Annotated in this window: 50 protein-coding genes and 3 pseudogenes (2 of these 53 cut by a window edge); 20 read left to right on the plus strand and 33 right to left on the minus strand. The window is 71.0% G+C overall.

Annotated features, from left to right (window positions below; genetic code table 11):
- The 3 genes in view from IE272_RS24565 to IE272_RS24575 are tightly spaced (each overlapping or abutting the next) and all read left to right on the plus strand, a layout consistent with a single transcriptional unit that may run on beyond the window.
- Positions 1-432, plus strand: the 3' portion of a protein-coding gene (locus tag IE272_RS24565) for an urease accessory protein UreF (RefSeq protein WP_056709057.1). The gene continues 234 nt to the left of window position 1, outside the view; the window shows 432 of its 666 coding nt (coding positions 235-666); its start codon lies off the left edge, out of view; it ends in the stop codon at positions 430-432.
- Positions 425-1,177, plus strand: coding sequence for an urease accessory protein UreG (ureG, locus tag IE272_RS24570; protein ID WP_056709055.1), 753 nt, complete (start codon positions 425-427; stop codon positions 1,175-1,177). Before IE272_RS24565 ends, ureG begins: the two co-directional genes overlap by 8 nt.
- Positions 1,174-1,947 carry an urease accessory protein UreD gene (locus IE272_RS24575; RefSeq protein ID WP_190007996.1) on the plus strand — a complete coding sequence of 258 codons (774 nt, stop codon included), beginning with the start codon at positions 1,174-1,176 and terminating at the stop codon, positions 1,945-1,947. The genes ureG and IE272_RS24575 overlap by 4 nt, the downstream gene beginning before the upstream one ends.
- 6 nt (positions 1,948-1,953) lie before the next feature.
- Here IE272_RS24575 and IE272_RS24580 read toward each other — a convergent pair whose 3' ends face one another.
- The 6 genes from IE272_RS24580 to IE272_RS24605 all read right to left on the minus strand — a co-directional run bounded on the left by IE272_RS24580 (position 1,954) and on the right by IE272_RS24605 (position 9,206).
- A complete protein-coding gene (locus IE272_RS24580; RefSeq protein ID WP_190007997.1) occupies positions 1,954-3,132 on the minus strand; it encodes a hypothetical protein in 1,179 nt (392 codons plus the stop codon).
- A 40-nt stretch (positions 3,133-3,172) separates the two neighbouring features.
- Complete coding sequence (locus IE272_RS24585) at positions 3,173-4,429, minus strand: sugar ABC transporter permease (protein ID WP_050363102.1); 1,257 nt, start codon at positions 4,427-4,429, stop codon at positions 3,173-3,175.
- Positions 4,426-5,286 (minus strand): ATP-binding cassette domain-containing protein, encoded by an 861-nt coding sequence (locus IE272_RS24590; protein WP_050363103.1) that lies wholly within the window; start codon positions 5,284-5,286, stop codon positions 4,426-4,428. The genes IE272_RS24585 and IE272_RS24590 overlap by 4 nt, the downstream gene beginning before the upstream one ends.
- A 106-nt stretch (positions 5,287-5,392) precedes the next feature.
- Entirely contained in the window at positions 5,393-6,427 is a 1,035-nt protein-coding gene (locus IE272_RS24595; RefSeq protein ID WP_229897579.1) for a substrate-binding domain-containing protein, read from the minus strand.
- 165 nt (positions 6,428-6,592) lie between these two features.
- Positions 6,593-8,059, minus strand: a complete 1,467-nt coding sequence (locus tag IE272_RS24600; RefSeq protein ID WP_190008000.1) for an FGGY-family carbohydrate kinase — start codon at positions 8,057-8,059, stop codon at positions 6,593-6,595.
- Positions 8,060-8,150: 91 nt separating this feature from the next.
- Complete coding sequence (locus IE272_RS24605) at positions 8,151-9,206, minus strand: 2-hydroxyacid dehydrogenase (protein WP_057667892.1); 1,056 nt, start codon at positions 9,204-9,206, stop codon at positions 8,151-8,153.
- Between the two features lie 217 nt (positions 9,207-9,423).
- Between IE272_RS24605 and IE272_RS24610 the strand changes: the two genes are divergently transcribed.
- The 3 genes from IE272_RS24610 (at position 9,424) to IE272_RS24620 (ending at position 12,473) form a co-directional block, all read left to right on the plus strand.
- Positions 9,424-10,074, plus strand: coding sequence for a histidine phosphatase family protein (locus IE272_RS24610; RefSeq protein ID WP_190008002.1), 651 nt, complete (start codon positions 9,424-9,426; stop codon positions 10,072-10,074).
- Positions 10,075-10,079: 5 nt separating this feature from the next.
- Positions 10,080-10,856, plus strand: coding sequence for a DeoR/GlpR family DNA-binding transcription regulator (locus IE272_RS24615; protein ID WP_050363106.1), 777 nt, complete (start codon positions 10,080-10,082; stop codon positions 10,854-10,856).
- A gap of 144 nt (positions 10,857-11,000) precedes the next feature.
- On the plus strand, positions 11,001-12,473 hold the full coding sequence (locus IE272_RS24620) for an FGGY-family carbohydrate kinase (protein ID WP_190008004.1): 1,473 nt from the start codon (positions 11,001-11,003) through the stop codon (positions 12,471-12,473).
- 49 nt (positions 12,474-12,522) lie between these two features.
- Here IE272_RS24620 and IE272_RS24625 read toward each other — a convergent pair whose 3' ends face one another.
- Positions 12,523-13,389: an SDR family oxidoreductase gene (locus tag IE272_RS24625; protein ID WP_229897581.1), complete on the minus strand. Its 867-nt coding sequence runs from the start codon at positions 13,387-13,389 to the stop codon at positions 12,523-12,525.
- 74 nt (positions 13,390-13,463) lie between these two features.
- Between IE272_RS24625 and IE272_RS24630 the strand changes: the two genes are divergently transcribed.
- Positions 13,464-14,024 (plus strand): TetR/AcrR family transcriptional regulator, encoded by a 561-nt coding sequence (locus tag IE272_RS24630; protein ID WP_050363109.1) that lies wholly within the window; start codon positions 13,464-13,466, stop codon positions 14,022-14,024.
- A 318-nt stretch (positions 14,025-14,342) separates the two neighbouring features.
- Complete coding sequence (locus IE272_RS24635; protein ID WP_056709038.1) at positions 14,343-15,899, plus strand: pectate lyase family protein; 1,557 nt, start codon at positions 14,343-14,345, stop codon at positions 15,897-15,899.
- On the opposite strand, the gene IE272_RS24640 is transcribed toward IE272_RS24635, so the two are convergent.
- The 11 genes from IE272_RS24640 to IE272_RS24690 form a co-directional block, all read right to left on the minus strand.
- The gene (locus IE272_RS24640) at positions 15,887-17,050 is read right to left on the minus strand and encodes a pectinesterase family protein (RefSeq protein ID WP_229897601.1); all 1,164 of its coding nucleotides are present in this window, start codon (positions 17,048-17,050) and stop codon (positions 15,887-15,889) included. The two genes, IE272_RS24635 and IE272_RS24640, sit on opposite strands and share 13 nt — an antisense overlap.
- A 270-nt stretch (positions 17,051-17,320) precedes the next feature.
- Positions 17,321-18,664, minus strand: coding sequence for a pectate lyase family protein (locus IE272_RS24645; RefSeq protein WP_190008010.1), 1,344 nt, complete (start codon positions 18,662-18,664; stop codon positions 17,321-17,323).
- Positions 18,665-18,971: 307 nt separating this feature from the next.
- Positions 18,972-20,306: an ABC transporter substrate-binding protein gene (locus IE272_RS24650; RefSeq protein ID WP_190008012.1), complete on the minus strand. Its 1,335-nt coding sequence runs from the start codon at positions 20,304-20,306 to the stop codon at positions 18,972-18,974.
- On the minus strand, positions 20,303-21,904 hold the full coding sequence (locus tag IE272_RS24655) for a glycoside hydrolase family 43 protein (RefSeq protein WP_190008014.1): 1,602 nt from the start codon (positions 21,902-21,904) through the stop codon (positions 20,303-20,305). The genes IE272_RS24650 and IE272_RS24655 overlap by 4 nt, the downstream gene beginning before the upstream one ends.
- Positions 21,901-22,758 carry a DUF6807 domain-containing protein gene (locus IE272_RS24660; RefSeq protein WP_050363117.1) on the minus strand — a complete coding sequence of 286 codons (858 nt, stop codon included), beginning with the start codon at positions 22,756-22,758 and terminating at the stop codon, positions 21,901-21,903. Before IE272_RS24660 ends, IE272_RS24655 begins: the two co-directional genes overlap by 4 nt.
- Complete coding sequence (locus IE272_RS24665) at positions 22,755-24,026, minus strand: Gfo/Idh/MocA family protein (RefSeq protein WP_229897590.1); 1,272 nt, start codon at positions 24,024-24,026, stop codon at positions 22,755-22,757. The genes IE272_RS24660 and IE272_RS24665 overlap by 4 nt, the downstream gene beginning before the upstream one ends.
- A complete protein-coding gene (locus IE272_RS24670) occupies positions 24,023-24,934 on the minus strand; it encodes a carbohydrate ABC transporter permease (protein ID WP_050363118.1) in 912 nt (303 codons plus the stop codon). Before IE272_RS24670 ends, IE272_RS24665 begins: the two co-directional genes overlap by 4 nt.
- Positions 24,931-25,863: a carbohydrate ABC transporter permease gene (locus IE272_RS24675; protein WP_032794627.1), complete on the minus strand. Its 933-nt coding sequence runs from the start codon at positions 25,861-25,863 to the stop codon at positions 24,931-24,933. Before IE272_RS24675 ends, IE272_RS24670 begins: the two co-directional genes overlap by 4 nt.
- 180 nt (positions 25,864-26,043) lie before the next feature.
- The gene (gene araD, locus IE272_RS24680) at positions 26,044-27,798 is read right to left on the minus strand and encodes an L-arabinonate dehydratase (RefSeq protein ID WP_190008017.1); all 1,755 of its coding nucleotides are present in this window, start codon (positions 27,796-27,798) and stop codon (positions 26,044-26,046) included.
- Positions 27,795-28,697, minus strand: a complete 903-nt coding sequence (locus tag IE272_RS24685) for a dihydrodipicolinate synthase family protein (protein ID WP_057667912.1) — start codon at positions 28,695-28,697, stop codon at positions 27,795-27,797. Before IE272_RS24685 ends, araD begins: the two co-directional genes overlap by 4 nt.
- A 50-nt stretch (positions 28,698-28,747) precedes the next feature.
- Complete coding sequence (locus IE272_RS24690) at positions 28,748-29,404, minus strand: GntR family transcriptional regulator (protein ID WP_050363121.1); 657 nt, start codon at positions 29,402-29,404, stop codon at positions 28,748-28,750.
- Between the two features lie 302 nt (positions 29,405-29,706).
- Between IE272_RS24690 and IE272_RS24695 the strand changes: the two genes are divergently transcribed.
- Genes IE272_RS24695 through IE272_RS24705 form a run of 3 tightly spaced genes read left to right on the plus strand, consistent with a single transcriptional unit; the run spans position 29,707 to position 33,887 of the window.
- Complete coding sequence (locus IE272_RS24695; protein WP_190008019.1) at positions 29,707-32,022, plus strand: MMPL family transporter; 2,316 nt, start codon at positions 29,707-29,709, stop codon at positions 32,020-32,022.
- A 4-nt stretch (positions 32,023-32,026) separates the two neighbouring features.
- On the plus strand, positions 32,027-33,211 hold the full coding sequence (locus IE272_RS24700) for a sensor histidine kinase (protein ID WP_050363123.1): 1,185 nt from the start codon (positions 32,027-32,029) through the stop codon (positions 33,209-33,211).
- Between the two features lies 1 nt (position 33,212).
- Entirely contained in the window at positions 33,213-33,887 is a 675-nt protein-coding gene (locus tag IE272_RS24705) for a response regulator (protein WP_050363124.1), read from the plus strand.
- A 123-nt stretch (positions 33,888-34,010) separates the two neighbouring features.
- On the opposite strand, the pseudogene IE272_RS24710 reads toward IE272_RS24705, so the two are convergent.
- Positions 34,011-34,912, minus strand: a pseudogene (locus IE272_RS24710) (LysR family transcriptional regulator).
- 159 nt (positions 34,913-35,071) lie between these two features.
- Here IE272_RS24710 and IE272_RS24715 point away from each other — a divergent pair.
- Positions 35,072-35,893 carry an EamA family transporter gene (locus IE272_RS24715; protein ID WP_190008079.1) on the plus strand — a complete coding sequence of 274 codons (822 nt, stop codon included), beginning with the start codon at positions 35,072-35,074 and terminating at the stop codon, positions 35,891-35,893.
- A gap of 37 nt (positions 35,894-35,930) precedes the next feature.
- Here IE272_RS24715 and IE272_RS24720 read toward each other — a convergent pair whose 3' ends face one another.
- From IE272_RS24720 to IE272_RS24760, 9 genes are all read right to left on the minus strand, one after another.
- Positions 35,931-36,725 (minus strand): alpha/beta fold hydrolase, encoded by a 795-nt coding sequence (locus IE272_RS24720; RefSeq protein ID WP_190008021.1) that lies wholly within the window; start codon positions 36,723-36,725, stop codon positions 35,931-35,933.
- 15 nt (positions 36,726-36,740) lie between these two features.
- On the minus strand, positions 36,741-37,157 hold the full coding sequence (locus IE272_RS24725; RefSeq protein WP_050363128.1) for an ester cyclase: 417 nt from the start codon (positions 37,155-37,157) through the stop codon (positions 36,741-36,743).
- Between the two features lie 275 nt (positions 37,158-37,432).
- Positions 37,433-38,464 (minus strand): endonuclease/exonuclease/phosphatase family protein, encoded by a 1,032-nt coding sequence (locus IE272_RS24730; protein WP_190008023.1) that lies wholly within the window; start codon positions 38,462-38,464, stop codon positions 37,433-37,435.
- 180 nt (positions 38,465-38,644) lie between these two features.
- The gene (locus IE272_RS24735; protein ID WP_050363129.1) at positions 38,645-39,172 is read right to left on the minus strand and encodes a DinB family protein; all 528 of its coding nucleotides are present in this window, start codon (positions 39,170-39,172) and stop codon (positions 38,645-38,647) included.
- Between the two features lie 164 nt (positions 39,173-39,336).
- Positions 39,337-39,951 carry a TetR/AcrR family transcriptional regulator gene (locus IE272_RS24740; RefSeq protein ID WP_190008026.1) on the minus strand — a complete coding sequence of 205 codons (615 nt, stop codon included), beginning with the start codon at positions 39,949-39,951 and terminating at the stop codon, positions 39,337-39,339.
- Between the two features lie 58 nt (positions 39,952-40,009).
- Positions 40,010-41,689 carry an ATP-binding cassette domain-containing protein gene (locus tag IE272_RS24745; protein WP_190008027.1) on the minus strand — a complete coding sequence of 560 codons (1,680 nt, stop codon included), beginning with the start codon at positions 41,687-41,689 and terminating at the stop codon, positions 40,010-40,012.
- Between the two features lie 188 nt (positions 41,690-41,877).
- On the minus strand, positions 41,878-42,441 hold the full coding sequence (locus IE272_RS24750; protein ID WP_073959131.1) for a GNAT family N-acetyltransferase: 564 nt from the start codon (positions 42,439-42,441) through the stop codon (positions 41,878-41,880).
- A gap of 230 nt (positions 42,442-42,671) precedes the next feature.
- Positions 42,672-43,514, minus strand: a complete 843-nt coding sequence (locus IE272_RS24755) for a response regulator transcription factor (RefSeq protein WP_190008029.1) — start codon at positions 43,512-43,514, stop codon at positions 42,672-42,674.
- A gap of 505 nt (positions 43,515-44,019) precedes the next feature.
- A complete protein-coding gene (locus IE272_RS24760; protein WP_190008031.1) occupies positions 44,020-44,184 on the minus strand; it encodes a hypothetical protein in 165 nt (54 codons plus the stop codon).
- Between the two features lie 604 nt (positions 44,185-44,788).
- Here IE272_RS24760 and IE272_RS24765 point away from each other — a divergent pair.
- Complete coding sequence (locus IE272_RS24765; protein ID WP_050363135.1) at positions 44,789-44,998, plus strand: hypothetical protein; 210 nt, start codon at positions 44,789-44,791, stop codon at positions 44,996-44,998.
- 132 nt (positions 44,999-45,130) lie between these two features.
- Entirely contained in the window at positions 45,131-45,745 is a 615-nt protein-coding gene (locus IE272_RS24770) for a restriction endonuclease (RefSeq protein WP_190008033.1), read from the plus strand.
- 235 nt (positions 45,746-45,980) lie between these two features.
- Here IE272_RS24770 and IE272_RS24775 read toward each other — a convergent pair whose 3' ends face one another.
- A complete protein-coding gene (locus IE272_RS24775; RefSeq protein ID WP_190008035.1) occupies positions 45,981-46,502 on the minus strand; it encodes a hypothetical protein in 522 nt (173 codons plus the stop codon).
- Positions 46,503-46,780: 278 nt separating this feature from the next.
- Between IE272_RS24775 and IE272_RS24780 the strand changes: the two genes are divergently transcribed.
- The 5 genes and pseudogenes from IE272_RS24780 (at position 46,781) to IE272_RS24800 (ending at position 51,798) form a co-directional block, all read left to right on the plus strand.
- Positions 46,781-47,545 carry a class I SAM-dependent methyltransferase gene (locus tag IE272_RS24780; protein ID WP_098891598.1) on the plus strand — a complete coding sequence of 255 codons (765 nt, stop codon included), beginning with the start codon at positions 46,781-46,783 and terminating at the stop codon, positions 47,543-47,545.
- A 323-nt stretch (positions 47,546-47,868) separates the two neighbouring features.
- Positions 47,869-48,429, plus strand: a complete 561-nt coding sequence (locus IE272_RS24785) for a hypothetical protein (protein ID WP_190008037.1) — start codon at positions 47,869-47,871, stop codon at positions 48,427-48,429.
- Positions 48,430-48,763: 334 nt separating this feature from the next.
- On the plus strand, positions 48,764-49,351 hold the full coding sequence (locus tag IE272_RS24790; RefSeq protein WP_190008039.1) for a TIGR04222 domain-containing membrane protein: 588 nt from the start codon (positions 48,764-48,766) through the stop codon (positions 49,349-49,351).
- A gap of 1,027 nt (positions 49,352-50,378) precedes the next feature.
- Positions 50,379-50,993: pseudogene (locus IE272_RS24795) on the plus strand (hypothetical protein).
- 40 nt (positions 50,994-51,033) lie between these two features.
- Positions 51,034-51,798 (plus strand): maleylpyruvate isomerase family mycothiol-dependent enzyme, encoded by a 765-nt coding sequence (locus IE272_RS24800; protein ID WP_190008041.1) that lies wholly within the window; start codon positions 51,034-51,036, stop codon positions 51,796-51,798.
- 574 nt (positions 51,799-52,372) lie between these two features.
- On the opposite strand, the gene IE272_RS24805 is transcribed toward IE272_RS24800, so the two are convergent.
- On the minus strand, positions 52,373-52,885 hold the full coding sequence (locus IE272_RS24805) for a hypothetical protein (RefSeq protein WP_229897594.1): 513 nt from the start codon (positions 52,883-52,885) through the stop codon (positions 52,373-52,375).
- Positions 52,886-52,916: 31 nt separating this feature from the next.
- Here IE272_RS24805 and IE272_RS24810 point away from each other — a divergent pair, with 31 nt between their 5' ends.
- Positions 52,917-53,510, plus strand: coding sequence for a hypothetical protein (locus tag IE272_RS24810; protein WP_190008043.1), 594 nt, complete (start codon positions 52,917-52,919; stop codon positions 53,508-53,510).
- 254 nt (positions 53,511-53,764) lie between these two features.
- On the opposite strand, the pseudogene IE272_RS24815 reads toward IE272_RS24810, so the two are convergent.
- From IE272_RS24815 to IE272_RS24830, 3 genes and pseudogenes are all read right to left on the minus strand, one after another.
- Positions 53,765-54,600: pseudogene (locus tag IE272_RS24815) on the minus strand (condensation domain-containing protein).
- 949 nt (positions 54,601-55,549) lie between these two features.
- On the minus strand, positions 55,550-56,914 hold the full coding sequence (locus IE272_RS24825; RefSeq protein ID WP_190008049.1) for an MATE family efflux transporter: 1,365 nt from the start codon (positions 56,912-56,914) through the stop codon (positions 55,550-55,552).
- Positions 56,915-57,205: 291 nt separating this feature from the next.
- Positions 57,206-57,535 carry the 3' portion of an adenylate kinase family protein gene (locus IE272_RS24830; protein ID WP_190008051.1) on the minus strand. It continues 18 nt past the right edge of the window, so only the last 330 of its 348 coding nucleotides appear in the window; the start codon falls outside the window, past its right edge; its stop codon occupies positions 57,206-57,208.

Raw genomic sequence — 57,535 nt, forward strand, 5'->3', positions numbered from 1 at the left:
GCCGCCCGGACGCCGACGGCGCCGCTGCGCGAGGCGTCCGCCGCACTGGGCCGGGGCGTGCACCGCCTCGCCCGCCGACTGGCCCCCGGCCATCCCGCGGTCACCGCCCTGACACGGCTCCACCCACGGCCCCTGCGGCCGGTCACCCTCGGGGCGCTCGGGGCCGTCCTGGGGGTGGGGGAGGAGGCGCTGGCCCACGGCGTCGTCTACGACGAACTGCAGACCATCGCCTCCGCCGCGCTCAAGCTGCTGCCCGGCGACCCCCTCGACTCCGTCGCGTGGATCATCGCCGCCGAGGCGGACGCCGCGAGAACCGTCGCCGAGGCACTGGCCGTGCGCACCCCCACCGAACTCCCCGCCCGTACACCACCGCTCACCGAGCAGTGGGCACTCGAACACGACCGACGCGAACGGAGACTCTTCCTTGCCTGACAACGCATCCGCCCAGCAGTCCGGACAGCCCGCCCAGGGCCCCAACGAGCACTACCACCAGCCGCTCAACCAGCCGCGCGCCCTGCGCATCGGCGTCGCCGGCCCCGTCGGCACCGGCAAGAGCTCCATCCTCGCCACCCTCTGCCGCGAGCTGGCCGACGAGCTCTCCATGGCCGTCGTCACCAACGACATCTACACCGACGAGGACGCCCGCTTCCTCCGCTCGGCCGGCGTCCTGCCCACCGAGCGCATCCGCGCCGTCGAGACCGGCGCCTGCCCGCACACCGCGATCCGCGACGACGTGAGCGCCAACCTCGACGCGGTCGAGGACCTGGAGGAGGCCTACGGGCCGCTGGACCTGGTGCTCATCGAAAGCGGGGGCGACAACCTCACCGCCACGTTCAGCCCCGCGCTCGCCGACGCCCAGCTCTTCAGCATCGACGTCGCGGGCGGCGGGGACGTCGCCCGCAAGGGCGGCCCGGGCATCACCGGCGCGGACCTCCTGGTCATCAACAAGACCGACCTGGCCCCGCACGTGGAGGTCGACGTGGCCGCGATGGTCGCCGACGCGGAACGGGCCCGCGACGGTCTGCCCGTCCTCGCGCTGTCCAAGCACGACCCGGAGTCGATCGCCCGGCTGGCCGACTGGGTGCGCGCCGTGCTGGTACGCCACCGCTCCGGCACCCATGTGCCGACCGACCCCGGCCCGATGGCGCCCCACAGCCACAGCCACGACGGCTCGTGACCGGCCCGCCCGCGCCCGCCGCCGGTCCGGCCGAGCCCGACGACCCCACGGTCGTCGCGGTCGAGCGTGACGCCTCCGGTCGGCACCTCGCCCGCGAGCTGTCTCCCGGGGCGTTCCTCGCCCCCCGCCCCCTGCTGCCCTGCGCGGACCGCCTGCGGATCGCCCTCGTCGGCACCCGGGCGGGACTGCTGGCCGGCGACGATCTGCGGCTGCACGTCTCGGTCGGCCCGGGGGCCCGGCTGGAACTGGTCGAACCCTCCGGCCTGGTGGCGTACGACCACCGGGGAGGCAGATCGGCGTGGCGCGCCAGGGTCGACATCGCGGCAGGAGGCCGACTGGACTGGGACGGGAAGCCGTTCGTGGTCGCGCACGGGGCACGGGTCGACCGGACGATGGAGGTGACGCTCGCGCCCGGCGCCCGGATGCTGTGGCGCGACACCCTCGTCCTGGGCCGCTCCGGTGAGCGCGGCGGCAGCGTCCGGGCCAGGACCCGGGCCGTGTACGACGGCCGGGAACTGCTGGTCGAGGACCTCGACCTGACCGACCCGGACCTGCGCGAACTGCCCGGCATCCTCGGCCCGAACCGGATCATCGGCTCCGTGACCGCCCTCGGCGCCCGCCCGCCAGGGCCGCCCCACCCCTACCGGACGGACCTCGCGGGCCCCGGGGCCCAGGTCCGGCTGCTGGACACCGAGGCGCCGGCGATGGAAGCGGAGCTGACGGCGCTGCACGAGCACTGGCGGACCGAGAACGAGAACGAGAACGAATGACGCTCGTCAGGGGCGCCCCAGCACCGTGAAGGGGTTGGGTACCGCCCCCGTCCAGCGGTGCAGCACCGCGCGTCCGGTCTGCAGCGTGGTTCCTCCGGAGTCGACCGTCCCCGCCTCGGCCACGTAGTAGCGGCCGTCGTCGAGCGAGACCAGACCGTACTGGCCGCCCGACTGGTACCCGTACACACCGGACGGCTCGTGGTGCAGCCCGCGCGGGAGGAGGGAGAGGATCCGGCCGGACTCGGGGCGCGGCTGCCCCTTCACCTCTCCCCGGCGGGCGGGCTCCGACCCGTCCACCACGTACAGCGAGTAGTTGGGGAAGGCCGTCTTCCTGCCCTTGTACACGGCCATCAGCCAGTTCCCGCTGTGCCGGTCGTACTCCAGGTTCTGGACGCCGTACGTGGTGTTGCCGGTGTAGGCGAAGAACTTGCCGTCGGGGGAGGCGGGGCCGCTCGTGTGATGAGCGCCCTCGACGAGCGGCCTCTCGTACCTTCGCCAGTCGCGCACGTCGTACTGGAGCAGCACCTGATGGTCGTTGTCGGTGCGGGCGGTGTTGGAGTAGACGCCGTACGCGACGGTGAGCCGGCCGCCTCCCCGGCGGTCCAGGTCGGGGCCGAACGCGATGCCGTCGATGCCGCTGCAGCCGTAGCGGTGGTCGGGGGTGTCGCCGGTGTTGCCGTCGAAGACCCCGTCGCCGTTCATATCGGCGGTGTAGTCCCGTACGACCTCCCGGAGATGGACGGTGGAGACCACATCGGTGGTCCGGGCGTCCATGTTCATCCGGGTGATGCGGGCCCCGTCGAAGATCGCGACGTAGAACGCCTCGGCGGCCTTGTACTCCAGGGAGCCGTACACCCGGCCGTCGGCGGTGTTGAAGTCCAGATCGCCCAGGTGCCCGGTGAAGCCGGTGACCGAGCCGATCGGTCTGCCCGACAGGTCGGTCTTCACGAGCAGATCGGTGAAGGAGAAGTACATGTGGCCCTTGCGGCGGTCGACGGCCGTGCCCTGGAGGTGCCCGGACGACCAGGCCCCGCCGTCGACGGACGAGGGCAGCGAGGGAGACGGCGACGGCGACGGCGACGGGGTACGGGCATGGGCCGCGCCACCGCCCACTGCCAGGAGGGCCGACGCGAGAATCGTGGACAGGAACAGGGCGGCGAGGTGCGCGGGTGCTCGGCTTCGCATGGTTCCTCCGAGATCGTGGTCCTCAAGAATCGGCGGTGCCTCAGGCCCTGCCGTGGGAGACCCGCGAACGCCGGGCCACGGCATCCAACGACACCGCCAGCAGCAGCACCCCGCCGGTCACCATGAAGCGGTACGCGGAGTCCAGGTTCAGCAACGTGAGCCCACTGGAGATGGACTGGATCACGAGAACGCCGAGCAGCGCGGCGAACGCGGTGCCCCGGCCGCCGAACAGACTGGTGCCGCCGATGACGGCCGCCGCGATGGCGTTGAGGTTGACGTCACCGCCGCCGCTGCTCTGGTTGGCCGCCGCCAGCCGCGAGGCGGAGAGGACTCCGCCGACACAGGCGAGCGTCGCGCACAGCACGAACGCGGTGGTGAGGACGGCCTTCACGTTCACGCCCGCACGCCGGGCGGCCTCCATGTTGCCGCCGACCGCGTACATCGACTTGCCGAACGAGGTGCGGGACAGGACATAGTGCAGTGCCAGCACCAGGGCCAGGAAGAACACGAACATCCAGCCCACCCCCCGGTCCCGGTTGAGATACCAGACCGCCGCACCGAGTCCGGCCAGCAGCGCCAGGCTCCGCCCGGCGAGCAGACGCCGGGAGGGGGCCGTGAGACCCGCCCGGCGGCGCTCCGCCGCCCGGGCGGCACCGGTCGCGTACAGCACCGCCGCGCCCGCGACGACCAGCGCGTACGCCAACCAGGGCGGCAGGAACTGGAGTTGGGCGAAGGCCACCAGACCCGAGTCGAAGGGCAGGTTGATCGAGCCCTTGGGTCCGAGTATCCATAGCTGCACGCCGAGGAAACCGAGGAGTCCGCCGAGGGTGATGACGAAGCTGGGCACCCCGATCCGGTTGTGGACCTGGGCGTAGAACCAGCCGATCAGACCCGCGAGGGCCAGCGGGACGACGACGGCGAGCCAGGCCGGCAGACCCCGGTCCACGAAGAGGACGGCCAGCACGGCAGCGCCGAGACCGCTGATCGAACCGACCGACAGATCGATCTGGCCGACGAGGAGGACGCAGACGACTCCCAGGGCGATGATGCCGACCGGCACGCTTTCGAGGGCGAGGTTCGTGAGGTTCGCGCTCGACAGGAAGATGGGGTTGAGGATCTGCATCACGACCCAGATCACGACCAGCCCGGCGAGGACGGGCAGCAGGCCGAGGTCGCCGCCGCGCAGCCGGTCGGACACCGCCCGCCGACGGTCGCGCGCACCGGTGGACCGGGGCGCCGGATCGAGGGGCCCGCCCCGGGAGAGCTCCGGGCCCGTGACAGCGGCCGGTTCCGTCATGATGCTTCCCCCTTGTGCGCCGCTCCGGTCCCGTGCGCCGGTTCCGTTCCGTCGTCCGTGGCCCGGTCGCGGCCGGCACGGCGGCTGACCACGTTGTCGGTGGCCCCCGTGATGGCCGCCACCAGTTCCGACGCCGTCGTGGTGGCCGCGTCGAAGACGCCGTTGTTGCGGCCGAGCCGCAGGACGGCCACCGTGTCGGCGACGGCCCGCACGTCGGCCATGTTGTGGCTGACCATGATGACGCCCAGGCCACGCTCCCTCAGACGCTCGATCAGATTGAGGACTTCCGCCGTCTGCGCCACGCCCAGGGCGGCCGTCGGCTCGTCCAGGATGATCACCTTGGGGTCGCCCAGGAGGGTCCGCGCGATGGCCACCGTCTGGCGTTGGCCGCCGGACAGGGCCGCGACCGGGACCCGTACCGAGGGAATCTTCGCCGACAGTTCCCCGAGCAGGGCCCGGGAGCGGACCTCCATGCCTACCTCGTCCAGGCGCAGCCCCCGCAACTCGCGTCCGAGGAAGAGGTTTTCCACCACGTTCAGGTTCTCGCACAGGGCCAGGTCCTGGAACACGGTCGCGATGCCGAGCCGCTGTGCGGTGGCCGGGGAGGAGACGGAGACGGTCCCCGCGCCGAAGCCGACGGTTCCGGCGTCCGGCCGGTGCACCCCGGATAGGACTTTCACCAGGGTGGACTTCCCCGCGCCGTTGTCGCCCACCAGAGCGACGACCTGCCCCGCGGCTACGTCCAGGTCGACATCGGTGAGCGCGGCGACGGCGCCGAAGGACTTGCTGATTCCGCGCAGTGAGAGCAGCGAGCCCTCCGGACCCTCAGGAGGGGAGGGCAAGGAGTCAGCGGACATGGACCGACCTTCCGAGGCGGGCGGGCGGGGGAGTGGTGGCCCCGGCGGGGCGGGAAGGCGTCCCGCCCCGCCCCGGGCAGCCGTGGGCGCCGAGGCCGTCCGGTGACTACGTCAGACCCGCTTCGGCGCAGGCGGCGGCGTACCTCGCCGTGCACACCTCGGCGGTCTTCAGCGGCTTTCCGTCGCCCACCAGAACCTCCGCGATGTTCTCCCGGGTGACCACGGTGGGGGTGAAGAGCTCCGAGGGGGTGCCGAAGAGCGTGGTGTCGCCCCGGGGCTTCTTTCCCTCGGCGAAGGCGTACGCCGCGGTGGCCGCGGCTTCCGCGACGGTCTTGATGGGCTTGGAGATGGTGTTGTACTGGTCGCCCTTGACGATCCGCTGGGCGGCGGCGAGTTCGGCGTCGTTCCCGGTCACCGGCGGCACCCTCGCTCCGGCCGCCTTGAACGCGGCGATGGAACCGCCGCCCGTGCCGTCGTTGGCGGCCACCACTCCGGCGATCTTCCCCGGGAACTTGCTGATCTGGCCGCTGACCCAGCTCTGGGCCTTGCCCGGTTCCCAGGCAGGGGTGTCGTACTCGGCGAGGAGATCGAATCCGCTGGAGTCGACCGCGCTGTGTATGCCCTTCTTGATCAGGCCTGCCGCCGCGTCGGTCGGCGATCCGTTGACCTGGAGGAGACCGCCCTCGGCCGAGGTGGCCCTGAGGTGCTCCACCAGGGACGTGCCGATCATGGAGCCGATCTTCTCGTTGTCGAAGGAGACGTAGTAGTCGGCCTTGACCGCCGGGATCGGCCGGTCGTACGCGATGACGGGGACCCCTCGCCCCTGTGCCGTACGGACGGTGCTGGCCGCCGCGGCGGAGTCCACCGGATCGATCACGATGACGTCGGCGCCCTGCGCGAGAGCGGAGTCGGCCTGCTGCTGTTGCTTCGCCGCATCGCCGCCCGCGTTCTGGTACAGGACCTCGCAACCACCGCAGAGATCCTTCACCTTGGCCTTGAAGAGGGGAGCGTCGTACAGCTCGTACCGGGTGGAGGCGATATCGGGCATCAGGAATGCGATCTTCGCGTTCTGCGGTGACCTGCCGTCCGTGCCGTTCGGCGCTTTCGTCGAACAAGCGGCGGCGGAGACGATCACCGTCATCACGGACAAGGCAGCGGCGAACGATCTGACAGAGCGTTGCTTCACTGGAATCTCCCGGTCTTCAGGCGGAGAGCCTCCTTCGCGTCAAATTAACAGCGCAGATGTTAGTAGTGTCAATGGGCATGTCATAAATAACAGGACGGCGGGCCGTTCAGAGGCGTCCGGTCAACCGATCGACCGCGCGCGAGCCCTCCATTCGGTACGGGCCGTCGCCAACTCCGCCCGGTACCGCTCGTATCCGTCCTCGTACAGCGCCCGTACGTCCGCACGCGGTTCGACGACCTGGTGGCGCCCCGGCGGCGCCTCGTACCCGGGGGACAACGAGGCCCTGGCGACGGACACCACGCCGAGCGCCCCGACCTGCTCCTCCAGCGGAACGCGGACGGGCCGGCCGAGGACGTCGGCGATCAGCCGGGCCCACATCACCGACCGTGTGCCACCGCCGCACAGGGCGAGGGTGCCGCTCAGTCCCGCCGTGTCCAGGCAGTGCCGGGCCGCGTAGCCGATGGCCTCGCAGACGGCCCGGACGGCGTCCTCCCGGCCCGTCGCCAGGCTGAGCCCGTCGAGTCTGCCCCGGGCCGACGGTTCGACGAACGGGGCCCGTTCGCCCGCATCGGACAGGAAGGGGAAGGCGTGGACGCCCCGGGCGCCGGGCGGGCTGTCGGTGAGCAGGGCGTCCACGTCTGCCGTGGTCGCGCCGACGAGGGCGAGCACCCACTCCAGCGCCGCCGTTCCCACCATGGCGGGCATGGCGCGCAGCCACCGGCCGGGCGTGGGCGTGCACAGCCACATGCCGGCGGGCTCGGCGAGCGGATCGAGATCGACGCGGTCGGTCAGCACCTGGCTCGCGAGGGTCGTACCGAGGATGAGCACACCGTCCCCCACCTCACGCACCCCGCTGCCGATCGCGCAGGCCGGCAGATCGTACGGCCCCGCCACGACCGGCAACCCCTCGGGCAGCCCCAGGAGTCCGGCGCCGCGACCGTCCAGCCCGAGCACCGTGCCCGGAGCGGCGGGAGGCGGCAGCAGACCCGCCCGTTCCTCGACGCCGCAGGCCGCCAGCGCCCGGGGCGCGTAGCGGCGGGTACGGGGGTCGAGGAAGGGGAGCGTCGCGTCGGAGGCATCCAGGCACACCCGGCCGGTGAGGCGCTGGGCGACCGCGTCGACGCAGTACCCCGCGACGGCGGCCCGGTCCAGCGAGTCCGGCTCGTGCTCCTGGAGCCAGTTCAGCAGCGGGCCGTGGCAGCCGGGGAACATTCCGGAGCCGGTGTGCGCGTAGGCGGCGCCGATCGTGCCGTCCACCAGCCAGCGGGTCACCAGGTCCGAGGCCCGCGCGTCCATCCACGAGATCGCGGGCCGCACCGGGCGGCCCTCGGAGTCCCGCAGCCACAGACCGTCCCCCTGGCCGGTGAGCGCCACGGCGTCCGGCGGCCGGCCGACCGCGGCGGCGACCTCGCGCACGACGTCGCCGACACCGGCCACGACGTCGTCGAGATCCTGCTCGACGCGACCGCCCGGCAGCATGTCCAGACGCGAGCGCCGGCTCGCGGAGGCCAAGGCGCTGCCGGTCGCGTCGAAGGCCACGGCCTTGGTGACCGACGTCCCGATGTCCACACCGATGGTGGTGCTCACGCCTGGTGCCTCCTGTACGAGCCGATACGAGCCGAGCCGAAACGAGCCGAGCCGATGGTTCCCGGGCGACGGGGCACTGCGACGGCGGCCGTCAGGGCCGACCGGCCGCCAGGACGTCCTTGTTCGCGAGGTGGGCCAGCTCCTCCCCGCGCAGGAAGCGGCCGACCTCGGAGGCGGTGATGGCCGCCGCCCGGTGCGCCGTCTGCCGCGTCGCGCCCGCCAGATGGGGTGTGGTGATCACGTTCGGTACGTCGCGCAGGGCCCAGTCGGCGGGGATCGGCTCGATGTCGTACACATCGAGGGCGAGCGCCCCGAGAGCGCCGCCGCGCAGCAGCCCCGGCAGCGGCGCGTGGTCGAGCAGTCCGCCTCGGGCGGAGTTCACCAGGACCGCGCCGTGCGGCAGCAGCCCGAGACGGCGTGAGTCGATCAGGTGGTGGGTCTCCTTTGTCAGACGGGCATGCAGGCTCACCACCGAACTCCGGCTCAGGAGGGCGTCCAGCTCGACCAGTTCGACCCCGTCCGCCTCGGCCGCCGCGCGGTCGGCGTACGGGTCGGCCGCGAGTACACGGGCCCCGAAGGCGCGCATCACCCGTGCCACGATGCGGCCGATGGCCCCGTAGCCCACGAGCCCGACCGTGGCACCGCCGAGCTCGCCGCCGCTCTCCTCGTACGCGTACAGATCGCCCCGCCAGACACCCCGCTTGAGCTCCGCGTCGGCGGCGGTGATGCGGCGCATCGCGGCGAGCGTCAGTCCCACGGCGAACTCCGCGGCGGCCGGGGCGTTGCGGCCGGGGGCGAAGCTGACCCTGACTCCGTGCCGGGTGGCGGCTGCCAGGTCCACGTTCACCGGTCCGCCCCGGGAGACGGCGACGAGGCGCAGCGCGGGCGACGCGGCGAACACCCGCTCGGTGAACGGGGCCATCTGCGTCACGCAGACCGAGGCCCCGGCCAGCGCTCCGACGAGCTCGTCCTCCGTGCCGCTCGCCTCGCGGACCTCCGCGACCGGACCGAAGGGTTCGTGGGGCCAGGGGAGGGTCAGCTCCGCGAACTCCGGGAGCTCCCGGCCCGTGCGGGACAGCTCCTGGCTCACTGCCGCGCGAATCAACGAGGGACGGACGAAGTGGTCGCCTGCGGCGAGGATGCGCATGACGTCGGATTCCTTCTGCGAGGAGAGCCGGTGGGATTGCGTGGCGAGCAGGTCGGAGCGTGATCCGAGCCGCGACAGGCCGGTCCTGGGCTGTGGAATTTCTGTTAAATTTAACAGCGCTCACGTGAACCGGCAATGAGCCCGGCGCCCGGCGCGTCCGGCTTCTGCGTCCGGCGTCTGCGTCTGCTTCGACCTCGACCTCGGAAGGGCGGCCTCCATGACCTCTCGTCTCCTGCTGGTGCGCCACGGCGAGACCGAGTGGCACGCGGAGAACCGGTACGCCGGAGTCACCGACGTCGCCCTGACCCCCAAGGGCGTGGCCCAGGGGGCCGACCTCGGATCCTGGGCCGCCCGCAGCGGCGTGGACGCGGTCGCCTGCTCCCCGCTCGGCCGTGCCCGCCTGACGGCGGCCCCCGCGGCGGCGGCGCTGGGCCTGGCGGTGGACGTTCGGGAGGGGCTGCGGGAAGTGGACTTCGGATGGGGCGAGGGCCGGACCATCGCGGAGATGGCCGAGGAGGACCCCGAGGCCGTACGGCGGTTCCGCGAGGACGCCGACGCGGGCGCCTTCCCCGGCTCCGAACCCGTCGCCCTGGCCGCGGCGCGGGCGACCGGCTCCCTGCGCGACCTGGCGCACCGTCACCAGGGGGGAACGGTGCTCGTCGTCGCCCACAACACCCTGGTGCGCATCGCCCTGTGCGAACTCCTCGGACTGCCCCTCGGGCGCTACCGGCGGATCTTCCCGCGACTGGACAACGGGGCCGTCACGGAGATCGAGATCCGAGGACCGGAAACGGCGTTGCGCTCGCTCAACGTACCCACCGTCGCGCCCCCCGCCCCCGCGGCCGGACCGAGCCCTGCGGGAGACTGACCCCCATGACCAAGAGATCCGCCGAAGAACGGCGACGGCTCATCGCCGACCATGTCGTGGAGCAGGGCACGGCCACGGGCGCCGATCTCGCCCGGCTCACGGGCGTGAGCCTGATGACCGTCCACCGCGACCTCGACGACCTCGCGCGGCAAGGGGTGCTGCGACGCTTCCGCGGCGGCGCGTCCGCCCTGCCGTCCACGGTGTTCGAGTCGAGCCTCGACTACCGGCTCGGCGTCAACACGGCGGAGAAGAACGCCGTCGCCCGCGCCGCCGCCGCGCTGGTGGAGCCCGGTATGTCGGTGATGCTCGACGATTCCACCACGGTCCTGGTCATGGCCGGCCTGCTGGTCGACCTCGCCCCGCTCACCGTCGTCACCAACGCCCGCCGGGTGCTCGACGTCTTCACCGGGTGCGAGGGCATCCGCCTCATCGCCCTGGGCGGCGAGTACTCGCGCACCCATGACTCCTTCCTCGGGATGCCCTGCGTCGAGGCGGTGGAGGCGCTCTCCGTCGACCTCGTCGCGGTCTCCACCTCGGCCCTCGACGCCAGGACGGCCTACCACCAGGAGCAGGACGTGGTGCTGGTCAAACGGGCGATGCTCACGTCGGCGGCGACGAAGGTGATGCTCATGGACCACACCAAACTCGCCCGGACCGCGCTGCACCGGGTGGGGCCCGTCGGCGACCTGGACCATCTCGTCGTGGACGACGGGGCGGACGCCGAACTGCTCGGCAAACTCCGCGAGCGGACCCGGGTGACGGTGGCGGCCGTCGCACCCTGAAGCCGTACAGCCCGCCAGGAGGCTGTTCCTCCCGCCATGATGGAACGCATGTTAATTTCACACACACGCAGCCACCGTGGCGGACCGCCCACCCGATCGGTGGACACCTGAGGCCCGTCCCGCCGGGGAAGGACGCTTTCCGCCATGAGCAGTGCATCCCGTCGCACCACTCCCCACTCCCCGGCCGTGATCGGCATCGACGTGGCGACCGCGTCCGTCCGCGCGGTGTGCGTGGACGGACGGGGGCGCGTGCTCGCCGAGGCGGGGGGCGAACTGCCGCCCCCCGTACGGACCGCCGCGGGGACGAGCGAGCAGGACGCCCGGTCATGGTGGCCCGCCGTACGGTCGGCGCTGCGCCGCACCACGGGCGCGCTGCCCCGGGGCGGCCGCGAGGTGATCGCGGTGGCCGTGTCCGCCACGTCCGGAACGATCGTGCCCACCGGGGCCGACGGCGTCCCGCTCGGCCCGGCCCTGATGTACGACGACCGGCGGGCCGCCGACGTCAACGCCGAGGCGCAGCGGGTGGGCAGCGCCCGGTGGGACGCGCTCGGCCTGTCCGTGGGACCGACCGCGGCGCTGGGCCGAGCCGTCTGGTGCCTGCGGACGTACGGCTCGGGCCTGCGCCACGTCCTGCACACACCCGAGATCGTGGGGCGCGAGCTGACGGGCCGTCCCGTCGCCACGGACTGGAGCCACGCGCTCAAGTCCGGCTACGACGCCCGTGCCGCGGAGTGGGCGCACGAGGTCTTCGCCGCCCTCGACTTCCCGCTCGAACTGCTCCCCTCCGTACGCGCCCCCGCCACGGAGGCCGGAGTCGTCGGACCGGACGCGGCCGAGGCCACGGGCCTGCCCGAAGGGTGCTCGGTGCGCCTCGGGATGACGGACGGCTGCGCGGGCCAGATCGCCACGGGGGCGGTGGAGCCGGGCCGCTTCGTGGGCGTGCTCGGCACCACGTACGTCCTCAAGGGGGTCTCCGCCGACCTGGTTCGCGATGCGACCGGAGCGTTCTACAGCCATCGCCACCCCGACGGCTGGTGGCTCCCCGGCGGGGCGTCCAACACCGGAGGGGAGTGCCTGGCCGACGTCGCCCAGGCCCGCCTGCCCGCGCTGGACGCCGCCGCGGCGGCCCGGGGCCCCGCTTCGTACGTGCGCTACCCGCTGCGCCGCGACGGCGAACGGTTCCCCTTCGTCGCCGGCGCGGCGCACGGATTCGAGCTGGGCCGCCCCCGCGACGAGGTGGACGCCCACCGGGCCGCGCTCGAAGGAGTCGCCTTCGTCGAACGCCTGGCCCTGGACCGGGTCGAGCGTCTCGGCGTTCCGGTGCTCGGCCCCCTGCACGCGGCCGGCGGGGGCAGCCGCAGCACTGTGTGGACGACGATCCGGGCCACCGTCCTGGACCGCCCGGTCCGGGTGGTCGAGCGCGCGGAGACGGCGTTCGGCGCCGCGCTCCTCGCCGCGACCGGCACGCTCCACGAGGACCTCGCGGCGAGCGCCGCGGCCATGGTGCGCGGCGGCGCCCTCGTCGAGCCGGTGCCGGAGGAACGCCCCGCCCTGGACGACGCCCACGGCCGTTTCGTCGTAGCGCTGCACGAGCGGGGCTGGCTCCCCGACGACTGACGCGTCGTGCGTCGCCCCACCGCCCGGCCTGCCCCGGGAGGCTGTCGGCTCAGTCGGCGGGCTTGCCGAAGTCGAAGGCGTGGTCGCGGGCCCACCGCGCGTAGGGGCGTCCCGGTCGGCCGAGGACCTCGGCGAGGGTGAGGTAGGCGCCGTCGGATTCGGGGTTCGCCGCGTGGGGCTCGTCGGCGACGCCTTCCACCCCGTCGTAACTGGTGAGGCCGTACAGCCAGTCGGCGTTGTCGGCGGCGAACCCGCCCTGCTCGCGGTAGAAGCGGAGCGCCTGTTCGGGCGTCACCTCGTCGAGGGCGATGTGGTCTCCGACGGCCGCGGCGATGAGGGCGACCTGCTCCCGCTTGGTGAGCGTATCGGGGCCGATGATCGTGTCGACGCGTCCGCGGCGGTCGGGATCGAGCAGGTCGGCGACGATGACGTCGGCGATGTCCTGCTCGTGGATCGGGTTGCCGGCCTGGTCGGGGAACGGCTCGACCACCCGTCGGCCGGAGCGGATGGACGGCCCCCAGATGAGCAGGGCGTTGGTGGCGAACTCGCCGGGACGGACGATCGACCAGTCGAGCCCGGACGCCCGCACGGCGCGTTCGACGGGCAGGTTGTAGGTGGTGTCATGGCCCGCGGTCACGGCGGCGGACGACACGACCACGATGTGCTCGATCCCCGCCGCCCGCGCGCACGAGACGACCTCGACGGCCGAGTCGGGCACCGCGATGAGCACCAGGGCCCGGGCCGTCCCGAAGGCGGTGCCGAGCGTCGACGGCTCGTGGAGATCGCCGGCCACCACCTCCACGGCGGAAGGCAGTCCGCTCTGCCGTGGCTGCCGGGACACGGCGCGCACCGGCCGGCCGCTGCTCAGCAGCCCGTCGACGACGTGCCGACCGAGCGTGCCGGTCGCACCGGTCACCACGGTAAGAGGCGGTGAACTATCAAAATGAGACTTCATAGTCTCATAATGGCACTGTGCTTTATGATCCGGCAATGGAGTTGTCACCGCAGAAGCAGCGCACGCGCCGCGCCATCCTCGACGCTGCGGCCGGTGAGTGGGCTCAGGACCCCGCCGTGAGCCTGGGGAGCATCGCCGCGGCGGCCGGTGTCGGACGGGCGACCGTCCACCGCTACTTCCCCGACCGTGAACACCTCCGGTCGGCGCTCACCAGTGACTCCTGGGCCGCCCTCCACGCGGCGATCGTGGAGGCCGCTCCCGGCTCCGGCCCGGTGCTGGAGGTGGTCGACCGGATCGTCAGCGCCATGGTCCACGTCGGTGACCGTGTGCTGTTCCTGTTCGCCTCGACGGGGGAGGAGCCCTCCCGCGCGGACGCCTCGATCGCGGGCGCGGTCGACGAGATCCTCGTCGCGGAGATCCGGCGAGGGCAGCAGGACGGCGAGCTCGACTCCACCGTCCCGGCCCAGTGGATCCAGCGCATGGTGTGGAGCATCGTCTACACCGGCCTCCACGCGACCGGCGACGGGCTCGTCGCGCGCCACGGCGTCGACGACCTGATCCGCTGGACCCTTCGTGGCGCCATCAGCGCGCGGTAGCGGGGCGTCGGTGCCGGTTCGGCCCCAACGGAACCGTGAAGCAAGGCACTTCGACGTAAGACGGGCCTCGGAAAAGCTGCTGCCGCAAGCACCTTGCCATGCTGGTCGGACCCCTCTACGTTCACTGTAGAAAGCGCTTGCTGTCCTGTCGCTTCCGGTGTGGAGCCCGGGGCGTCGGGGTGCTGCCGCACGCCACCGGTGAAGGGAGCCGTCCCTGTGCGGCTGCGTGCGGGAGCGCTCCCACATGTCATGGACACGTCATGCGGCGTGTGTTCTGCCATCCACCATCCACCAACCCAAGACGCATGGGAGACGAACATGGGACGACCAGTCGCACGGCGGCTGCAGGCCGCCGTGGCAACCCTGGCCCTCGCGGCCGCGACCGGAGCGGTGCTGTCGGCGCCCGAGGCGGCGGCGGCAACCGGGAGCGCCACCGGCTACGCCACCCAGAACGGCGGGACCACCGGCGGGGCCGGCGGACAGACCGTCCGCGCCACCACCGGGACCCAGATCCATGAGGCGCTGTGCGGGCGGGCCGACAGCGGCACCCCGATCGTGATCGAGGTCGAGGGCACCATCAACCACGGCAACACCACCAAGGTGTCCGGCAGCAGTTGCAACACCGCCGCAGGCGTCATCGAGCTCAAGCAGATCAGCAACGTCACGATCGTGGGCGTCGGCAGCGGGGCCGTCTTCGACCAGCTGGGCATCCATCTGCGCGAGGCCAGCAACATCATCATCCAGAACGTGACCGTCCGGAACGTCAAGAAATCCGGCTCTCCCACCTCCAACGGCGGCGACGCCATCGGCATGGAGTCCGGCGTCCGCAACGTCTGGGTCGATCACACGACCCTGGAGGCGTCGGGCGGGGAATCGGAAGGGTACGACGGCCTCTTCGACATGAAGGCCAACACGCAGTACGTGACCCTTTCGTACAGCATCCTGCGCAACTCCGGCCGCGGCGGCCTCGTGGGCTCCAGCGAGAGCGACCTCTCCAACGGCTTCATCACCTACCACCACAACCTGTACGAGAACATCGACTCCCGTGCACCTCTGCTGCGCGGCGGCATCGCCCACATCTACAACAACCACTACGTGAAGCTCAACGAGTCCGGCATCAACTCCCGGGCCGGGGCCCGCGCCAAGGTGGAGAACAACTACTTCGAGGACTCCAAGGACGTCCTCGGCACCTTCTACACCGACGAGGCCGGCTACTGGCAGGTCAGCGGCAACACCCTCGACAACGTCACGTGGTCCAGCCCCGGCGGCACGACCAACCCCGCCGGGCCCGACATGAAGTCCACCACCACGGTGGACATCCCCTACACCTACCGCGCCGACACGGCCGGTTGCGTGCCGGACGTGGTGAGCCGCACGGCGGGCGCCGGCACGGGCCTGAAGGTCTCGGACGGAAACTGCACACCGCAGACGCCCACGCCCACGCCGACCGACCCGACGCCGGGACCGACGGACCCGACCCCCGGACCGACCGATCCCACCCCGCCCACCGGGACCAACCTCAGCATCGGAGCCGGCTCCGACGGCTCCAGCAAGGCCGCCGGAACGAGCTACGGCGACCTGCGCGACGGCAACCCGAACACCTACTGGTCGCCCGCCGGCCCCACCGGATCCGCCTCGATCAAGTGGGCCTCCGCCACCGCCATCTCCTCGGTCGTCATCCGCGAGGCGGCGGACTCCACCGGCGCCATCAAGACCTGGCGGCTCCTCGACGGCGACACCGGCGCCGAGCTGACCTCCGGTGAAGGAGCAGGGGCGATCAGCTTCCCCCGCACCTCCCTGCGCAAGATCACCTTCGAGATCACCGGCTCGACCGGCACCCCGAGGATCGCCGAGTTCGAGACCTACGCGGGCTGACCCGGAAGGCCGCGCCCACCGTCCACGACCCGCATCTCCCACGTACTCGGGAGGTGCGGGTTCCCGGCGCCCAGCCAGCGGGCCGGAGTATGGGCGCGGGCCTCGGCCGCACTGAGCTGTGGCCGGTTCGCGGGGATGGTGACCCGGGCGCCGGGGCCGGTGTTGCGGTGCTCGGCGAAGCGCTGTTCCTGCCACGGGAAACCCGCGGACATGGTGGCGTACGGCTCCTTCGCGTCGATCCCCGGGCCGAGCCGGCTGTCACGGACCGTCAGCATGGGGCGCGCGGTGAGGTCCGAGGAGGGCACCCACGGGCGGGCGAGCTTGTAGTACGCGTCGGGCGCGGTGCTCGTGACCCGGGAACGCAGGACCAGGAAGCCGTACGGATGGGCTCCGGCGGTGCTCGGCGCGAAGACGTAGCCGTACGGGGCCGAGTCCAGGTCGGTGCGGGCGAGCGCGCGGAAGTGGCAGTGGTCGAAGACGGCGGTGGCGCGGCCGAAGACGAAGTCGACGTCCCCTTCCACGAAGCAGTCGCGGTAGTACTGGCGGGCGAACGCGGTGACGGCGAGGGAGTCGGCGTACAGGGTGTCCTGGTGGCCGAGGAACCGGCAGCCGTAGAACGCCGACCGGTCCCCCTGCACCTTGATGGCGACGGCCTGCGTGCCGGTGTACTCCGGGTTGTCGGAGCGCAGCCAGTCGTTGGCGAAGGTCAGGTCGCGGGCGGTGAACCCGGCCGCCCGGACGGTGACGGAGGCCGATCCACTGGTGCCCAGGGTTCCGGAGCCGTCGGGCCTGGGCGTGCCGGCCGCGTTGTCGTACACGAGCACGGTGTGCCGGGCGTCGCCGCTCGCACCGATCAGGGTGAGCCCCTCGTGGGCGGGGCCGATGAGCACCGTCGCCCGGTAGACGCCGGGGGCGATCACGAGGGTGTGTCCGGAGCCGGTCACCGCGTCGACGGCGGACTGTACGTCGGTGTGGTCGCCGCGGCCGTGCGCGTCGACGTACAGCGTGCGGGGGTCCGGGCGCCGGGCGGGTGAGCCGTAGCGGCCGAAGGGGCGGGGGGCCGCGGTACCGGCGTGGGCGGCGGTCGCGCCGAGTGCGAGGGCGGCACCGGTTCCGGTGAGCAGGGACAGGGCGGTGCGTCTGCTGGGCAGGAAAGATCCGCTGGGCATGACGGGGCTCCTGGGGTGAGCGGCGAAAGGCCGGAGCGGCGCTCTCCGGGATGGTGGAAAGCATGCGGTGCCGCTCCGGCCGGTTCAGGGAAGGTGTGGTCGAGAGAGGGAGGATCAGGCCCGGAGACGGTCACGCCCGGGACGACGAGGTCCGGAGACGGTCACGTCCGGGGACGACGAGGTCCGAAGGCGGTCACGCCCGGGACGACGAGGTCCGGGGCGGTCGCGTCCGGGCGTGCGAGGCCCGAGTGCTCAGCGTCCGGTCACCCCCGCCCTGCCCGCTCCCGCCTTGAGCGCCACGAGCCCCGGCACGACGAGCGGGTGATGGACCGTCGTCCGCAGACGGGGCGTCCAGCCCGCGCCCTCGGTGAGGTGCTCGCCCGGCACACCCGCGTTGTGCACGGCGACCAGGTCGGTCTTCCGCCCGTCGACGTAGTTGTTCTTCGCCGTGAGGGACGACTCCGACCACTTCTTCAGGATCGTCGCCCGGTCCACCTCCGGCGTGAGGGTGAACGCGTTGTGTTCGGCGACCAGTTGGGACTCCGCGCCGATGCCGTACGTGTAGCCGTAGGCGCTGCCCCTCGTCGCCACGAAGTGGTTGTTGTACGAGTCGACCTGGCCGAACCGCACGCGCGGGGCCCGCTCCTTGACGTTCTTGAAGAGGTTGTGGTGGAGCGTGACGCGGAGCTTGCCCCGGTCGGTGGCGCCGGCGCCGTCGCTGTTGCCGATGAGCATGGTCTTGTCGTGGTCCTTGAGGACGTTCCACGAGACGGTGACCAGGTCGGCGCCGCGCACGATGTCGAAGAGGCCGTCGTGCTGCTGGTACACCTGGCCGAAGTAGCGGGGCTGGTCCGCGTCGGGGCGGCCGCCGTCGCTGAACGTGTTGTGGTCGACCCAGACATGGCGGGACCCGTGCACGACGAGGTTGTCGTACTCGGAGTTCCAGGCGCCTTCGGCCCCGTCCGTGGGGTCCCACTGGGGGAAGCAGTCGTAGGTGTCCTCGAACGCGATGTTGCGAATGATCACATTGGAGACGTCTCTCACCTGGAGCGAGGCGCCGATGACCTTCGGGTTCTTCCCCACACCGACCAGAGTGGTGTTGGAGGGGACCTTGATGGTGACGGCGGCTGCCTGCAGCTTCGCGGAGGCGACGCGGGCCTCCTCCGGCGGACCCGAGGGGACCGCGTCCCGGCCCCAGACCTCGGGGTCGTAGGCGGCGAGGTACTTCTCCAGCGTGTAGCCGCCGGTGCGGTACTGCTCGCAACCGATCGGCGTGCCGTCGGCGTCGGAGTTGCCGTGCACGGTCCCGGAGATCCTGACGATCTTCGGCGCGTCGCCCGCCTCCGCGAAGGCGGCGATGAGTTCGGCCCGGTTGGTCACCGTGTAGACGTGCTCGGGGGTGGCGTTCGCGCCACCCGTGGTGGAGCCCTCGGCGGCGGCCCAGCCGTCTCCGGCGGGCAGCACGGCGCGCTCGACGCCCGGGCCGGGGTGGCGCGGGTGCGCGGTGGCCGGGGCCGGTGTGCCGAGGGCGAGGGCCAGGGAGGCGCAGCCCAGGGTCACGGAGATGGCGCGGGTGTGACGCTTGCGTGCGGGCATGGCGAATCCTTCTGTGTCGTCGGGAAGAGGAAGAACGGAGAAGCGGAGGGGCGAGCGCCCGGAAGTCGACCGGGGGGACGCCCTCCTCGGCCGTCGGGACGCGCATGGGCGCCGGGTACGCGCCGAGCGCGGGTCGGGCGGTGCCGTCGGCGGCGAACCGGCGGGGAACCGGCGGGGAACCGGCGGAGCCCGACCGGGGGACCGGTACCGCCCGCGCCCGCCGTGTGCGGGAGCGGACCGGCGGCGGAGCGCGACCCGGACCGCCGCCGGTCCCGTCATCGAGGGAGGGACAGAAGGGGTGGCCGGATCAGCCGTTGCCGATCTCCTTCCACTCCTTGTTGGCGGCGTTCAGCTCCTCGGCCATCTCGTCCAGGAAAGCCTTGGCCGTGATCTTGCCGAGCAGCAGCTTCTGGAACTCCGGCTCGTTGTCCGCCTTGCTGATGTTGTTCCAGTCCGGCAGGTAGTAGGGCAGGTCGACGATCTTCGTGGAGCCGTCGGTCAGGGTCTTCGCCGCCAGCGAGGTCGACTCGGTCTCGTTGATCCACGGGTCCTTCGCCGCTTCGGTGTTGGCCGGCATGGCGCCCGCCGACTCGTTCCACTTGCTGTTGGACGCGTGGGAGGCCGCGAACTCGATGAACTTCCACGCCGCGGTCTTGTTCTTGCTCGACCGGAAGAGGCCGAGGCCGTCGACGGGGTTGGAGACCTGTACCCGGGTGCCGCTGTCCCCGATGGGCGCGGGTATGCCCGCGAACTTGTCCTCGCCGAGGGCCTTGAGGTGGTCCTGGTAGGAGCCGAGGTTGTGGCTCAGCATGCCGATCGTGCCGGTGTCCCACTGGGCCACCATCTTCGTGAAGTCGTTGTTGACGTCGGCCGCGGGGGTGGTGCGCTTGAAGAGCCCGGCGTACTTCTCCAGAGCGGCGACGTTCTTCGGGTCGTTGAGCGTCGTCCTGTCGCCGTCCCAGAACTCGGTGATGCCGGACTGTCCGTAGACGGCGTCCAGCGCCTGCGCGATGGAGCCGGCGCCGCCGCGGATCGTGTAGCCGAACTTGTTGTTCTCGGCGGTGGTCAGCTTCTCGGCCGCCGTGTAGAAATTCGCCCAGGTGTCGGGAGCCTTCAGACCGGCCTGCTCGAACAGGTCGGTGCGGTACCAGAGCACGCCGTTGTTCGCGGAGGTCGGCACGGAGTAGACGTCGTCGCCCCGGCCGGCCGCCGCGCGGACGCTCTCGACCATGGACTCGACCAGCTTCCCCCGCAGCGCGGACTTCTCCAGCCGGTCGTTGACCGGCTCCAGGGCTTCCTGGGAGACCATGTTGGCCAGGTAGGCCGTGCCGACGCCGCCGACGTCGGGCAGCCCGCCGCCCGCGATGGCGGTGTCGTACTTGGACTGGACGTCGGCGATCGGGATCGGGACGTACTTGACCTTGATGTCCGGGTTCTGCTTCTCGAAGTCCTTGATGATCTCGGTCCAGACGGCGGTGCGCGGACCGCCGTTGTTGTCCCAGAAGGTGATCTCGCCCTTTCCGCTGCCCTCCGTGCCGGAGCCGCTGCCGTCGTCGCCGCACGCGGTCGCCGTCAGCGCGAGCACCGCCGCGATGGAGACCGCGGCCGTGGCACGTCCCCGCTGTGTCTTCGAAATGGTCATCGTCGGCTCTTCTCTGTCTGGTGATGCGGGTGTGATGGGTCGTGACGTGTGCACTTCTGCGGGGGGTTGGGGCCGGTGACGCGGAAAGCGGTGAAGCGGGCCGTTCCGGCGGGTCCCGTCCCGGCCGGTGCGGTGGCGAAGAGGCCCAGGAGGGCTCCGACCCAGCGCCAGGGGGTGGCGGCGAAGACCTGGCCCGAGGGCCGGAACCCGTCGCCGGTGTCGGCGAAGAAGCGGCAGCGGGCCCCCGCCGTGACCTCGACGCGCAGCCCGGCCCGTCCGGCGGGGGACGCGCGGGAGCCGGCCGCGTCCCGTTCGTGTGCGGCGACGCCCTCGGCGAAGCGGTGGACGAGCCGCGGTGTGCCGTCCGCGGCGACCGCGAGGCCGATCCAGCTGAAGGCGTCGCCCACCACGGCGAGCCCGGCCTTGGCGCCCGGTTCGCCGCTGTCCAGCGCGAGGTCCACGTCGACGGTGAACTCCTGGGCGGGCAGCCGCTGGACCAGGATGTTGGGCAGCAGCCGCAGGTCGTGCTCGTACGCGGTCCGTACGCAGGTGAGCCGCAGCCCGTTCCCGTCGTGCCGGGTGGTCCAGCCGGGTCGCGGGTTGGCCGTCCACTGCCACTGTGTGCCGGGCCGGCCGCCGGGGAAGTCGTCGTCGACGGCGGGTGCCGCCACCGGCTGGGCGGGGGTGACGGGTTTGGTGTGCCGGGGGACGGGTTCGCCCCCGTCGCCGATGACGGGCCAGCCCTCGGTGTCCCAGCGCATCGGCTGGAGGTGGACGACCCGCCCGTACGCTCCCCGGGCCTGGAAGTGGAGGAACCAGTCCTCGCCCTCGGAGGTGTGCACCCAGCCGCCCTGATGGGGGCCGTTGACGTCGGTGCGGCCCTGGGCGAGGACGACGCGTTCCTCGTACGGGCCGAGGAAGTCCCGGGAACGGAAGGCGCCCTGCCAGCCGGTCTCCACGCCGCCGGCCGGCGCGAGGATCCAGAAGTAGCCGTCGCGCCGGTAGAGCTTGGGGCCTTCGAGGGTGAACCAGCCCGGTATCCGGTCCGCGTCCACCAACGTCGCTCCGTCGTCGAGGAGGCCGCGGCCGTCGGGGCTCATCCGGTGGCCGGTGAGCCGGTTCTTCACGCCGGAGCGGGACTTGGCCCACGCGTGGACGAGATAGGCCTCGCCGGTCTCCTCGTCCCAGAGCGGACAGGCGTCGATGAGCCCCTTGCCCGCCTTGAGCAGATGCGGGGCGCTCCAAGGTCCCTCGACGCGGTCCGCGTTGATCTGCTGGATACCGTGGTCGGGGTCGCCCCAGAAGATCCAGAAGCGTCCGCCGTGGTGGCGGAGCGAAGGCGCCCAGACCCCGCGGTCGTGGCGGGGAGCGGCGAAGTCGTCAGCGGGTTCGAGACGGTCCAGCGCATGTCCGACGGCGGTCCAGTTGACCAGGTCGCGGGAGTGCAGGAGCGGCAGCCCGGGGGAGCGGCCGAAGCTGGACGCGGTGAGGTAGTAGTCGTCACCGACGCGGATGACGTCGGGGTCGGACCAGTCGGCGTTCAGGACGGGATTGCGGTACGTCCCGTCACCGAGGTCGGAGGTCCAGGGCCGGCTCACCGGGGGGCCACCGCCTCGCGCGCGTACCGGGCGGCGGTCTCCCGGTCCGTCCTGCCGTCGACGACGACGGTGATGATGCGGCGCACGACCGAGGCTCCGGCGGCTACGGGCAGCCGCTCGTGCGCCGCGAGGCTGGAGCCGACGCCCGGGTACTCGGAGGTCCTCACGAACCACGGGTCGCGCCGGGTCTCCTCGGTCGCCCCCACGAAGACGAGCGTCCAGCCGTCCCCGGCGAGCGCCAGCCAGTCTGCGGTGCGGCCGTGGACCTCGCCCTCGCCCTCGTGCGTGGCGCTGAAAACGGTGGGCGGTGCGGCCTCCTTGGGGGCCCGCCAGAAGAAGCCGCCGTACCCGGCTCCCGGGCGGCCGTTGGTCGCGGGGCTGCCGATGGAGAGGTCCGTGTCCCCGGCGTTGGAGAGCACGAAGGAGAAGTCCAGCTCCCAGGTGGTGCCGGAGGTCCGGGTGGCCGACAGGGTGCGGTGCTCGCGCAGGAGCTCGACGCCGGCGGCTTCCCAGCCGAGCTCCTGGGTGAAGCCGTTCGGGCTGCGGTGCGGCCGGGCCAGGTGGCGCTGGACGCCGTGGTTGTCGAGTGCGGTGGGCCCCCGGCCCCGTACGAAGGTGCGCCCGCCCCAGAAGTTGTACCCGGCCACATCGGGGACGGCGACGGAGACGCCCAGGTGGTGGAGGTGGTCGGCCGGGCGCTCCTCGGTGACGGTGATCCCGCCGAGGGTGGTGACGGGGTGGAGACGGGGTCGGCTCTCAGCCCCCGCCGCGTACCCGTAGTGGGCGACGGTGACGGCGCCGCAGTCAAGGGTGGCCGGGAGGTCGGGGAACGGGTCCGTGGCGTACTGCGTCATGAGGCGGCCGCCTCGCCCACCCGGGCCCAGGGGGCGCCCAGTTCGGAGAAGAGGCCGAGGGACTCGGCCCCGGCGGCGACCAGGGAGTCGATGCCCGGCACGACCCGCCGCGCCCCGCCGTCCGGCCCGTCGTGCCGGGTCTCCCAGGCACGGTCGGGCAGCGGGGCGGGCTCCGGGGCGTTGCGTACGGCCTCGACGACGCGCATGAACGCCCCCGTGGACGCGGGCGGCACCAGCAGCGGTGTGCCGTGCTCCAGGTGGTCGAGGAGGTTCTCCAGGAGATCGGTCCGCCCGTGGACGGTCTCCTCGGGGCCCCGTCCGGCGCGCTGCACGAGGACGCGGTCCTGCTTGTACCAGAAGGTGATCCGGCCCTTCTCGCCGTGCACGATGACGTACGGCTCCCCGGGGCGTTCGGCGCACAGGGTGACGGCGACGGTGACGCGCGGCCCGGCGGCGGTGGTGATGCGGACGCTGCTGGTGTCGTCCGCCTCGATGGCGTGCGCCCGGAACAGCTCCGTCTCGATGGAGACGACCTCCTCGGCCCGGCCCCGGCAGGCCAGTTCGAGCGCGGTGGCCACGGCGTGCGCCAGGGGATTGGTGAGGACGCCGTCGACCACGTCGGTGGTGCCGATCCTGCGCCGCCCGGCCCAGGGCGCCCGCCGGAAGTAGGCGTCGTCGCGGACCCACGCGCCGGCGGCCCCGAAGCCGGTGACGTTCCCGATGGCTCCGGAGGTCATCAGCTCGCGGATGGCGGGCAGGGCGTGCGACCCGAAGGACTGGAACCCCACCTGGCAGGCGATGCCCGCTCGTTCGACGCCTTCGGCCATCCGCGCGTAGTCGGCCCAGCCGGCGGCGGGCGGCTTCTCCAGCAGCAGGTGGACGCCCCGGGCGGCGGCGGCGAGGGCCAGCTCGGTGTGTGTCTGGATGGGGGTGCAGATGATGGTCGTCCGTGCCCCGGTGAGGTCCAGGAGCGCCCCGAAGTCGGCGGACTGCTCGGGCGACTCGCCGGGTCCGAAGCCGGAAGCGGCGAGTTCACCGGCGGTCAGCGGCTCCAGCTCGCAGATCCCGGCGAGCCTGACCCGGCCCTGGTGCTGGAGCCGGCGCACATTGGCGAGGTGCCACCGGCCGTGCCCCCGGGCGCCCGCCAGGACGACGGGCACGGGCAAGGGCACGGGGACCGGCGGGACGACGGGCAAGGGCACGGGGGCGGCCGGTGGGACGAGCACGGGGGCGGCCGGGTTCGCGGCGGGGACGGTCACGTTCCTCATCCCTTCACCGCGCCGGCGCTGAAGCCCGTGATGAGCCACTTCTGGATGAAGGCGAAGACGATCACCACGGGTACGGCCGCGATGACGCCGCCCGCCGCGAGAGCGCCCAGGTCGACGCTGTCCGCGCCGATCAGCGTGTTGAGACCGACCGGGATCGTCTGCTTGTCCTGCTCGCTCAGGAACATCAGGGCGAAGAGGAAGTGGTTCCAGCTGTGCACGAACGCGAAGGAGCCGACGGCGATCAGCCCGGGACGCAGGAGCGGCAGGACGACGGTGCGGAAGGCGGTGAAGCGCGAGCAGCCGTCGACCCAGGCAGCCTCCTCCAGGGAGACGGGGACGTTCTTGATGAAGCCGCTGATCAGGATGATCGACAGCGGAAGCTGGAACACCGTCTCCGCGATGACGACGCTCCCCAGCGAATTGATCATCTGGAGGTTCCGGAAGATCTCGAAGAGCGGTACGAGCATCAGGGCGCCCGGGATGAACTGCGAGCAGAGCAGCGCGAGCATGAACGCGCCCTTGATCCTGAAGTCGAACCGGGCCAGGGCGTAGCCGCCGGCCAGGGCGACCAGGGTCGTGGCGACGAGCGTCGCGACGCCGACGATCATGCTGTTCTGGAAGAAGACGGCGAAGCTCCGCTCGTTCCAGACCTTGGAGAAGTGCGCTCCGGTCATCGGCCAGGGCACCAGCGATGTGGAACCGGCGGGCCGTACGGCGAAGAGCAGCATCCAGTAGAACGGGATGAGCGTGAAGAGCAGGTAGAGGCCGAGCGGCAGGTAGATCTGCCAGCGCGGCACGTCGTCGAAGGCGCGCTCCCGCCCGGGGCGGCGGCGCGGCGAGGACGGCGGGGAGCCGTGAGCGGGGGACCGCCGAGCGGTTCCGTTCTTCTCGGTGAGCAGGGCGGTCACGTGCGGTCGCCTCCGAACTTGCTCAGACGCAGATAGACGATCGAACAGAAGAGGAGGATCACGAAGGCGACGGTCGTGAGCGCGGAGGCGTAACCGAAGTCGTGGCCCTCGATACCGGTGTTGGCCACGTAGAGCGGCAGGGTGGTGGTCTCACCGGCCGGGCCGCCGCCGGTCAGGGTGTAGAGCAGGTCGACGTTGTTGAACTCCCAGACCCCGCGCAGCAGGGTGGCCAGGATGATCGCGTCCCGCAGGTGGGGCAGGGTGATGTGGAAGAACTGCCGCAGCCGGCCCGCGCCGTCGACCGACGCCGCCTCGTACAACTCCTTCGAGACGGACTGGAGGTCGGCGAGGATGAGGATCGCGAAGAAGGGGACTCCGCGCCAGAGTTCGGTGACGGTGGCCGCCCAGAAGACGGTTCCGGTGTCCGAGAGCACCGATGTGCCGTACTCGCCGATCCCGGCGTCCGCGAGGTAGCGGCTGAAGCCGGTCGAGGAGTTGTAGAGCAGGATCCAGATCGTGCTGGTCAGCACACCGGAGACGGCCCAGGGCGAGAACACCATGGCCCGGGAGATCCCGCGCCCGATGAAGGTCTGGTTGACGATCAGGGCGAGTGCCAGGCCGAGGAGGAGTTGGAGCGTGACCTGGGTGACGACCCACTGGGCGCTGAACCCGAGCGTCGGCCAGAACTGGTCGTCCTCGGTGAAGACGCGCCGGAAGTTGTCGAGCCCGGCGAAGCCGTTCCGCCACGGCTTGGTGACGTTGTAGTTCTGCAGGCTGTAGTAGAAGACGCTGAGCACCGGGTAGGCGATGAAGCCCAGCATCAGCAGGCCCGCGGGCGCGATCAGCAGATACGGCAGGCGGCGGGGGCTCGCCCGGCGGCGCCGGGACTCTTTGGGCGGCGGTGTGGCCACGGCTGCGGTTGGGGCCATGACGCGTCTCCGATCTCTGGGAGGTGCTGGATGCGCTGGACGATCGGGCCTTCCGGCCACTGATGGTGAAAGCGCTTGCTGCGTAGAGCTGGAGCGGCCCGGGGAGCGGGGTGCAGAGGGAGGTCCCCCGGCTCCGCCCGGGTACGGTCACGGGACCCGCGTACGGTCACGGGTCCCGGTTCATCCCGCGTACGGGTCGGGCACTTCTCCCTGCCGGGCCAGGAACGCGAAGTCGCATCCGGTGTCGGCCTGGGTGATCTGGTCCTGGTACAGCGCCCCGTAGCCCCGTCCGTAGCGGGCGGGCGGCGGCGACCAGGCGGCCCTGCGCCGCTGGAGTTCCTCGTCGTCGACGTCGAGCCGCAGGAGCCGGGCCTCGACGTCCAGGGTGATCAGATCGCCGGTGCGGACCAGGGCGAGCGGCCCGCCGACGAAGGACTCGGGTGCGATGTGCAGGACGCACGCCCCGTAACTGGTGCCGCTCATCCGCGCGTCGGAGATCCGCACCATGTCCCGCACGCCTTGCTTCAGCAGGTAGTCCGGGATCGGCAGCATGCCGTACTCGGGCATGCCGGGGCCGCCCTGGGGCCCGGCGTTGCGCAGCACGAGCACATGGTCCGGGGTGAGGGCGAGAGCCGGGTCGTTGATCGTGCGCTGGAGCTCCCGGTAGTCGTCGAAGACGACGGCGGGCCCGGTGTGGCGCAGCAGGCGCGGCTCGGCGGCGATGTGCTTGATGACGGCCCCGTCGGGGCAGAGGTTGCCCCGCAGCACCGCCACCCCGCCTTCCCCGGCCAGCGGGTCGGAGCGCTCGCGGATGACGTCGCTGTTGTGGACGGGGGCCCCGTCGAGCTGTTCGCGCAGGGTGTCGTGCGCGACCGTGGGCCGGTCCAGGTGCAGTACGTCGGTGAGCCGCCCCAGGAAACCGGGCAGACCGCCGGCGAAGTGGAAGTCCTCCATCAGGTACCGCCCGCCGGGACGGAGGTCGGCGAGGACGGGCACCGTACGGGCGATCCGGTCGAAGTCGTCCAGGGTGAGCTTCACCCCGGAACGGCCGGCCATGGCGATCAGATGGATCACGGCGTTGGTGGAGCCGCCGAGCGCGAGAACCGTGGCGACGGCGTCCTCGTACGCCTCCGGCGTCAGGATCTGTGACAACGTCACCTGCCGCATGACCAGGTCGACGATCCGCAGCCCCGAAGCCGCGGCCATCCGCTCGTGCCCCGAGTCGACGGCCGGTATGGACGAGGCGCCCGGCAGGGTGACCCCCAGCACCTCGGCGACGGCCGTCAGGGTGGAGGCGGTGCCCATCGTCATGCAGTGACCGGGGGAGCGGGCCAGACCGTTCTCCAGCTCGGCCATCTCGCAGTCGCCGATGATCCCGGCCCGCCGCTCGTCCCAGTACCTCCACATGTCCGTGCCGGAGCCGAGGACCTCGTTGCGCCAGTGCCCGGGCAGCATCGGCCCGGCGGGCACGAAGACGGTGGGCAGGTCCACGGAGGCGGCGCCCATCAGCAGCGCGGGCGTCGACTTGTCGCAGCCGCCGAGCAGTACGGCCCCGTCGACCGGATAGGAGCGCAGCAGCTCCTCGGTCTCCATCGCCAGCAGGTTGCGGTAGAGCATCGGGGTCGGCTTCTGGAAGGTCTCCGACAGGGTGGAGACCGGGAACTCCAGCGGGAACCCGCCCGCCTGCCAGACCCCCCGCTTGACCGCCTGCGCCCGGTCGCGCAGATGGGTGTGGCAGGGGTTGATGTCGGACCAGGTGTTGAGCACCGCGACGACCGGCTTGCCGAGGTGCTCCTCGGGGAGGTAGCCGAGCTGACGGGTGCGGGCCCGGTGGCTGAAGGACCGCAGTCCGTCCGTGCCGAACCACCGGTGGCTGCGCAGCTCCTCGGGCGCGATACGGCCGGTTCCCGGGCCCCGGGTGGACGCGTCGGTCACAGGGACCACTCGGATATCAGCCCGGCGACCTCGGCCCGCCGGGCCTCGGGCAGCACCCGGCTCGGAGCGCGCACATCGCGGCGGCAGAGCCCCAGCGCGGACAGGGCCTCCTTCACGACGGTGACGTTGTCGGCGGACTGCTCCTCGGCGCGGAGCTCCTCGAAGCGGCGGATGCGCTCCCAGACCTTCATCGCCGCCACGTAGTCCCCGGCGCGCAGCGCCTCCAGCATGTCGAGGGAGACGCCCGGGGCGACGTTGACGAGACCGGAGGTGAATCCGGTGGCGCCGGTGGCGAAGTAGGAGGGGGCGTACAGCTCCGCGAGGCCGGCGATCCAGACGAACCGCTCCAGACCGGCGTCCCGGGCGAAGGCGGCGAAGCGGGCCGCGTCGGGGACCGCGTACTTCACGCCGACGACGTTGGGGCAGGCGTCGGCGAGTTCGGCGAGCCGCTCGCCGGCGAGCCGGGGGCTGCGGATGTAGGGGACGACACCGAGCTGCGGCACGGCCTCGGCGATCGACCGGTGGTAGTCGACCCACCCTTCCTGCGCGATGTACGGGTGTACCGGCTGGTGCACCATCACCATCGCCGCGCCGGCCTCGGCGGCGTGCTCGGCGGCGGCCACCGCGGTCGGCACGTCGTGACCGACGCCCACCAGAACGGTGGCTCGTCCCGCGGCCTCCTCGACGGTCAGCTCGGTGACGAGACGCCGCTCGTCGGGGGTGAGGGCGTAGAACTCCCCGGTGTTGCCGTTCGGGGTGACGGTGCGGACGCCGCCGTCGAGCAGCCTGCGCATCAAGGCGCGGTGGGTCGCGGTGTCGATGGCTCCGTCCTCGGCGAACGGCGTCACCGGGATCGCCACAACGTCTGCGAGTGCCGCCTTGAGCGGAGAGTGGTCCATGCGGACTGGCCTTTCGTCGAGGTGCTGCTGGAGCGTGTCCAGCGGGCGGTTCACGCGGCGTCACCCCCGTCTTCGTCGTCGGGGAAGGCGCGGCGTACGAACGACGCGATGTGGTGGTGCAGGGCCCCGGCCGCGGCCTCCGCGTCATCGGCGAGGGCGAGCCGCAGGATCTCGCGGTGCTCGGCCGCCTCGCGCTCCCAGGACGGGACGGCCGACCAGGCCACGGTCGACACGAGCGCCGCCTGGTCACGGACCTCGTCGAGCATCCGGGAGAGCAGCGGGTTGCCGCACGGCAGGTACAGGGCGCGGTGGAAGTCCCGGTTGGCCAGCGACCTGTCGGCGGTGTCGGCCGCCGAGTCGGCCCGCTCCAGGGCCTCTTGGGCCGCCTCGAGCGAGGCGCCCCGGGTGATGGAGCGGCGCAGCGCCTCCGGTTCCAGCAGGAGGCGGACGTCGTACACCTCCCTGGCCATGGTCGCGTCGACGAGCCGTACGGTGACGCCCTTGTACTGGCTCATCACCACGAGTCCCGTGCCCGCGAGCGTCTTGAGCGCCTCGCGGACGGGAGTCTTCGACACCCCGAACTGCGCGGCGAGTTCGGTCTCCACCAGCGCCTGTCCCGGTCTCAACCGCGCGGTGAGGATGGCGTGCTTGATGGCCTCCAGCACGTACTGGGTCCGGGACGGGATCGGGGCAGGGGCGAAGGTCATGGGTGACGGGCTCTCACATCTCGCGTATCGCGTCTCATATATGACGTACGAAGTACGACGCGATGAAGTTAGAGCCGTACGGAATGTTTCGTCAACGCTTCCGACCGAAGAACTTCTGCGACCGGCAGGGCACTTGACGGCCGCGGTGCACGTGCCGTCCCTCGGGAGGAGCCCCGCGGGACCGTGGCCCGGCCCGCCACCGCCCGGACAGAACCCACCCATCTTGTCCACCGGTCGGTGGACAACAGGTTCAGTCGGCAGGACGTGTCGGGCGCCGCACCCCTGCGGCCAGGATTCCCGGCATGAGACATCTACCTGTACGTATGGCCCGATGGAGCGCCCGGCACGCCGGGCGGGCGATCGCCGGCTGGTTCGCGTTCGTCGTCCTGTGCCTTGTGGCCGGCATCGCGCTGGGCACCAACGAGGCCACCACCAAGGACTTCTGGGTCGGCGAGGCGGGACGCGCCGAGGCGACCGCGACCGAGGGCGGTCTGGAGCGTTCCCCCACCGAGCGGATCATGATCCGGGCCAGGTCGGGAGAGCTGGACATGGCGGCGGCCGGTGCGGCGGCCCAGGACGTGACCGAGCGGATGCGGGACCTGCCGGAGGTGGAGAGCGTGGCCGCTCCCGTCCGCTCGAAGGACGGCGAGGTCCTGTTGGTCTCGGTGGTCCTGAACGGACCGGAGCTGAAGGGGAAGAAGAACGTCGTACCGCTCCTGGAGCAGACGGCGGCGGTGGGCGCGGACCACCCGCACCTGGTGGTGGAGGAGACCGGATCCCCTGCCATCAGCAAGGGTGTCAACGACCAGCGCGACGAGGATCTCGCGCTCTCCGAACGCATCAGCCTGCCCGTCACCGTCGTCACCCTGCTGATCGTGTTCGGGTCGGTGATCATGGCGGGTGTGCCGCTGCTGCTGGCACTCTCCTCGATCGCCGCGGCGATCGGACTGTCCATGGTCGCTTCGCACGTCATGCCCGACGCGGGAGTCGGGACGAACCTCATCCTGCTCATCGGTCTGGCGGTGGGCGTCGACTACACGCTCTTCTACCTGAAGCGCGAGCGGGAGGAACGGGCGCGCGCGGGCGGGCGGCTCGGCCCGGAGGCCCTCGTCGAGCTGGCGGCGGCGACGGCGGGCCGGGCCATCGTGATCTCGGGTCTCGCCGTGATCGTCTCCACGGCCACCCTGTATCTGGCCACGGACGTCATCTTCTCCTCCCTGGCGACCGGGACCATCCTCGTCGTGGCCGTCGCCGTGGCCAGCTCGCTCACCGTGCTGCCCGCGCTGCTGGTCGTCATCGGCCGCCGCGCCGACCGCCTCGCTCCCCGCAGGGCCGCCCGCCGGGCCCGGCGCGGCAAGCCGGCGCGGGGCGGGAAGCCGGAGACGGGGCGGATGTTCGGTGCTCTGCTGCGCCCGGCCCGGACCCGCCCCGCCCTCACCCTGTGCCTGTCGGTCCTCGTGATGCTCGGGCTGACCGTGCCCGCGCTCGGCCTGAAACTGATCGACCCGGGCAAGGACACCTTCTCCCGCGACATCCCGGCTATGCGGGTGTACGACCGGCTGACCGAGAGCTTCCCCGAACTCTTCGTCACCCACGAGGTCGTCACCCGCTCCACGCCGGAGCAGGCGGCACAGGTGAAGCGGGCCCTGGAGGATCTCGGCCGACGGGCCCAGGCGGACCCCCTGTTCGCGCGAGCCCCGAAGGAGGCGGAGAGCACGAAGGACGCGCAGGACGCGACGAGCCCGGAGAACCCCACGAACCCGAAGGGCCCGCAGAGCCCCACGAACCCGAGGACCCCGGCGATATCCGAGCCGACGGTCCGCACGTCGGCCGACGGCCGGATCAGCGTGCTGGAACTCTCGGTCCCCCATCCCGCGCCCTCCGCCGAGGCGATCGAGTCGCTCACCCGCCTCCGCCAGGACCACATCCCTGCGACCGTCGGCCGACTGTCCGGCGTGGAGACGGCGGTGAGCGGCGACGTCGCCCGGGGTCGCGACTACGTGAGCCACGAGAGCGACAAGCTGCCGCTGGTCCTCGGCTTCCTGCTGCTGATGACCTTCCTGATGACCGTGTGGGCGTTCCGCTCGGTGGTGCTCGGAGCGATCGGCGTCGTACTGAACCTGCTGTCCGCCGGCGCCTCGCTCGGCCTGCTGGTCCTGGTCTTCCAGGGGACGTGGGCGGAGGGACTGCTGGCCTTCGACTCCCTCGGGGCGATCGCGTCCAGGGTTCCGTTGTTCCTCGTGGTGATCCTCTTCGGCCTGTCGATGGACTACCAGGTGTTCGTGGTCAGCCGGATCCAGGAGGCCAGGCAGAACGGCATGTCCGCCCGTGAGGCGGTGCTGGAGGGCATCAACCGGTCGGCCAAGGTGGTGACCAGCGCGGCGATCGTGATGGTGACGGTGTTCGGTGCGTTCGTGGCCCTGCACCTCACCGAGATGAAGCAGATGGGATTCTGCCTGGCCGTGGCCGTCCTCCTGGACGCCGTGGTCATCCGGCTCATGGTCCTGCCGTCGGTCCTGTTGCTCCTCGGTGAGCGTGCCTGGTGGCCGGCCCGGCGCCCCGGCCGGACCGTGCGGGCCCAGGAACCCGCCGCCGGGTCGCCGGCGGAAGTAGGCTGACGCGGTGAATCAACGGCCGCAGCCCGACACCGCGTTGACCGTACCGTCGCTGCACCGGTGGAACGCCGTCTTCTGGGTGCTGCTGGGCGTGGTCCCGCCGGCCCTCGCGGTCGCCGACGCACCCGGTACGACGCGCTACCCGGTGCTGGGGCTGCTGGCCGTGCTCGCCCTGTCGTACGGGGCGGTGGGGCTGTTCCCCGGCAACCCCGCCCTGCGCCCCCGCCCCTACCTGTACGTACTCGTCGTGGGCCTCGGAGCCATGTCGTACCTGCTCGACGGCAGCGCGGCGCTCTTCGTGGTGACCCTGCCGCACTTCTGGATCTACACCGCGAGCGCGCGTGCCGCGATCACCCTGAGCGGCCTCGCCGCGGCGGGGGTCGTGGCGGGCAACGTCGTACGGCAGGGCTGGGACGGAGAGTTCTTCACCGGCAACGTGATCTTCACACTCATCGGGTACGCGGCAGGCGTGCTCATCGGGCTGGGGGTGCGCCACATCACCGAGGACGCCGACGAGCGGGCCCGCCGCCTGGGCGCCGAACTGGAGGAGGCGCGGCTCCGGCTCGTCGAGGCACACCACCGGCAGGGAGCGGCCGACGAGCGCGAACGTCTCGCGCGGGAGATCCACGACACGCTCGCCCAGGGATTCGCGTCCATCATCGTGCTCGCGGAGGCGGCCAGATCCGGTCTGGAGACCGACCCGGGCAGGAGCGGGAAACATCTCCTCGCTATCGAGAACACCGCGCGCGACAACCTCGCCGAGGCGCGCGTCCTCGTCGGTTCGGCCCCGCGGAGCGGCGTCGCCGCCGGCTCGGTGGCGGACACCCTGCGACGGACCCTGCGGCGGTTCACCGAGGACACCGGGACCGGCGTCACCGCCGAACTGCCGGACGTCACCTGCGACCAGCAGACCCGGATCGCCCTCCTGCGGTGCACCCAGGAGTCCCTCGCCAACATCCGCAAGCACGCGGCGGCCTCCACCGTGGAGGTGGTCCTCACCGCGCAGCCGTACGGGATCGAGCTGGAGATCACCGACGACGGTGCGGGCTTCGTGACGGAGGACTCCCACGGCTTCGGGCTGCACGGAATGCGCAAGCGCCTGGCCGAGCTCGGCGGGGAGCTCACCGTCACCAGTTCGGTCGGCGACGGCACACGTGTCCTGGCCATGATTCCCACCGACGGGCAGGGCTGAGATGACCGACGGGCCGACAGCCGACAAGAAGCTCCGGATCCTCGTGGCGGACGACCACACGGTGATGCGCGCCGGGGTCGTCGCCCTGCTGGCGGACGAACCCACCATCGAGATCGTCGGCGAGGCCGAGGACGGCAGGGCGGCCGTCGGACTCGTCGAACGGCTGGAGCCCGACGTGGTGCTGATGGATCTGCGGATGCCCGTCCTCGACGGGACGAGTGCCACCGCGGAGATCGTCGCCGGGCCCGCCCGGACCCGTGTGCTGATCCTGACCACGTACGAGACCGACGCGGAGATCGAGCGGGCCGTCGAGGCGGGCGCCATCGGCTACCTGCTCAAGGACGCCACCCGCGAGCAGCTGGTGGACGCCGTCCACTCCGCGTCCCGGGGCGAGACCGTGCTGGCTCCCCGCGTCGCGGCGCGGCTGGTGGCCCGGATGCGAAGGCCCGCGCCGGTGACGCTGACGAGACGGGAGGTGGACGTGCTGGGCGCGGTGGCGGACGGACTGTCCAACGTGGAGATCGGCCGTCGGCTGGTCATCGCGGAGGCGACGGTGAAGACGCATCTGCTGAGGGTCTTCGCCAAACTCGACGTCGGCGACCGTACGCACGCGGTGGTCAGGGCACTCGACCTCGGTCTGCTGGAAGGGACCCGGGGGAGAGCGGACGGCGGCTGACCTCGTTCCCGGCCGACGACAGGCAGGCGGACCGCCGGCCACCGGATGTCGAGCGGCGCGGCTCATGGGCGGCTCCCGCTGGGAGTCCGGCGCAGGACCCGCCGACGGAACTGCTCGCACCGGTCAGTCGCGCGAGCGGCGAACGGGCCGGTCCTCGCGGTAGAGGCCCGTGGCGAGGGCGATCGCGGTGCGGGTGGCGGGGTGGGTGGTGCGGGCGCGCCAGATGAGGTGGACGGACACCGGCTCGGCGCCTCGGAGGGGACGGTAGGTGATGCCGTCGCGGCGGTACTGGGCGGCGGTCGCCTGGGGGGTGAGGCCGACGCGGCGGCCGGTGGCGATGGCGGCCAGCCAGTCGTCGATGTCCTGGGTGAACTCGACCGTCGGCCGGCCCTGCTCCGGCCACAGATCCAGGGCGGTGGTCCCCGTGCGGCGGTCGATGGCCAGGACGCGGTTCGGGATCTCGTCCAGGCGGACACTGCGGCGGCGGGCCCAGGGGTCGTCGGACGCCATGGCCACGTAGCGGGCCTCGGTGCCGATCCGGGCGTGGACCACGGTGTCAGGTCGATCGGAGCACGGATGACGGCGAGGTCGCACAGCCCTTCGGCGAGGCCCCCGGTGGGGGTGTTGTGACGGATGAGGCGCAGGTCGGTCCCGGGGTGCTGTTCGTGCCAGCGGCGCTGGAACTCGGTGGTGTGCCGGCCGAAGGCGGACCAGGCGTGACCGATGAGCAGACGGGTGTGCCCGGTGGTGGCCTCGCGGACGAGTTCTTCCGTGCCGGCGAGCAGGACGCGGGCGCGGGCCAGCGCCCGCACCCCCGCGGCGGTGGGGGCGACGCTGCGACTGGTGCGGTGCAGCAGCCGTACCCCGAGAAGACTTTCGAGGCCGGCGAGGGTGCGGGACACGGCGGCCTGCGACATGCCGAGAGCGTGGCCGGCGTCGGTGAAACTGCCGGTGTCCACGATGGCCACCAGGCACCGCAGGTGCTTCAGCTCCAGAGCCCCCGCCGCACTCCCCGACTCATCCATACGCCCATCGTATAGACGGGTGTGCCGATGCATTTTGCGCAGGGCGACGGCTCTCCCATCGTCGGTGGCATGAACCTCGATATCTCTCCGGCCGCGACGCCCCGTTCCACCGGAGCCGACGGGGCGGCGCCATCACGGGGCGCGGGGCGCGGAGCCGGTGTGGCTCTGATGCTGGGCAGCGGCCTGTCCAACCAGACGGGTGCCTCCGTCGCGGCGCAGGCCTTCCCGGTGATCGGGCCCGCGGGGGTGGTGGCGGTACGCCAGTGGGTGGCGGCCGTCATCCTCGGCGCCGTCGGCCGGCCCCGGCTGCGGCATTTCACCGCCGAGCAGTGGCGTCCCGTCCTGGGCCTCGCCCTGGTGTTCGCCGGGATGAACCTCTCCCTGTACACGGCGATCGACAGGATCGGCCTCGGGCTGGCCGTCACGCTGGAGTTCCTCGGCCCGCTGACCGTCGCCCTGGCCGGCTCCCGCCGCCGTGTCGACCTGGTCGCCGCCGGGGCAGCGGCGGGCGCGGTGGCCGTACTCATGCGCCCCACGCCCTCCACCGACTACCTGGGCATCGGCCTGGCCCTGCTGGCGGCGGCCTGCTGGGCCTGCTACATCCTCCTCAACCGGACGGTCGGGGCCCGGCTGCCCGGCCTGGAAGGCTCGGCCGCCGCGGCAGCCGTCTCCGCCGTGCTCTACCTGCCCGTCGGCGCGTGGGTGCTGTGGCACCATCCGCCCACGCCCGTCGCGCTGGGCTGCGCCCTCATCGCCGGGGTGCTCTCCTCGGCGGTGCCGTTCCTGGCCGACCTGCTGGCGCTGCGTCGTGTCCCGGCGCACTTCTTCGGGGTGTTCATGAGCGTCAACCCGGTCTTCGCCGCCCTGGTCGGCCTCGCCGTCCTCGGGCAGCGGCTCGACGTCCTCGCCTGGCTCGCGATCGCGGTGATCGTCGCCGCGAACACCGCCGCCGTCTCCACCGCCCGCCGGAGGACCCCGTGAAGACCACGGCTACGTCCTCCGCGCGCCCGGCCTGTCCCTACGGCAGCGGAACCGTGGTGAGGAAGTCCAGGACGAGCGGGCTCGCGACGGCGCGGTTCTCCTCGAAATAGGCGTGCCGCGCCCCGGGGATCAGATGCAGACGGGCGCCGGGGACACGGTCCGCGAGCAGCGGGGCGTTGGCGGCCGGGTTGAGCAGGTCGTCGGTGCCGTGCACGACCAGCGTGGGTGCGCCGATGCCCGGCAGGAGCTGCCACGCGTCGTGCTGGTTGCCGGCCGCCAGGTGACACCGTCGGGCGTGGGCGGGCATTCCCGGGTCGCCGAGCGTCCGGTACGGTCCGGGGTTCGCCGCCAGCCACGCCGGGGTGTACATCAGCTCCAGCAGGGCCTGCCGCGCCGCACCCGGTTGCGTCTGCGCCAGGGACCTGCGCACGTCGTCGGTGCGTTCAACGGCGTGCGGGCCGCCGGGCGATGTGCACCCGAGCACCAGGGCGCGTACCCGGTCCGGATGGCGCGCCGCGAGCTGCTGGGCGACCCGCCCGCCCATGGAGGTCCCGTAGACGTCGGCCCGCTCGACACCGAGGGCGTCGAGCACCGCGATCGCGTCCAGGGCGAACAGCTCGGTGCTGTAGGGCAGATCGGGCTTGTCGCTCGCCCCCGTACCCCGGTAGTCGAACGTCATGGTGCTGCGGTCGCCGTGGAAGTCGTCGCGCACCGAGTCCCACCAGTGGTGGTTGTTCGACTGGCCCGCCAGGAGGAGCAGGGGCGCCGCCGCCCCTTCGCCCCGGACCTGGTAGGCGATACCGATCCCGTCGGGCGTCATCGTGTGCGGCATACGGATCCTCACTCCTCATGGGCCGGTGGCCGGAGGAGCACCGACCTGTTCGAGCGCGCCGGCCAAATCGTAGTTGAACCAGCTCTCGGCGATCCGGCCCTGCTGGAACCGCAGCGTGACGTGGCCGGTCGTCTCGAAGGCTCTGCCGCTGGGCGGGTTCCCCCGGTAGTCGCCGGTGTGCCGGCCGTGGATGACGAAGCGGGCGCAGACGAGATCGCCTTCGGCCACCAAGCTCTGTGCGGTGTGCGTGACTTCGAAGGCCTCGCGGACCTCTCGGTACAGGCGCCTGGCCTCCGCGAGGCCCACGGTCTCCTGCTCCATGTTGGGGTCGTGCTCGGTGTAGTCGGCGGTGCAGTGGTGTGCGTAGACGGACTCGCGGTCGTCGTCGGCGGACTCTTCCAGGAATCGGCGGGCAAGCGTTTTGGTGTCCATGCCCCCGTTCCTACCTCCCGTGACCGCTTCGGCCGCGCCCCTTCACCCTCTGCCCGGCGGTTTCCTGGGCTGCCCGGTCGAATCGGATCGCAGCAACACGAAGTGGTGCCGTCCCGGGCGGCGATCGCCGCCGGACGGCGCAACACGTGCCGGGGCCGGAGCCGGAGCCCGTACGAGGTCTCGGGTCGGGCGTGAAGCGCCGTCGCGACGGGGGACACCGGGGCGAGCACCGCCCCGACGCCGCGCACGCTGCGGAAGGCCGAACCCCACGAACATCATCGACTGCGCTGCCGGTCCTTCTCGGGCAGCAGCGCGAGCACCGCGACGACGGCTCGATGATCGGTTCCCGGCACAGCGTGCTCGCTGACGGAGACCCCTGCCAGGCCGGGACCGTGCAGGACGTGATCCAACTGGACCACCGGTGGGACGAGGGCATGGCCGACGGGCCACGTGGGGGCCCACCCGTGGCCGAGCTCGGCATGCGTGTCGGTGAGGCCGGCCGCGAGCAGGTCCCGCATCGGGGCGTGGTCGAGGGAGGCGTTGAAGTCCCCCAGGAACACGGTGTCCGGGCCGGCGCGCCCTGCCAGGGACGCCAATGCGGCCATGTCCCGGGTCCACCGCTCCGGGCTCCCGAGGGGGTAGTAGGTGTGCACCGCCATGAACCGCACGTCGCGGCCGCCGACCGCGACCTCGGCGAAGGTCTGGGGCCAGGCGGTGTCAGCGTGCGTCGTGCCGGCGTCGGTGAGCGGGAGCCGCGAGTAGATCGAGGAGTCGTACTCGGGGCGGAGCTCCTGGTGCGGCAGCAACGCGTCCAGGCCCGCCCTGTCGAGGGCTTCCACGCCGCCCGGCGGCATTTGCTGCACAGCCAGAACATCGATCCGCTCCGTGCGGACCAGCTTCACCACTGCCTGGGCGTCGGCGGCGCCCCCGTTGGTGTTGATCGTGGCCACGCGCAGCTCGACCGCGTGCGCCGGCACCTGCCGGCCATCGGGCAGGAACCGTGGTGCCAGCAGCACCGCGTGAGCGAGCACCAGGGCTGCGGCGCCGGCCAGGACCCATCGGGACCGCAGCACGGGAACAGCGGCGATCAGCAGCAGCACCAGCACGCCGATGACGGTCGTCCAGGGAAAGAGCACCATCGGCATCGCCAGCGGTGTTCCGGCGTCGAGGCCCGTCAGCCGGACAACGAGCAGAGCGGCGGGCGCGGTGAGCGCGACCCCGCAGCCCAGCAGCCCCCAGCGCCGTCCGCGACCACCGGCCCGCCGCCGGCTCGCATCGCCCGGAGCTTCCGCAACCGTGTCCGTCACCCGTCCCCATCCCGGATTCGTGCCCGGCGGAACGAACGTGATCACCGGATCCCGGGTCGAAGACGTCTGCACACGCCGTACGGTTCCGTCGGCCTGCCGGACCGGGGCCCAGCCGAGCGGGAGACCCGGCGCGGAGCAGGCGAGCAGGCGGGCGGGAGCGGAGGGTGTCAGTCTCCCGTATCAGTCTCCCGTCACACCGTCGGTCCGCTCGCGCAGAAGATCCGCGTGGCCGTTGTGGCGGGCGTACTCCTGAATCATCACCATGTAGACCCAGCGCAGACTGAGGGGAACACCGTAGGAGGACATGAACGACGTGTCGAGGTCCTGACCGGCCGTCGCCTTGTCGCACGCCTCGACCTCAGCCCGGAACAACGCGAAGTCCCTCGCCGCATCGGCCGCGCAGACGCCTTCGAACCCCTCGTCCCCGTCGGACGGACCGCTGAAGACGTCACCGACGGCTTCACCTGCGAAACTCCGCCGGAACCACCACCGCTCGATCTCCGCCATATGCCGCACCAGACCGAGCAGGCTGAGGGTCGACGGCTCGACGGCCGCCCGGGCCAACTGCACCGACTCCAGTCCCGCGCACTTGGCCAACAACGTCTCTCGATGCCAGTTCAGCCAGCCCTCCAGCATGCGGCGTTCGGCCGCGATGCCCAGAGCGCCCAACTGCTCACCGCGTACCACCGGCGGCGCTGTCCATGTCATGGCCCCACCGTGCCCCACCCGCGAACAGGGTTCAAGCAGGTTGTTGTTGCGCGGTTGTGAGGGATCAGGTTCCACCGGTCCACTGTCCGTGGGTGCTGGGTGCTGGGTGCTGGGTGCTGGGTGCGCAGGAGCCGCAGAAGTTCCTGGTCCGTCGGACGGGTGGGTCACCCCTGGTGACCGTCGCGTCCGGTCACCAGCACCGAGCGGAGATGCGTCCGCAGCGTCGTGCGAAGACGTTCGGCGCCGAGTGAACCGTGCGGTGTCACGGCGTCGATGACCAGACCTCCCAGGATCGCGATGAGCCGTTCCGCCTCTTCGGCCGGCCCGGGAACACCGAGAACATCCAGGGCCTGCGTGATCACCTGACGCATGTCGGCGGCCATCTGCTCGGTCACCGGACGGAACACCGGATTCACTCGCGCCGCAACGATGAACTCGGTCAGCACGATCGACTCGACGCGGCGTTCGTCGTCGAGCGGAAGGAGCTCCTCCAGGAGGGCCTGCAAAGCATCTACGGCAGCTTCGCCCTCAAGTCCGGCCAGAGTGTCGGTCGAATACCGGGTGAGCCTCTTCCCCATGCGGTCGCCGACAGCGGTCGCCGCAGCGACGAGGAGATTCCGGTGATCGTCGAAGTAATGACGTACCGACCCGATGTTCAGCCCCGACTCGACGGCGACCTTCCGTAGTGATAGACCGGTGAGGCCTTCAGCGACCACGAGGCGAAAAGCTGCCTCGATAACATCCTTGCGACGCTGTTCGAGGTCAATCCGAGCTGGCATTCCCCCAAAATATCACAGCTGTGACAAGAGTGGCCGGTTTCTGTCGGGCCGGCACGGTTCACCCGCGTCGGCGCACGACACGTTTCTCGTCCCACACCGGATCGGACGACTCGTAGACGGTGCCGTCGGAACCGAACACCAGGAACCGGTCGAAGTCCCGTGCGAACCAGCGGTCGTGCGTCACCGCGAGCACGGTCCCCTCGAAACCGCGGAGCGCGTGCTGCAGCGCCTCGGCGGAGACGAGGTCGAGGTTGTCGGTGGGCTCGTCCAGCAGGAGCAGCGTCGTACCGCCGAGTTCGAGCAGGAGGATCTGGAAGCGCGCCTGCTGCCCCCCGGACAGCGAGTCGAACTCCTGCTCCGCCGCGGCCGCCAGTTCGTAGCGCGCCAGCACCCGCGAGGCCTCCTCGCGCGGCAGCCCCTCCCGGCGCTCGTCCCCGCGGTGCAGGATGGAGACGAGCGTACGGCCGGCGAGGTCGGGCCGCCCGTGGACCTGCGCGAACCAGCCGGGACGCACCCGCGCACCCAGCCGTGCCGCGCCCCGGTGCGACACGGGCTCGACCGGAAGGTCGCCCACCGGCTCGTGTTCGGGCTCGGGGGCACTGCCGCCGGCGGCGAGAAGGCGCAGGAAGTGGGACTTGCCCGATCCGTTGGAGCCGAGCACGGCGACCCGGTCGCCGAACCGGACCTCAAGGTCGAACGGCTTCATCAGTCCGGTGAGTTCCAGGCCGGCACAGATCACGGTCCGCTTTCCCGTACGCCCGCCGCGCAGCCGCATTGCCAGATGCTGTTGGCGCGGCTGAGCGGGCGGCGGACCCATGCTCTCGAACCGGTCGAGTCGAGTCCGGGCGGAGCGGTAGCGCGAGGCCATGTCCGAGTTGTAGGAGGCCTTCTGCTTGTACATCTGCACGAGAGCCCTCAACTTGGCGCGCTCCTCGTCCCAGCGGCTGCGCATCTCGTCGAACCGCTCGAACCGCTCGGTCCGCGCCCGGTGGTAGGTGTCGAAACCGCCCGGGTGGACCCAGGAGGTGTTCCCTGCCGCGCCGAGTTCGACCGTGATGATGCTCTTCGCCGTGCGCGCCAACAGCTGACGGTCGTGACTGATGTACAGGACGGTCTTCGGGGTCTCCAGGAGCCGGTCCTCGAGCCACCGCTTTCCGGGGACGTCGAGGTAGTTGTCCGGCTCGTCGAGCAGCAGTATCTGGTCAGGGCCCCGCAGGAGTGCTTCCAGTACGAGCCGCTTCTGCTCGCCGCCCGACAACGAGCCCACCGCGCGCTGCTTGCACCGCTCGAAGGGCACGCCGAGGGCCTCGGTGGTGCAGACGTCCCACAGCACTTCGGCGTCGTAGCCACCGGCGTCACCCCAGTCCGCCAGCGCGGCCGCGTAGGCCATCTGTGCCTTGGTGTCCGTGCTCGACCCCAGGATCGCTTCCGCCGTGTCCACGGCAGCGGCGGCACGGCGGATCCGGGGATCCGCCACCGATAACAGCAGATCGCGCACCTGGTCGCCCTCGCGGGCGATGAACTGCCGCATGACTCCGAGGCTTCCGCCTCGGCTCACCGCGCCACCGTGCGCCGCCAGGTCTCCGGCGATGATCCGCAGCAACGTGGTCTTGCCGGACCCGTTGGCGCCGATCAGGGCAGCCTTGGCCCCTTCCCCGACCCGGAACGAGATCTCGTCCAGCAGAACCCGGCCGTCCGGCAGCCCGTAAGAAACAGAGTTGACATCGAAATATCCCACGAGCGCGACGTTATCACGGGCGTGATAGAAGGTATCTGTAATTTACCTGCCCCTACCCCTGCTGCCCCTGTCCCTGCCCCTGCCCCTGCCCCTTCCTGAGTCTTTGCGGCTACAGTGCTGTGCGAAATCCCTGAAATTGACCGGTGTCGACCGGCCGGGAATTGCACTGGCGGTGGGGAGGGGTGACGTCAGCTCGGATACGGGGTGGTTGCGGAGTACTCGTGGTCGAGGATGGAGTGGGTCACCGAGTCCTGCCAGCGGCCCCCGCGTCGGACGTGCTCGCGGATGCGGCCCTCCTCGACGAGCCCGGCGCGTCGCATGGTCCGGGCGGAGGCGATGTTGTGCGGGGAGCGCGCGCCCCAGACCCTGTGCAGGCCGAGGTCCTCGAACGCGCAGGCGAGGAGAAGCCGTACGGTCTCGGTGCCGTACCCGTTGCCCCACGTGTCGGGGCGCAGGGCGAAGCCGAAGGTCGCGGCGCCGGGCTGGTGGGGGTCCAGGGCGAGGCGGCCGAAGCCGATCAGCCGCCCGTCCCCGTCGCCGGTGACGGCCAGGGCGTACTCCTGGCGCGGGTCCATGGCGGCGGAGGCGATAGACCGGGCGACGATCGCGTCGACGTCGTCGCGGGTCCGCGGGTCGAAGGACATGTGCTCGGTCGCCCGGGCATCGCCGTAGATCGCGAACAGGCCCTCGGCGTCTCCGGGTTGGAGCTCGCGCAGGTGGAGGCGCGGGCTGTGACGGCTGATCGGATACATGGCAGGACTCTACGGGCGGCGAGATGGGCGGGGGAGCGGCGGAAGGGAACGATGTCGGTCACGCGCTGGGCGCAGACGACGTGGCGACGGAGCTGCGGCTACCACGGGCTCGGCGTTCCAACAGCAACACAGCAACACAGCAACAACAGCGGAACAGCGGGAGCCCAGCGGGTAGGCCGGCGGCCGCCACCGGGCGAGCCTGCGACGCCGCTGAGACACATCGGGCCCAGCTACTTCTCCTCCGCACGGTCCTGCGCGCGGGACCCGTCGTGCAGGGCGTGTGTGTGACCGTAGCCGGTTGATGCGGCTGCGGGCTTGGGGGACGGGGGCAGTGCAGGCGTGGTGGGGGAGCGGTAGAGGTAGCCCATGCCGCGGACCGAGACGATGGACCCGCCGCCCACCGGTGTTGAGTCGAGTTTGCCGCGCAAGCGGGACACGGTGAACTTGACCCGGTCGCGCGCGCCCGGACTCGCGGCACCCCAGCCTGCTTCGAGGAGGGTCCCGAAGTGCTGCACCGCTCCCGTACGGCGGACCAGGCGGTCGAGTACGCGGAACTCGGTCCTGGAGAGCGGCAGGGGTACGCCCGCGGCCCATGCCTGCTGTTGCAGGGAGTCCAGCCGCAGCAGCCCGTCGTCGTACACATCCCCGTCCCGGCGCTCGGCCGCGCGGTAGCGGTACAGCACGCGCCTGATCCGGGCATTGATCTCCCTGGCCTGGCACGGCTTGACGATGTAGTTGTCCGCACCGGTCTCCAGGCCGACGATCACGTCGATGGGGTCGCTGCGTGCTGTGAGGTAGATGACCGGGACGTCGCTGACCCTACGCAGCCTGCGCAGCACCTCCATACCGTCGATGTCCGGAAGCATGACATCGAGCAGGACCAGGTCGGGGCGCTGCAGATAGGCGCTGCGCAGCCCGGCACGTCCTGTGCCCTCGCCCAGGACTTCGTAGCCCTGGCGAGTGAGCGCGAGGCACAGAGCCTCCCGGATTGCGTCGTCGTCCTCCACCAGCAGCAGCCGGGTCGGCTGTGCCGGCTCCTCCTCCTTCCGGCCCGTCTTCCCCGGCACAGGCACCGGCGCAGGAGGCTCGGCTGGTTCGGCGAGCCCGACTGTCACGAGTTCGGAGGCGGGTACGCGCTGATTGAGCAGGTACTGGGCCGTCACGGTGTAGCAGGAGGAACAGAACGGGAACGGCGCACCGCTGACGAACAGGGTGTACTCCGCGGGCCTGGGGCATTGCCGGCCGGCCAGTTCCGCCGTACAGGGCCCACCGCGCCGGGAGAGAGGGGCGGCATCGCGCACACGGGCACGCCGCCCTGCGGACCGGCAGGTGCTCGAGCAGTACCGGCGTGGGCGTCCCGCCCTGCGCGCTGGGGGCAGAGCCCGGCCGCAGGCGCGACACGACCCTGTATCCGCGGACACGGACCAACTCCTTCTCAGCCAGCACGAAACACTTTTCGTGCTCCTGGCGGGGAACCATGGACCGACACTCCTTGGCTCCCGCCGCCAAATGCGGTTACCTGGAAGGGCCGTAACGAAGAGAGGGCCCGGCCGCCACCGCGGCGACCGGACCCAGGTGTCAAGGTCGCTCAGGCTTGCCGGCGTTGACGACCATGTCACCCACCGCTGTGAGGGCCCTCGCCACACCGGCGAGGGCCTGCGTGTCGGTCAGGAACGCGACCGCCTCGACCACACACAGCACGGTACGCACCCCTTCCCACCACTCACGCTGCGAAGCGCCCACTAACGGCCACCATCTCCGCGACAACGAAGGCTGGACCGACCCGGAACCAGGTTCCGGCTCGGCGTCCTCCTCGCCGTCCCCACACCGACCGTCACGCATCGAGGCCTCCTTCCGACGGTGCTCGCGACCTTCGCGGGCCGTCGCGACACGCACGCGGCGGTCGGGTCGTCAGAGGCAGAACCTGATGCATCGTGACCGGCGTAACGGGTGGTGCGTTGCCCACCGTCTCGCGACGAACGACGAGACGGCAAGCACACACAATCAAGGTAGTAACCAAGGGAAAGGGACGCCCGCACTGCGACCTCCCGGCTCTGCGGCGGAACCTCGCGAACCGGACTGGTGGTCAGCGGCCCGCTGTGCGACTGCTGGTGATGGGCCTGCCTGCCGTCGAGCCCGCCGCAGCGGCGACCCCGGGCACTCCGCCCCGAGTGCCGCGCCCGGGGGTAAGCAGGGGTCCCGGGTTCCTCACCTGCGGTTCACTGGCCGAATCCGGCCAACAGGTCACTTCACGTCATCATCCGGTGACTGGGCGGCGCGGCCGGGTGGGTTGCGGATACACAGGGGTCGTAACGAGACCGAAGGTGATCCGGGGGGCGGGGCGGGGATGCTGACGATCAATGGGGGAGTGCCGCTCGCCGTCGTGGCCCGCCTGCGGCTGCGCCGCCGCACCGGGGCCCGGAGCCGCAACGACGAGAAGCTCACCGTGATCGTCGTGCTCGCTCTCGGCGTCGTCATCGCCCCGACCCCGGTGGGCGAAGGGATCCTCAACTTCTTGGGGCAGCTCGCCACCGGTATCACCGACTCCACCCGCTGAGCCCTTCGGAGCCGCCCGATGGTCACCCGCCGCCCCGCCCGCCGCCGCCCCGCACCCCGGCGGAACACACGACATCCCGCGCCGCGCCGCCGGTCCGTCCGCTCCCGCCGGCAGCGGCAACGCGATGCCCAGGTGACGGTCGGCGTCGGTGCCCTGGCCGTCGCCGCGTTATGGGCCCTGGTCTCCTGGCTTCTGGTGAACTGGTGGATCCTGATCGTGCTGGGAGCCGTCGCGGTGACCGCCGGAGCCGGGTGGATCCACCGCCGACAGCAGCAGCTGGCCTGGGGTCGCGTGCGCCAACAGGCCCTGCGCTACGGGCTCCCGGAGCTCGACGCCCTGCACCACCGCGACTTCGAGTACGCGGTGCGGGACCTGATGCTCCGCGACGGGTGCGCGGATGCCCGGCAGATCGGCGGGGCCGGGGACAACGGAGCGGACGTCCTGGCCACCGACCCGCTCGGCCGCACGTGGGTCATCCAGTGCAAACACAGGAAGGACGGAGACCGCGGTTCGGCCGTCGGCACTCCCGACCTCCAGCGGGTCAACGGCACCGCCCGCCAGCTCTACGGCGCGGACATCGTCCTGGTCGTCACCAACGGCCGCTTCTCGGCCCGGTGCCCACCGCTGGCCACGCAGCTGCACATGCACCTCGCCGACAGGAGAACCCTCGCCACCTGGGCCAGCGGCTCACGCCCCCTGTGGGAGCTCCTGCCGAGGATCCCCGCTCCCCGGAGCGGCCATCGCTGACATCGACCTGGACGCCGGACGTCTCTCGACGTAGCGCTGGGCCACGCCAGCCCTGGCGTGGGCAGGGCTCGCTTCACGGGGTGGGTACCGCATTGCCGTGGTGCCGTGCCGTGGGAGCGCCGGTGGGCGACGTTGGACCTCATCGCCAGAAGGACATCCCTTCGCAACCGGACGACGCGTCAATAGATCCTCGGACCGCTGTCGGTAACCGGGACCGGCTGGTCGACCCCGACCTTCACACGGTGGGATCCACATTCCACACCTCCGGCAGATCGCTGTCGCAGAAGACGCAGACGAAGTCGTTCTCGCGCACGATGTTGTGCTCCTGGCAGCCAGGACACCTCCGGAACACCACCTCGTGGGTGAAGCCGGAGGGCCGCCCGAGCCCCGCGTCGTCCGGAGCGCTAGCGACCTCTGACCAGGAGTCGATGTCGGGGCAGTACCCGGTGGACTGGTTGCTGACCTCACTCACGGCCCACCCGTCCGCCTCGCGCACGAAACCGATCTCGCCGGCACCCAGAACCATGTCTCCGCCGGCGCAGGCCACGTGCTCGCTCCGCCGCGGCGCCAGCCGAAGCACACCGTCCGCGCCGACCACAAAGGTGAACGGCTCGGTCAGCTCCGCCGCGGATCGCCCAGCGATCCAGTCGCGGAATTCAGCTGCCGAGCTGATCCGGCACCCGCCGCTGCCGGGCCGGACCGCGGCCTTCAGCTCGACCGGTCCGACGTATCGGTAACTCCGCCCCCGCGCACTCACATCAGCCAACCTACGTGGCTGTCGTCATTCCGGGCTTGAGGGCGGTGCCTTGCTCGTCAGGCATGAGACCGGCGGCCTCGGGTAGCGGCGCGCACGGACCGGACCGCCTTTTGGCGTGGACACCCTTCGGACCACCAAGACGCCCTGCTTTCACGCACAGCGGCCGCTGCACTCACCCGATCGAGACTCCCGTTCGGCCGGCGCCTCTCAAGATCGGACGGCCAAGCCGCTGAGTACTGCAGAGCGCTGTCTGCCCCACTCGTGTGAGGATGGTCGACATGTCTGCTCGTGCACTGAGCTTCGGCGCAACCGCGGAAGCCTACGAAAGGTTCCGGCCGGGGTATCCCAAGGAGCTCTTCGACTTGGTGATGACGTACGCGGGCCGGCCGGTCCGGACGGCCCTGGAGATCGGTGCGGGAACAGGCAAAGCGACCCGCCTGTTCGCTGACCATGGGGTCGCGGTCACGGCGACGGAGCCCGACACCGCCATGCTCGCCGAGCTGAGCAAGTCCGTGCCCGCGAACGTGACGACCGTGCGGGCCGCGTTCGAGGACCTGCGGCCGGGCGAGACCTATGAATTGGTCTATGCGGCGGCAGCGCTCCACTGGACACGCCCGGAGGGTCGGTGGTCAAGAGCGGCTGCGCTACTGGAACCGGAGGGTGTGTTCGCCTCATTCGGTGGCCAGGTTCAGCTGGCTGACCCGGCTGTCGCGGAGTCTGTGCGTGCGGCGCGGGCGCCGTTCCTGGAAAGCGACGAGGTTCCGTCTCCCGATGGGACCGATCCTGATGAGGAGATGCAGTGGCCGGGCACGGAACTGCACCGGTCTCCGTTGTTCCTCGACGTTCAACAGTCCGTCGTCGGGCGGCGCTTGACGGCGAGCGCTTCTGACTACGTGGGCTACCTGTCGACGGTCTCGGCGTATCTCCAACTGCCGCAATCGAGGCGACAGCAGGCGTACGACGCAATCACGCGGGTTCTTCCCGAGACAGTCGAGATCGCCGCCGACATCATCGTCCATCTCGCGCGTCGACGATCCGAGTAGGGGCGACCCTCGCGGGGACCACGGGCGAGCCTGAAGCGACGATCGGTGCCGAGACGACCATGTACGCCGATTTCTCCTACCCGGCACCCACCGTGGTCACCCGATAGTGAGGCTTCCGTACGAGCACCACCGCTCAAGATCGGAACAACAACAACCCCAAGGGCTGAACCCCGGAATCCGGTGCTGGGCTGGGGAACCACTACCCCGGGCGGGTGGTGGTGGCTGCTACTGCCTGGTACTTGCGTTCGGTGCCCGCCCCGGGAAGAGTTTCACGGACGCCGTTCGGGGCGAAGTCGCGGGGCAGGGGCCGAGAGATGTGTGTGATGGATGCGGCGATCAAAGAGGCCGCCGTTGCCAGGTTCCTCCGCGACTATCCCGACATGCGACGAGCTGTATGCGACCACCCCGCGCTGCGTGGCTGTGCTGATGTCGCTTGGACGCGGATTCCGGGGTGCCCTGCCGGGGTCCCGGCCCTGCTCCACGCTCTCCTGGATGAGATCGCCGGCCCCGCGGCTCTGCCCGTGCTGGAGAACGTCCTGATGAACAGCGTCTTCCACATGAGCGCCGTGATGCCGGCCGTTCTGCCCTTCCTGATCCGCCTGGCAGCTGTCCCTGACATCGCGGTGCGGTCCGACCTGGTGGAACTCTTGATCGTCGCCGCGGAGCTGTCCCTACCCGTCGATGCCGACGATGAACGACAGGTGCTGCTGTTCGGGAAGGACTCCGATCACCCGGAACGCGAGTGGTGCAGGGCCGCCTTCGCCGCACACGCTTCCGACCTGCGCGCGTTGCTGAAGGAGGGGACCCTTCCGGACGCACTGATCAGCATGGACGACCGCGAGTCCCTGCTCAGGGCTGTGGATCCGCAGCGCTGCCCATCCTGACCGCCAGCAGGCCGGCACTGCGGCCCGTGAAGAGGTTTCCGGTGTGACCACCTGCTGGCGCCAACCGCCGCACCGCCGCCCAGCGAGCCTTTCCGATCGCAGCACTACCGCTTGCTTCAACTACCAAGGTCTCGGCCGACAGTGCGGGAACCCGCTCAGGGCATCCCGGCCGGAGACCTGCACTTCACGTTCCGACCCAATACGTTCGTCGGCAAGGTGGCTTGTGCTGCTGCTACCTCAAATGAGGCTCTGAATTCTGCCGATTCCGGGGCAGGCGGATCGCGTCGGGGAACGATGACCGCAACGGGGTGTGTCGGGTCAAGGGGGAAGCGGCATGACGCGGACATGGAGACGACGCAGGGCAGAGGGCGCCGACGGAGCGTTGGACCGGTACGCGTACGCCTTTCTCGCGGGTGGTCGGCGGCGCGTGGTCGAGAGCGCCGTTGTGGCGCTCACCGAGCAGGGGGTGCTGTCCCTGCGCGCGACTCGACTCCGTTCCACGGGCGAAGCCCAGTCGACGCATGCGGTCGAGCACGCGGTCATCGCCGCGTGCCCCCGCAGCAAGCGCGTTGAGGAAGTGATCGATACCGTCGGGCGCTCCCAGCCGCTCGATGACCTTGCCCGACGACTGGTGTGCCTCGGTCTGCTGAGCGGGAGGCGGCAGCGAACCACCCGCGCGGGGCGGCGGCTCCTGGCTGCCGCCGCATCCGAAGGAAGTCTGCCCAGGTACGTACTCGAAGGCCCGGCCGTTCTCGTTACTGGCCCTGTCCGGCACGGACTGCTCAGTGCCACCTCGATTCCCGACGGCCTCGGCCGCACCCTCCGCCGTATGGGAAAGGCGCTGGACGACGATCACAGTTCATCGACGGATAGCGCTCCCGGCGGAGGCATCGGGTGTGGTGGCTCGTCGGGCGGCGATTGAGCTATGAGGCTTTTTCGGGCCGGCCGTTCCCTCCGTAGTAGCCCGTTCTGGCTCAACGGGATCTACTCGGGCGATTCCCCAGATGACTGTGACCAGCCTTCGCGGGGCGTGTGCTCGTGCGGCTGGGCGAGGTGAGACCGGCTCCCCGCTCGGAGGAGGCGAACCCGCCCGCCGTACCTTTACGGCACCAGCGAACTCAAGTACCACTGGGCCCGGCACATCTCCGACGTAGAAGCCCGCGCGGCCCCGATCCACGGGACGTACTTCTCGTGTCATGCGGACAGCTGACAGCGGTCATTACGGCCGGGTCGGACAGGGCTCCGACGGCTGGGGCAGCCGGGTGACGCGGACGTCACGGTGCCGTTGGACTGCTCGCCTCCGAACCGGGCCCGCCCTCCTCGATCAGGAATCCAGGTGGTGGCGGAGGCACCCGCGGTCCCTGCTCCAGAATGCCGCGGAGGTGCGGTGGCACCGGAGCTTTGACCATCGGGCTTGCCGGACCACGCTCCGGGAAACAGGCCGCCTTGCCGCTGCTGACGTGCACCATCCCTATCTCCGGCGAGCCCCCCATGAGGGGTTCGTGTTCATACTCAGTCTCTTGTTCACAGTTGACGCAACGCATGTGTCATCCCTGTTCCTGGGCCGGGAACCGCAGAATCGGGGCTCCTTGGTCCGCCGGCGGCGGCTTGATGTTCCTGGGCTCGCGCAGAGCCCACTACTTGGTCGTCGACGTTCCCCAGGCGGTTCCCCAGGCAGTTCCACGGGAGGCGCCGCCGCCGCTTGCACGGCGCGGAGCGGAGCACATCGCGCCGCCGTGCCGCATCGTAGGTTGCTGCGCACCGGCTCCGGCCCACCGCGGGCTCCCGATCTGGTTACGTTTTCGCGGCCGGGTCACGACGGAGGTGCGAAGCCGCCGCCTTCGGCGAACGGCTGCGACCTACAGCGACCGGCAATAGGTGTCGGCGAGGTGGCCCGGACGGCAGAACGGGCACGGTCCACGTGATCATGTAGTTCTCCACGCTCAGTGATCGCGAAGGACAGCCGTGCCGCGCTGCCATCCTGTCGGCCCGAACTCTTCTGGGACCAGTTTGCCGCGGGGCGCCCGCTCGGCTGCCATTGCCGCAGAATCCCCGACCGGACCGTGTTCGAACACGTGGTGCGCGCGCTGGTCCACGGCTCGGGTTAGGTGCGCCTGTCCAGTCCCGGATGGTCCGATCGCACCATCCGCCGACGGCTCAGTGGCTCTCCTCGGCCCGGCCCTCGAAGCGGCCATCGGACAGGTGGGCCCCTGCACGGGGATATGAAGGTCAACCTCGACCTCGACCTGGGCTAGGACAACAACAAGTCCCGCTCTCCGCGCGGGGAGTTGGGCTTCGTCGGTGAGATCGCCCGTAAGGGCGTACCCGCCCCGATCCAGGCCGGCAAGCGATGGACTGTGGAACAGACGCACTCGTGGTTGAACGGCTACGGCAAGCTTCGGCGCTGGACCGAGAGGAACGGTGCGGTTGTCGAGTTCTCCCCCCACCTTGCCGGGACTCTCGGCAGGCTCCGCATGCTCATCCGACGCTCGATGAGCCGCTACCGTTGGGACGGCCGCCCCACCACCGACGCCTCAAGTGGTCCATCTGCCGGTCGGTCTTAATCGAGTGCGAGAGTCCCGGACCGGGTGATACAAGGTCCGCGTGACTGATGATCTCTCCTTCCCCACCCTGCTGCGGATGATTGACGAGCGTTCCGCCGCGTTCCGCGCCGCCGTCGCCGCGGCTCCCAGCCTCGACGCCGATGTCCCGTCCTGCCCGGGCTGGACGCTGTACGACCTGGCGAACCACCTCAGTGAGGGGGACCGCTTCTGGGCCTACATCGTGCTGAACACCGCGCCGGGCGACGAACGGCCGAGCAAGGACGGGCTGCCGGCGCCCAGGGAGCGCGAGGAGCTCATAACCTGGCTGGCCGACTCGACGGAGCAACTGCTCACTGCTCTCCGCCAGGCCGGCCCGGACCGGGGCTGCTGGGCCTGGTGGGAGCCGCTGGCCTCGCCGCACACGGTGGCCGCCGTGGCCCGCCGCCGCGTCCCGGAATCGCTGATCCACACCTACGACGCCCAGCTGGCCTCCGGCACCCCGCAGGAGCTGCCGACGACCGAGGCGGCCGACGCCATCGAGGAGTTCCTCGCCACCGTCTGCACCGGCACGGTCCCGTGGCCGGGCGACCCCGCCACCATGGACTACCACGCAGCCGGGGCCGGCTCCTGGCGTCAGACGGTGGACGCCGCAGGCTCCCGCTTCACCCGCCTCACCGCGGCGGAGGCCGACGAGAGCAAGCCCACCGCTGCGATCTACTGCACGGCGAGCGAGATGGCCCTGCTCATGTACATGCGCATCCCGGCCGGCTCGCTGCGGATCGAGGGTGACGCCGACCTGCTCCAGAAGCTGCAGGACTGGGGCTGAGGCCGGCCGGCAGAGAGATCACTTGAAGCCCGAAGACGGCCCGAGGGAGGCGCGCATCGGCCACCGCCGCGACCTCGTCCGACCGGCCCCGCAGCACAACCTTCTGACCGTCGATGTCGGTGAGGGTGTACTCGTACTCGGTGAAGCCGGTCATGCCCGTGTGGCGCAGGTTGTTCTGGAGGACCGTCGTGCTGTCGTAGGGAACGGTGTGCACGCGAAGTTTTGAGCGGCGGTGAGGCCGTGCTCGTACAGGTCCAGCTGGAAGCCTTGGTTCCTCTTCGACCCACGGGAACCGTAGTCGTCCCAGGTGGATTCGGCGCGAACACGAGCTTCACCGACCGATACACGCGGGCGGAGCGGCCCACGCTTCCGGCGCGCACGAGCACTCCCATCGCGACGCGTTCCGGTCGATCACGGTGGCCGAACGGACCCTGGACCGCGCGATCAGCAGCTCGGAGGCGGTCGTCGGCAAGTACCTCCAGCCGTACGCTGCTGCTCCGGATCTCCGGCCTGCGCGTCGTCCCCGGAACGCCGTGGCCGTCCCGCCCCGAACGAGCCGAGAAGGGCGGGGCGGCTACCACTTGACCTGGTGGAAGCCCATCGTGCCGAAGGTCGTGATGTCCATCGCGTAGCTCCACAATGCGTACCGCTGCTGATCGGTACGGCGATAGGTCCTGCCGAAACCGTTGTCGAGAATCTCGGTCCAGCCGTCGCCCTGTCCGTAGTGCGCGAACAGCCGGTCATTGCGCCGCGATGCGTCCTCCACGGACTCCGCCGGGGTCCGGTAGATCACCTCATGCAGCCGGCCATGCCAAAGAGTGAGAAGCAGCCGGCCGCCGTCGACCACGTACGTGTCCGTGAGCGCGTCGGGAGCGTTCTCGTGAGGGAACGACGACTCGAGTTCGCCGGGGATCCGCACTTCGTCAGCGGCGCACAGCAACTCCAGCAACGGCAGGTCATCGGTGAGGCAGCCCATGAGGGGCCACCTTAGGGCGTGTCCCCGTTCTTCCGCTTGCAGCAGCGACGCGTTCTGGAGCAGGCCCAACAGTGCCAGTACGAGCTGTGCGACGGGGACAGGCTGCTCCACCTCCTACTTGCACATGGTCGACAATGAGCGCATGGACGTCCCTGATCTGCTCGAATCAGCCTCCCTGCTGGTCCCGGCGGAGACCGCCACTGAGAACGACATCACGGTGCAGGACATCTGGGACTACCTCGCCCACGACGAGTGGGAGATCGCCCTGGGCCTGCTGGAGGAACTCGGGGACGGCCGCTCGATCCCTCCGGCGCTTTGGGAGAAGCTCGCCGAAGCGGCTGAACAGCTCCGGATGGAGCGGAGCGCGGCCTGGTGCCATTGGCGGTGTGCCGAGATCCGTAATGGCGTGATCCGAGCAGAGCTGACGCTCCGCCCTGCTGGCGAGGGCCGACGCACAACACCGATCTCCGGCACCGGAGTTCTGCGCCCTATGTGGGACATCGGGGATCTCTCGCCCACCGGTGAACGTGCGGTCAGCATCGCCGCGCTCTGGGTTGAGAACATGCCCATCCTGGAGCCCGGCGGGCAGGCCTCGGTTCGCCTCGTGCCCCTCACCTCGTCCCACTGGACGCACGTGCGTCCCGGCCAGCGGATCACGATGCACGAGGGCCGGTCCGTGGCCGGGACCGCAGCCGTTTCGGAGGTTCATCGCCCTGCAGCCGTGCCCGGAGAGTGACGTGGCCGGGCACGGCTGCAGCGTGCCGACAGGCAACGGTGCCGGCTCGGGCGGGATGTCCGGGCAGGCTGCAGGGGGAGTGTCGAAGACGTCGATCTGCTCGCATGAGTACGGTCAGGGCCGCGACGGTCATGTCCAGGCAGCGGTCCATCAGGATGCCCACGGGCCGGCCGCTGCTGCCGGTGCGGAATAGTTGGTGGGCGAGCCTATCCGCCCGCAGCGCCCAGTTCCTCGTAGGTGAGCTGCCGGTCGTGCTAGAGGGCCGCGGGTGCGTGCGGGGTGCGCCGCCGCTGGGCCTCGAACGTCGCCTGGACCGGCGGCGGGTAGGCAGGGCGGGCGGCACATGCGCAGGTCCGGGTGACCACGTCGTACTCGTCCGAGCTCAGCAGCGGCGCCTCGGCGAGCGGCCGGTCGGGGTCGGCGCGCACGGAGGCCAGCATCGTGCGGTAGCGGTCGGCGATCCTGCGGGCGGTGGCCGGGGCGTACAGGCCCGTGGCGTAGTCGAGGAACCTGCGGAAAGCCTCGCTCTCGGCCGTGAGGTCGAAGCACAGATCGAACGTGGCCGTCCCGGAATGCGCGTACAGCCGTTCGGCCGTGGCGCCCGGCAGATTCAGCCCGGATTCGGGGCTGTCGTCGACTTGGACGACCGTCGGGAACAGCGGGAATCTGCCGGGCTGCCCTGCCGTGGCGGTACGCCGGACCGGCTCGCCGAAGGGAACGACGCGGTGCCGGACCAGATCGAGGACTTCGGGCCGCGCCGAGCGGACGAGATCCCGGAACGAAAGGTCGGCGCCCACGGCGAAGCGCAAGGGCATCAGGTCGGTGAGGCAGCCCATCACGGAGTCGAGGCCGGTGTTCCCTCGGAGGGACACGGGGTGCCGACGACGATGTCGTCACCGGTGCCGTGACGGTGGAGCAGAGGGACTGCCGCGGCCGTGAGAACGGTGAACGGCGTGGTGCGTGCGGCCCGGACGAACCGGCGTACGGCGCTGGTGACGTCCGCGTCGAGACGGAAGGCGATACGCGCCCCGTCCGTACTGAGCTCGGCGGGCCGGGGCCGGTCGGACGGGATCGTGCTGAGGTCCGGCACGCCGGTCAGCCGCTCCGTCCGGTTGTTGGAGGTGGTCCTCGTTCAGCGGGGTGTTGCGTTGGGCGTCCGCGTAAGTGCCGAGCTGCAGCGGTGGCGGAGCCGCCTCGGCGCCGGTGTCCGGCTGCCGCCGGGCCGGGAAGAAGCGGCTTAACTCCCGGTCCAGGAAGGCCAGTGACCAGTCGTCGATCACCAGATGGTGCAACAAGAACGGCCAGCACCCAGTCGTCGTCCGACAGGCGCAGCAGCGTCGACCGCAGTGGTCCGTCAGCCGGATCGAGCGGTTCCGCCGCGAGGGCGGCGAGCGGCTCGCCGAGGTCTGCGTCGGTCACACGCTCGCGGACGACCGGACGACCGGGCGGCAGGAAGTCACCGTGACGTGTTGCACCGGAACCCCGTCCTCCATGAGAAACCGGCTGCGCAGCGACTTGTGCCGCTCGATCACGTCGAGGAGCGCGCCCTCGACAGCGTCCGGGGCGACAGCACCGCGCAACCGGTATGCCCACAGCACTGTGTAGCAGAAACGCCCCCGACAACGCGTCGTTGATCCATATCGCCTCCTGCTCACCGGGCATCCGGTGGGCGGTGGTGTGACCGGCGGGCGTGTGCGAGGAGCCGGCGGCGGGCGGAGGAGTCATGAGCCGCTCCGTTCCACGGGGCGGACACCTCCGCGGCGACATCGGCCACGGCGTGCTCGCTTACCGGTTCCGGGTAGGCGACGACCTCGCACGGTCGTGCACCGCATGACGAGGCGGCCGCTGAGGGCGACCATCGCTTGGACCGCGGTCAGGGAGTTGGTGCCGTGGATCAGCAGGAAGGCGTCGTCGCCGAAGTCGGCGTGTCCGAGCGCCTGCTCCCAGCACTTCCGAATCGCGGCCTGCATCTCACCCCGGGTTTGGGCATGACGTTCTGTTCCTGTGTCATGAGTAGGCGGTTCTCCTTGCGGTTCAGGTCAGACGGAACGGGACAGGGGGTCGGCGAGGCTGCCGCTGCGCTGAAAGAAGAAGCCCGCTTGTGCGACGACGAGCAGGGTGTTGGCGGTGAGCAGGGCGAGCCACAGGGCGGTCAGCCCGCCCAGGGCCGAGAGGGGAGCGGCGGCCAGCGCCAGCAGGCCGTAGCAGGCGGCGAAGGCGAAGAGACTGGGCACGGTGTTCCTGATCGCGACGAGCCCGAAGCCGCAGACCGCCTGCAGTGCGTCGGTGACCGCCACCAGGAGCAGAAGGGGGAGCAGGATCAGCAACTGGTGCCGAACGTCGGGATCATGGGTGAAGAAGGACAGCACCGGAACACGCAGCATGGCCAAGGCGACTCCGAGGAGGACCACGGCAACGAGTGCGGTCATGACTCCCGCGCGCACCGCGGCGCGAAGCCCTCGGACGTCCTTGGCCTTCAGGTAGGGCGCCATCAGAGGGATGATGGCTTGGCCGATGGCGACGGCAGCGGTGAACATGAGGCTGGCCAGGGACACGGCGATGCTGTGTGCGGCGGCACTCACGGTGCCGACCCGGGCGGCGGCGATGGCCAGCACACCGAGAACGGCGAACTTGATCAGCACGGTGGCCGCGAGCGGTACGCCCACACCGGCCAGTCTGATCAACGCCCTGGCGTGCGGTCGGCCGGGGCTGAGCGACCGGCCTGCCAGAACCGCGGGCCTGCGCAGCCCCCAGTGCGCCACCAACGCGCTGATCAGGCTCGACACCAGCATGGCGATCCCCGCGCCGAGCAGTCCGAATCCGTCGAACGAGCCGATGCCGTTCACGAGCGTCAGGGAGAGCACCACGGCCGCGGCGGTGCCGGTCGTCCCCGCCCGCATCACGAGCTTGGAGTGGCCGAGCCCCACCAGGGTGGAGGTGGCCGCGTTGCCGACGGCTGCCACGAGGACGCTGGCCGCCATCAGTACCGGGAGCGGGCCCAGTTCTGACAGCGTCTGCTGCGGAACGCCGGAGGCGAGGCCGATCAGAGGCACCGCGCCGACGGCCAGGGCGCCCAGCAGTCCGGTGACGATACCCAGCCATATGCTGTCGCGCACCACCGGCACCAGAGCGTCGGGATCGTCGTCGTGCGCCGCCACGAAGGGCATCACCCCGCGCATGGTTCCGGCGACGGTAGCGGTGGCCGGTACGTACACCGCCATCGTGAGCGCGAACGCGGCCAGTGTCGCGGTGGAGTGCCGTCCGAGCACGACGGTGTCCACCAGACCGCCCACGGTCGACGCCAGCATGGTCAGGTAGAGGGGCAGAGCGGTCGAGATGGTACGTCCGACCATCCCGCGGCCCGGGGCGTCGGAGGGCGGGGTGGCTTCCCGGGTCAGCCCCATGAGGCCTCCTGACGTACGGTCGGCCGTGATCCGGGGAGGCGCGGTGACGCCCTCACATCGTTCACCCGTTGCGCGGCGAATTCGGCGGGACGGTCGTACGGATAGAGAGGACCGTTCGGCCAGGAACATATGCTGACGCCCGCCAATGAACAACCGTCCCACGGGGACATCAGCTCCTGCCCACCATCAGGTCGCCCTCTCCGCAATAGACGCAGAGTGGCACGTCCAGTACGTCCTTGGAATCGTCCGGATAACTCTTCAGGATGGTCAGGTCCATGCGGAGGAGACTGCTCAGATAGTCCAGGAGCTCCAGTTCGTCGAGGACCTCCGGCGGGGTTCCCCGAGTTCGCGCAGGAAACCGACGAGATGCTCCTGCGTGCGCAGATTCAGAAGCAGGAATCCGCGCTCGATGTCCGGGCGGGCGAGACGCTCTTTGATCACCGCGGTAGTGACCTCGTCCGGTAACAGTAGACCGGCGCGTATGTGCGTGTGGGTGTTTTGGCCGAGTTGGGTGTCCTGGTCGATATGCTCACGAAACAGGTCACCAGTGGAAATGTGGGGGATCGACAGATGCGCGGCAAGGCGCACTGCCAGCGTTCCCTTGCCAGTCCCGGGAGGCCC

It is taken from the genome of Streptomyces anulatus, assembly GCF_014650675.1.
GTDB classification, from domain to species: Bacteria; Actinomycetota; Actinomycetes; order Streptomycetales; family Streptomycetaceae; genus Streptomyces; species Streptomyces anulatus.

Excerpts from the sequence above, each read along its gene's own strand:
- IE272_RS24735 (WP_050363129.1), bottom strand. The coding sequence starts at position 39,172 with ATGACATGGACAGCGCCGCCGGTGGTACGCGGTGAGCAGTTGGGCGCT.
- IE272_RS24740 (WP_190008026.1), bottom strand. The coding sequence starts at position 39,951 with ATGCCAGCTCGGATTGACCTCGAACAGCGTCGCAAGGATGTTATCGAG.
- IE272_RS24725 (WP_050363128.1), bottom strand. The coding sequence starts at position 37,157 with ATGGACACCAAAACGCTTGCCCGCCGATTCCTGGAAGAGTCCGCCGAC.
- IE272_RS24825 (WP_190008049.1), bottom strand. The coding sequence starts at position 56,914 with ATGGGGCTGACCCGGGAAGCCACCCCGCCCTCCGACGCCCCGGGCCGC.
- IE272_RS24695 (WP_190008019.1), top strand. The coding sequence starts at position 29,707 with ATGAGACATCTACCTGTACGTATGGCCCGATGGAGCGCCCGGCACGCC.
- IE272_RS24765 (WP_050363135.1), top strand. The coding sequence starts at position 44,789 with ATGCTGACGATCAATGGGGGAGTGCCGCTCGCCGTCGTGGCCCGCCTG.
- IE272_RS24585 (WP_050363102.1), bottom strand. The coding sequence starts at position 4,429 with ATGACGGAACCGGCCGCTGTCACGGGCCCGGAGCTCTCCCGGGGCGGG.
- IE272_RS24595 (WP_229897579.1), bottom strand. The coding sequence starts at position 6,427 with ATGACGGTGATCGTCTCCGCCGCCGCTTGTTCGACGAAAGCGCCGAAC.
- IE272_RS24785 (WP_190008037.1), top strand. The coding sequence starts at position 47,869 with ATGGATGCGGCGATCAAAGAGGCCGCCGTTGCCAGGTTCCTCCGCGAC.
- IE272_RS24590 (WP_050363103.1), bottom strand. The coding sequence starts at position 5,286 with ATGTCCGCTGACTCCTTGCCCTCCCCTCCTGAGGGTCCGGAGGGCTCG.
- IE272_RS24810 (WP_190008043.1), top strand. The coding sequence starts at position 52,917 with ATGGACGTCCCTGATCTGCTCGAATCAGCCTCCCTGCTGGTCCCGGCG.
- IE272_RS24610 (WP_190008002.1), top strand. The coding sequence starts at position 9,424 with ATGACCTCTCGTCTCCTGCTGGTGCGCCACGGCGAGACCGAGTGGCAC.
- IE272_RS24630 (WP_050363109.1), top strand. The coding sequence starts at position 13,464 with ATGGAGTTGTCACCGCAGAAGCAGCGCACGCGCCGCGCCATCCTCGAC.
- IE272_RS24605 (WP_057667892.1), bottom strand. The coding sequence starts at position 9,206 with ATGCGCATCCTCGCCGCAGGCGACCACTTCGTCCGTCCCTCGTTGATT.
- IE272_RS24690 (WP_050363121.1), bottom strand. The coding sequence starts at position 29,404 with ATGACCTTCGCCCCTGCCCCGATCCCGTCCCGGACCCAGTACGTGCTG.
- IE272_RS24660 (WP_050363117.1), bottom strand. The coding sequence starts at position 22,758 with ATGACGCAGTACGCCACGGACCCGTTCCCCGACCTCCCGGCCACCCTT.
- IE272_RS24645 (WP_190008010.1), bottom strand. The coding sequence starts at position 18,664 with ATGCCCGCACGCAAGCGTCACACCCGCGCCATCTCCGTGACCCTGGGC.
- IE272_RS24750 (WP_073959131.1), bottom strand. The coding sequence starts at position 42,441 with ATGTATCCGATCAGCCGTCACAGCCCGCGCCTCCACCTGCGCGAGCTC.
- IE272_RS24720 (WP_190008021.1), bottom strand. The coding sequence starts at position 36,725 with ATGCCGCACACGATGACGCCCGACGGGATCGGTATCGCCTACCAGGTC.
- IE272_RS24615 (WP_050363106.1), top strand. The coding sequence starts at position 10,080 with ATGACCAAGAGATCCGCCGAAGAACGGCGACGGCTCATCGCCGACCAT.
- IE272_RS24685 (WP_057667912.1), bottom strand. The coding sequence starts at position 28,697 with ATGGACCACTCTCCGCTCAAGGCGGCACTCGCAGACGTTGTGGCGATC.
- IE272_RS24580 (WP_190007997.1), bottom strand. The coding sequence starts at position 3,132 with ATGCGAAGCCGAGCACCCGCGCACCTCGCCGCCCTGTTCCTGTCCACG.
- IE272_RS24705 (WP_050363124.1), top strand. The coding sequence starts at position 33,213 with ATGACCGACGGGCCGACAGCCGACAAGAAGCTCCGGATCCTCGTGGCG.
- IE272_RS24790 (WP_190008039.1), top strand. The coding sequence starts at position 48,764 with ATGACGCGGACATGGAGACGACGCAGGGCAGAGGGCGCCGACGGAGCG.
- IE272_RS24635 (WP_056709038.1), top strand. The coding sequence starts at position 14,343 with ATGGGACGACCAGTCGCACGGCGGCTGCAGGCCGCCGTGGCAACCCTG.
- IE272_RS24675 (WP_032794627.1), bottom strand. The coding sequence starts at position 25,863 with ATGGCCCCAACCGCAGCCGTGGCCACACCGCCGCCCAAAGAGTCCCGG.
- IE272_RS24620 (WP_190008004.1), top strand. The coding sequence starts at position 11,001 with ATGAGCAGTGCATCCCGTCGCACCACTCCCCACTCCCCGGCCGTGATC.
- IE272_RS24665 (WP_229897590.1), bottom strand. The coding sequence starts at position 24,026 with ATGAGGAACGTGACCGTCCCCGCCGCGAACCCGGCCGCCCCCGTGCTC.
- IE272_RS24650 (WP_190008012.1), bottom strand. The coding sequence starts at position 20,306 with ATGACCATTTCGAAGACACAGCGGGGACGTGCCACGGCCGCGGTCTCC.
- IE272_RS24780 (WP_098891598.1), top strand. The coding sequence starts at position 46,781 with ATGTCTGCTCGTGCACTGAGCTTCGGCGCAACCGCGGAAGCCTACGAA.